This is a genomic window from Bacillus cereus group sp. BfR-BA-01347, assembly GCF_022663835.1.
GTDB lineage: Bacteria > Bacillota > Bacilli > Bacillales > Bacillaceae_G > Bacillus_A > Bacillus_A thuringiensis_K.
Genome location: NZ_JAKUGG010000033.1, coordinates 1 through 55,960 on the forward strand (window position 1 = coordinate 1; position 55,960 = coordinate 55,960).

Sequence of the window (55,960 nt, forward strand, 5' to 3'; positions counted from 1 at the left end):
CATTTTAGCGTAGGTAATACAGCACTAATTACTGCACCACCAGCAGCTGTTGCTAATATTGTTACTGTTGGTGTTGCTTGTGGCGTTACATCTCCTGCTCCAACAATTTGTCTTAACTCTTGTTCATTTACAATTCCTACCGGATTATTAAAATCTTCTGTGCGCATTTTTGGATTTCTTAAAGTTTTGACTTCGTTTTTACTCATCATTTTTCATCCTTTTCTATTAATTTTTATTCTTCCCTATTAATACTTTAATAAAATAAGTGAATTAGGGTAGACTTACAGATCAGTTCTACATTGGCTTGAACATTTTAGTGTAGGCAATACACTAACAATTACTGCAGAAAGTGCGTCTGTTGTTTGCGGAGTTACATCCCCTGCTCCTACAATTTGTTTTAACTCTTGTTCATTTACAATTCCTACTGGATTATTAAAATCTTCTGTACGCATTTTTGGATCTCTTAAAGATTTAACTTCATTTTTACTCACTATAATCCTCCCTTCATTTCCATTTAATTACTGTTCGATTCAATATTAATGGAAATATTTACATTAATCAAGGGGAAAATTCTAAAAAAATAGTATATAAAGAATTTTAAATTTTTTATTGATTTTACCAAATTATAGGTTTAATATTAGGAGGTAATTGGAATTTTTGGATAATTTAATTTTATATTTTCCACTATCCTATTATGTTTTGATAGAGATGAATTTTTTTATCTCTCTAATTTTTCTATTAAATTAAAGGAGCTGTTTTAAAATGAAAAATAATTCTATTATGCGTTTTTGGAAAGATCCATTGTATCGTATGAATCTTTCTTCTGATGAAAGAGGAAATATGCCAGGTAGTCCAGTTGGAGATAGTTTAGAAGAAATCCAAGGAAATGAATTACTTAACGCAGTTGGAGCTGGAGATGTTCAAGCTAATACTAGCACGGTACAAATTCTTACACCAAAAACTCCTATTATCAGCAATACTTTAGGGAATAAAGGCCATGCATGTACCATTACTAAAGAATGTCAAAATATGTGCAATTAATTTTTATGATTTTATTTAATCGAAAAAATTTTAATATGAAATTAAATTAATTCAAAGGGGCTGTTTTAAAATGAAAAATAATTCTATTATGCGTTTTTGGAAAGATCCATTGTATCGTATGAACCTTTCTTCTGATGAAAGAGGAAATATGCCAGGTAGTCCAGTTGGAGATAGTTTAGAAGAAATCCAAGGAAATGAATTACTTAACGCAGTTGGAGCTGGAGACGTTCAAGTTAATACCAACACAATAGTGGTTACTCAAATAACAGCAAAATCTCCTTATATCAGCAATACTTTAGGGAATAAAGGCCATGCATGTACCATTACTAAAGAATGTCAAAATATGTGCAATTAAATTTTCAAAATTATTGACAACTTAGTTTTAACGTCCAATTTATATATATAAATTGGACGTTAAATTTATTCGTTTTCTTAATTTCATTAAAAGCAGTTTTAATTACTATGTATTTTTATTACTTTTCTTTAATTAATACATATTAGAGTAGAGAGATACCTACTTATCTTTCCATAAATCATCTATTATAGAAAGGTGTTACATAAAATGATTACTCATCCAAATAAGTTAGCAACATTTTCAGCTGAACGAAAGATAAAAAAGGAAGAATTCAATGAACATGGTAAACAACGTGTGAAATTGTGGGAGAGTTATTTTAAAGAAAAGGAAGATAAATTTCATGAATCTGTAGCTACCCTTCTTTCTTTATCAAAAAATGAACTAACAGCCTTAGCATCTAGTGAAATTTATGATATCAAGAAAATCAAATATGGTAATGAAGAATATATCCAGTATTTAGAGGATTTATTTACTTCTAAGTATGAAAATATAGATTTAAATCCTTTTTTAAAATTAACAGTACCGAACATCCCTTTCCATAATTTTTATGTTCCTTTTATGAAAATAGCGGTAGGAAAATTAAAGCAAGGACTGAATACTCTCTTCCCATCCAATATAATTTCAAATATGTTGTCACACCTTGAACAAGAACTATCAAAAATATGTTTTAAAACTTTAATATTAGAATTAAATGTCGCAAGACTTTCAGGACATTTAATTGGAGAATCCCCTACCAATAGATTCGAGTATTATTCAGATATTCTTTTGAACGATCAAAAATTTTTACATGGTTTTTACAATGAATATTCCGTTCTTGTACGTATTGTCTTAACTAAAATACATTACTGGATTGAAAATATCAAAGAAATTATTGAAAGATTTGAACAAGATAAAAATTTAATAACGCAGAAATTTCATCATGGAAAATCTGTAGGAAGTTTAATAAATATTAATTTAAGTTTAGGAGACAGTCATAAACAAGGAAAGGGAGTTGCTTCACTAGAATTTGATAGTGGCTTAAAAATAGTATATAAACCTCGTTCTTTAGAGATTGATATTAAATTTCAAGAGTTTCTTAATTGGATTAATCATAAAAAATCTACTAATTTTTATAATTTAACGGTCCTAAATCAAAATACCTACGGTTGGATTGAATTTATTGAGTACAAGGAATGTCTCAATCAAGAAGAAGTTGAGCAATTTTATATTAAAATAGGGCATAATTTAGCACTTTTATATGTATTAGATGCGGTAGATTTTCACAATGAAAATTTGATTGCATTTGGTGAACATCCAGTATTAATCGATTTAGAATCTCTTTTTCACCAGGTACCTGATGATGGGAATCCTGATGGTGAAACAGCTGTTGAACAAGCTTACTCTATACTTAATAGATCAGTTAAATCTACAGGGTTATTACCATCTTTATCCTTTTACCAAGGAGAAAATCCAAATTTAAAAGGGATTGATGTTAGTGGATTAGGTGCATCCGTAGAACAAATATATCCATTTAAAATTCCTTATATTTCTCAAGAGCATACTGATACAATGCAACTTCTTAAGGATTACACGACAATAGGTAAGGCTGAAGCAAATAAACCTAAGTTAAATGGCGTTGAAATTATTGCAAATGATTACTTGGAACAAATTAAATTAGGGTTTAAAGAACTTTATTCTTGGTTTTTAGAAAATAAAGAAGCTGTAAAGAAAAAATTAAGTCTATTTGAAGATACCGAAGTACGTTGTATTCTACGACCAACTGTGCATTATGGTGAACTTCTAACAACTATGTATCACCCTGACTTCCTTCGGGATGGCTTAGATTATGAATTTGTAACTCACCAATTATGGTTAGATACAACTGTTCGTCCTAGTTTGAAACAAATTGTTTCATCTGAAAAAAAAGATATTCTTAACGGTGATATTCCTTTCTTTACCTATAAAACAAATCAACGTCATCTGTATGATAGTACAGGAAAAATTATTAATAACTTCTTTAAAGAAACTGCACTCAATAAAACTTTAAAGAAAATTGATAAATTAAGCATCAAAGATTGCGAACAACAATTGCAAGTTATCCACATGTCTATGCTTGCAAGTAATGCCAAATCTAATGCAGATCTTACTGATATTGATCCTTATAAAAAAATAACAGGGAATATAAATAAACAAGATTTTTTAAATGAAGCTCAAAAGATTGGAGATTACCTATTATCAAAAGCGATTTCTGGAACACGTGATGGTGAAGAAGAACTAAGTTGGATTAGTACAGTATTTTTAGGTGGTAATGAAATTAAATGGGAAGTACAACCTATTGGTACAGATTTGTATAATGGTAGTTCTGGTATTGCTCTATTTTTCGCATATCTATCAGAGCTAACAAGAGAAAATAAATATAAGGAAGCCGCAAAGAAAAGCTTGGTTCCAGTAAAAAATATGTTAAAGGATTTATCAGATATACCTGGTGAGATGACTAACATAGGAGCATTTGTTGGATTAGGTGGAAACATTTATACTTTAAATCACCTATCTAAATTATGGAATGATCAATCCTTATTAAATAATGCTATATCGACCATACCATTTATAGTTAAGGGAATTAAATATGACAATGTATTTGATTTTGTAGCAGGTACCTCAGGTACTTTAAAAGTTTTAATTGGATTATATAAACAAACAAATGATAATGAAATTTTAAAAGCTGCTATAGCTTGTGGTAGCCATTTATTGGAACATGTTGAACTGAACAAAGATGGAGCTGCTTGGGTTACACCTTGGGATCCATTAGCTTCTATTGGTTTTGCACATGGAGTAGCGGGAATTATCAGTTCACTGTCAGAGTTATATTCTATTAACAAAGATGATAAAATACTTGAAATCATTCGAAAAGGCCTAATGTATGAAAGAAAATGTTTTGTGCCCTCTGTTGGTAATTGGCGGGGTCCTCAGAAAAAAAACGTTTCAACCGCTTGGTGTCATGGGGCTCCTGGTATTTTACTTAGTCGTTTATTATTAAAAGAAGAAGGCTATTATGATGATCTCCTAGATAATGAAATTGAGGTAGCTTTAGAGACAACCATTAAACAAGGCTTCGGTAATACTCGTTCCCTGTGCCATGGAGATTTTGGTCAAATTGAAATTTTACAATTTGCTGCAGAAGTGCTTGGTCGTAATGAATTACTTGATATAACTAAATCTGTCTCATGGCAAGTCCTTAATTCATTAAAAGATAAAGGCTGGAATAAGGGAATATGTCGAGGAACAGAATCAGTCGGGTTAATGGTAGGCTTATCCGGCTTAGGGATTGGATTATTAAAACAATATAACCCAGATATCATTCCCGGAATTCTTCGTCTAGAAAATAAATTAACAAATTAATTATGTCATAGCTTAAGAGGGATTTTGAAGGCTCTATTCCCTCTTAGACTATGAATATATAGAATCTTAATATACATTAATTCTCTTAACCATAGAAATTAAATTTATATAAAGCTATTGTCTACTAAAATATCTTCATTAAAAGGGTGATTTAAATTGAATATTATAAAAAAAATAATACTTCTAACACTTTTATTAACTATATGTTTACCTTCATATTATAATTCAAATCAAATAAAAGCAGAAACAAATAATAGTAAATTCTTTTTAATATTAAAAGATTCAAGTAAAACAGTGAAGGTAGAAGAATTTATAAATAAAAATTTTCCTACTATTCAAACAGATGTTGTTGAAGAAATTGGGATAATTAATTTAATATTAGACAATCCCAAACAATTAAAATCCATTTCACAAACTTTAAAAGATAAGTTCCCAAATCTTATTGATTCTTTTGGAGCAAGTTCTAAAATATCTTTACCAAAAATTGAGAAAAAACATCAATCTAAAAAGTATACGTTTCAAACAAAATTTGCTAGTATAGATGCAATTAATGATAATAGTATCTATACTAACTATACATGGAATCTCTCAGATGTTACCAATAACTATCAATCTTATAAATTAAGCAAAGGTGATAGTACGACTTCCATTGCATTGTTAGATAGTGGTATCGATATTAATCATCCTGATTTAAAACATAGTATTAGCTTAAGTAAAGCAAAATCTTTTGTAGAAGGAGATCCTAGTTTAGAAGATAAAATGGGGCACGGTACCCAAGTAGCAGGCATAATTTCAGGAAATGGTAATATAAAAGGTATATCTCCTAAAACTCAAATTATTCCTTATAAAGTAATAGGAGAAAAAGATGGTGAGTCCAAATGGGTAATTCAAGCAATTGTACAAGCGGCTAGAGATGGAAATGATATCATTAACCTAAGTCTCGGTACATTTAAATCTGTAGAAAAAAATTCTGATAAAGCAACCATACGTGCATATAAAAAAGCAATTGAATATGCTGAAAGTAAAGGATGTGTAATTGTAGCTTCAGCGGGAAACGATAGTATAAATCTGGATGAACCAATTGAAAAAAACAATTCAGATGGAACTAAAGATTTTCAAATATATTTACCTAGTAGTCTTGAAAACGTTATTACAGTTTCAAGTAGTGCAAAAGATAACACACTAGCTTCGTATTCTAACTATGGAAATATTATTGACTTTTCAGCCCCATCTGGAGATTATGGACCTAATTTCAAAAAAAATTTCCAAATAGATTTTAAGGACTGGATTATTACCACATCCCCTACTAATATAGAGGGTTCCGAAATAGACCAGTACTTAGGAATACCAACGGGGTATACACTATCTTTAGGAACTAGTTTAGCTTCACCCCAGGTAAGTGCTACAGCCGCTTTAATTATATCTAAATATCAGGAGATACATCACCATAAACCTACTGCAAAACAGGTCATTCAATATTTAAAGGATGGTGCAATTGACTTAGGTAATGATGGAAAGGATTCATTTTTTGGGTATGGTAAAATTAACGCATATAATAGCCTAATGTCTATTCAATAGACTCTATATCAATTTAAATCCATTCAGTTTTAGATATTTAAAGCATTACCCTCCCCAACAAATTAAGATTTTAAAGAAATCTAAACTTATTTGGTGTTCGAATAATCGAGTAAATATTTATGATATAAACACACTTTCAAATATTATCATCATAGTATGCTATACCTAATTATTCCAAATACAAAAGATAGTCATCACAACTTGGACATCCTATCTTTTTAATTATACGGTTAGTATCTCTCTTGTTTATCGTATAAATTTTTATATGTCAAAGAAAAAAAGCATTTAAAACGCGTTTTCAAACTCAATACAGGAAAAACACATATTATGAATCCAATTAGCTTTTATATTAGTAAATCCACTTCCAGGTTTTAGACTAGGTTAGATTCTTGTGCGATCTCATTACTTCATCATATAAAAAGATGAGTGAAAACGTTTTAGGAATAGACAAATCATCGGCATTACAATGTGTGTTTAAAAAATTAAAGAAGCAAGACTTTTATAAACATACAATTTCATCTTAATAATCTAATAACAAATCTTTAATTTAAACAACTCTCGTTCAAGCAAAAAAAGATGACCTAGTACCATATCTACTAGGTCATCCCTCCATTTTACTCAATTTATACATAACTTATCTAGATCTCTAGACCCTATACAGCTCTAGCAATTAAACAATCATTAAATATATCTTCTACCTAAAACATAGTATTATCATTTGCTGCTTCATTTGGAATCTCTTGAATTACATCCCAGTGTTCGGCAATCTTTCCATCCTTTATACGGAAAATATCCACTATAGCAACTCCCTTATCTTGAGAGTTAGTACGAGAATGTACATGAAGCGCAACTGTATCTCCTTCAGCTACTACACGTTTAATTTCTGCAGAAGAATTAGGATTCTTAACAAAATCCTCCTTAAAGAAATCCATGAAAGCTTTTCGTCCATCAGCTACGAAAAGATTATGTTGCTTATAATCTTCACTTACATATTTAGGGATAATATCGATATTATGTTTATTAAAAACTTCATTATAGAAATCAACTACCATCTTTTTATTCTTTTCTTTTTCTGTCACTTTATCATTCGATACTAGTTCTACATTCTCACTCTTTACTGAGTGAGCTTTGATATTACCAGTTGAAGCTTGAAATATCAAAGTCGACACAATTCCTAAAATGAACATAGAAATAACTATTATTATTAAATTTTTCTCTAATTTCATATATACCTACCTCTTCTAATTTTATAATTCATCTTCGATAACACGCTTAATTAAGGGAAAATCTTTCCCAAAATCTGATGTAAGAAATATTGTTAGGAAAATAAAATCCATCTATCCTAACAATACTCCTTATACGAGACATATTAGAAACTAATAGCTCTAACTTAATACCTCATTAACAGTTGCACTGTCCACAATTTGAATAAACTTCTTAACCTTATCGTTTTCATCAAACTCGTAAACATGACAAAAATCTGCTATGAATGATTTCCCCGTTACTTTGTGTGTTCCACTATATTTTCCATACACGATAACAATATTGTTATTAAAAGTATAAATTTCATCTTTAGCGCTATAGTTATCCCATTCCGTTCCAAGACGTTCATGTACGTTTTTCACTACTTCATCTGGACCTATATAAGTACCCGCATATGGAAATCCAGCAGCTTCTGTCCAAGATACTTTTTCACTTAAATACGTTTTGAAAACATCCAATTTTCCTTCGCCAGTTAACATATACGTTTCATGTAATAGTTTTTGATATTTATTCATATCATTAACCCCAAGGCATTTCTTTTGTTACAACTTTTGCACTTAATTCTAATACACCTTTATTTGCATAGCCTGGATATGCTGCTTCAAGTATTGCTACAAAATCTTTTGAAGTTTTACTTTCCTCAGAAGCTTGAATTGCTGTTCCTAGATAATCCATTGTCGCAGTAAGTGCTTGATTATTTAGGGATTTTTCGATTGATCCATGGCTAGGTACAATTATGTCAGCATGTAATGCCTGTAACACTTTCAAGTTCTCAATCCACGCCTCCATCGCCACTTTTGAGCTAGCATCCGCTAAGAATACATGTATTTCGTTAAATACATCAATACCACCAATTAATACTTTCAGCTCTTTATTAAATAAGCTAGTTCTGTATTGATCTAAGCCTACTAGTTCAAATGTTAGTCCTTGAAAATCAATCGTTTTTTCATTAAACACTTGAGGTAATACCATATTGCTTGGTGCATTTTCTCCAAGTGCACCTTTCCAAACTTTTAATTTTCCTAATACAGAATGAACAATATTTTCAACCGTAAACTCTGTTGCATATGCTATAGCTTCTGGGTATGCAGCTTTCATACTTTCTAACCCGAAATAGTAATCAGGATCCCCATGGATGATAAAGATTTTATCTAGAGATAAATTATTGTTTGTCAAATAATCCACAATTTCTTTCGAATCAGATTGCGTAAATTTTGAGTTTATTAAAAATGCATGTCCTGCTTTCTCAACTAAGGTTGCAGTGACCATAAAACTTTTTTCATTCGAACTAAACACCGTTAATTTCACATCTTTTTGATTTGTATCGATTGTTTTAAACATAGATGTTATTCTCCTTTTGTTATAGTTATTGAATAGATAACACATTGTTATTTTGTTCCGACAGAAGATCCCTCTTCAATTCTCTTGAAAGGTTCATCGCACCAGCAAATAGATGGGAGATGTATGTCGGCTGGCGTAAGCTAACATATTTGCTACTATGGTCTAAATTTTATTAGTATAAATTTTTAAAACGTGCTTCAATTTTATCTGGCGTCATTACCCCATCACAAATAGGAATAATTTGATTATCCTTTTGTAAAAGTAATGAAGGATAGCTATTAACCCCAAGCTGTCAAACCTTATTGAAATCATTTTGGACATCTACAATTGTTTCTTGCGCATTTAAACGCTCTATTACTTGATCAGGGTCCAAACCATGCTCAATTGCAATCTTACGATATGTCTCAGAATCACTTAGGCTTTGTCCATCATAATAAAACGCTTTTTGCATAGCCGACGTAAATTCTAACAAACGGTCTGGCGCTAATGAACGTAAAGCTGAAAATCCAATTGCAGCATCTTTTGAATTCGTTTTAAAAGTACCTTCTTCCACCAATTTTTGATAGGAAGGACCAAATTCTGCACCTGTAAGTTGATTAATTCTTTTATTTCCCTCTTCTATATATGAGAAATTTTTTATTGGTAGATCATCTAAAAATAATCCACCACATAAAACTGTTAAAGGCATTTCAGTGTGTTCTTTGTAAAATCCTTTAATACTTTCTGAAAAACCATAGCACCATCCACAATATGCGTCCCATACGTATATAAGGTTATCTTGTTTTTTCTCCATTTAAATCTCCTACCTTTATTTTTATTAGCTAGTCCAGCTATCACTTAAAAATTCTTAGCTAGCTTTTGGGTTTGTAAAATTGTATTTTTTTAGCAACCTTATTATTTTCCCAAAAAACTAATCCTTCCAAAAAAATATCAACTAAAATTATTCATAAAAGATAACACGCACATTATTGCTCTAAAGCAGAAAATACTACCGTTCAGAATATGCATAGTTTTTAATATAATAGTAATTTTCTGCATTAGACGATAACGTATAGACTGCTACCCTTAATTAAATATATAAATATTTTTCTTAAAATAGAAATTTGTTGTAACCAGATAAGTTACATATTATGTAATGATATTAGTTACAACTAAATTGAAAGTCAATTATTTTTTTACAAAAAACATTAAATTTCTACTTTAACGTTTCCACAACTATGGAATTAAAGTAAATTCCCTTTACCATAAATGTCTATTTTTCAAAGCAATGAATTCTAAAAAACATCTTCTCATTTTTCATTCACAGTTATAATGAAAAATGAGAAGATGTTTTCATATTCCTTTAATATGTTTTCTTTTAGTTCTATCCTAATTTTCGTTTTATATTTTCCTAAGGTAAATAAATCAAATATTTTGAGATAGAAATATGTAAATTTTTTAACCTTAGGAACTACAGGGATAGCATAATCAATTAGAATCCACGAAGTTTCCGTACTTAGAAATCTCCCACTTAACGACCTTACGGCCTATAAGAATTGAAAGTAGTTTAATTCTCTAACATGGATTGTGGAACAACTTTCTTTCCCACTACTTTAAATTCAATTTCCCCTTTTTCTCCATATATTAGTTCTATAATTGGAATAGTTACCATTAATTTTTCCTTTTTTTTTCTTTCTGTCTCTAAATCAATTATTTTCATATCACAATCCCCTTTATTTATTATAAACAAGGAGAAAGCACTCATTCGAGTGCTTTCTCCTTGTTTATAAGTGGACCTTGTAGGACTCGAACCTACGACCGAACGGTTATGAGCCGTTTGCTCTAACCAGCTGAGCTAAAGGTCCAAAGCATAAAATTTACTTCATAAGGCGTATTCACATATATCATTTTACCATATAATGTATCAATTCACTTTACTTTTTATTTAATATGCACATTTACATCGTGTTAAAAGTGTTTATATTCTGCAATCCTAATCCTTTGTAATTAGTACTATCTTTTAATACCTTTATAGAGGCCTAATTAACAGTAAAAAAATTCATATATCAATCATATTAAAAATGATATAGTTACAACATTGAATTGTTTATATTATCAAATGCTTTTATGCCATATTTCTTTATATCAGAAATTGTAACTAAATTATATGCCTGTTTCATTGTATTAAAGCAATTATCTATCTCTTCTTTTTCCATAATAGGTTTACCGGGACCATTATCTTCTAATTCTAGATGAGCAACTTCCCATGGTAAGTCAAATAGAATCATTTTTTCTAAACTCTTCCCACTATAACAACCTAAAGTATTCATTACACAGTCTAATATTTCCTTTTCTATTTGAGTTAATTGATTTGTACTAACATAACTAACTTCAAGATTGTCGTACTGATATACTTTATATTTATTAAAAATAACTCGATATACCGGGCCATGACTTCCTACTTCACAATCATCTTCAAATAAATATGTTCCAGTAAACACCTTACAAAATCCTTGCGCATAGTATAACAGCTTTTGAAGAGCTAAAGGAGTAATATCATCATTTTTATATAGCAAATAGTTAGCAACTTCCTCGATTTTCGTAGTCTGCGTAGAAGGGATATCACTATTTTCCTGTAGCTTTGCGATTGCTTCTTTAGAAACTCTATATGCTTTTTGAGTAATTAAATCTTTATTTCTTTCCAAAATATCTAGCATAAAAGATTGATCTCTACCTAATCTTTTCAATATATCCGAGTACTGCTTTGTCGGAATATCTCCATTTACATACCTTGTTAGGGTAACCTCTCCCCAACCTAAAAGTAAAGACAATGGACGTTTTCCAATCTTATATTTTTCTAAAACCTCTCTTATTTCAGAAATAGTGACTAACTGTTCCTGTTGTCTATAGGCATGATCTAATTGTTCTAAATTATAATCATGAATGTTAGGAACAAATATTTCAGATTTACACTCCTCGCAATTTGCTTCTTTACCTACGTAATGATATTGCTTCCCTCTAATGACTGTCACTTTTGAAACATCTTTAGTAGAATACCTTACCATATCTCGACAAAACTCACATAAAACCAACATAAAAATCCTCCCTCATTCTAAAACCATTAGTCACTTATCTTTACCTAAAAAGATAAGTGACTGGTTTATTCCTTTTATGAAAAGAAACAACAATCATGTATTTGTTCCTGTCCTTATTTTCAATTAGATTCATCTTAATATATATGTCTACCGACTTCTTTTGTCCCCAATTATCTAACTCATATTGTGGACAAAAGATATACAATTTTTCATGAGCAAAATTTGGATTTTTATTATCAACTGCATAACAAAAATCACGTACTCCTATATTAAGAAGAATCTCTTTCACTTTACTAGCGTTAATATTATTAGCCTCTAAAAATTCACTATTCTCTTTCCTTTTTTCATTTCGAGAAACCGTAAATCGATTATTTTTAATTAATTTTTTAAACTCTAATATGTACTGCTCAATCTCCCCGATTGTAAAATTAGTGTGCTTTTTTGTCTCCCTATTTTGAAAGCTAATATGCATTAAAATTCTTTCCCCTTTCAAATCGTACCTCATATTTACTAGAATTACAATAAAAAACATATCAATTGATACGTTTTTTTAAAAAATTCACAGTAAAATTCTATTCATCCTTCTTATAATGAGTACATTTATGTCGTCTACAAAACTTCTATATAATTATTTTTGCTGCGATTCGTAAATCTATTATGTATCTATTTTACAACCACAGTTTCATATATCCGTGTATACATTTAACGTAAAAAAACTACATATCCCTCCAATTTCCCTGATAAACAAATCAATTACTCATATGTTTTCTCCCCCTATATAAATTTCCTATCTTAATCTGTTGTTTTATACAGAAATGTATATTTATACCTGTTTAAACCCAAACAAAAAAGGCCTCCTCAAGTCGATTAATTGTGCATAGCAAAATAAGCTAATTACACTAATCGGCTCAAAGAAGCCCTTTCAAAATTAAAGTAAGAAAAAACTTACTTCTACAACTCAACCACAACACATAAGGTGTGGGAATGAACGGAATCAAATAAACTAACAATATACCTATATATTACAAAATACATAGGTTTATATCAAGATATTTTAAAATATTTCCAAATGCTGATTTTCATTCTTTATTTTCTTCCAAATAAAAAAGCATATAAATACTTTATTCTTTCCAAAACTGTTCCAATAGAATGACAATCACGGTACCCACGAGCAATCCATTCCTTAAAACATATTGTAAGGAAGAAGGAATGCCACTAAATGCGCTTTCTGGAAGAAACATTATTCCTAAACTGATTAATAATGTAATTCCTAATATAGTTAATCGGCGTTGATTTAATTCTTCGCTTAAAATCGATTGAAATGAAATGCCTATTACTTGGACAAATGTTGCTAAAAGTGCAGCATTGGCAATAGGGCCTGGAAGCAAGGATATAAAGCTTACGATTGAGGGAACAAAAGAAATTCCTGCTAATATAAGACTTGCTATAAGGAACGACTTCAACTTTCTTTGTCCTGTTAATTGAATAAATCCTGCTGATGCAGGTAATGGTACAATACCAATTGTAGAAAACAACGACGAGATAATATGTGATATACCTCCGACCCATACACCACGGTTCAATGTTTGCTTTTCATTTTCTTTAGATAAGGGAGCTACTTGTTTTACAGCTGAAATAGCAGCAATTGTATTTGCAACTAAAAGAAATGTAAATAAAGTTGCAGTTAGGGTCATTCCAATATCCAATCTAGGTGTGCCCCAAGCAAATATCTCTGGTAACTTAACTAGCGTTGTATGTGTAGGCATATAAGATGATTCTCCTAAAAGAGTATACAAAAGCCAACCACATGAAATTCCAAGTAACACAGCGTACCTTTTCATCCATCCTGTCCCTTTAATTGATAAGAAAGTAATAAGGGCAAAAACAAAGAGCGCAATAATAGCTGTTGGATAATCAGGATGAGTTGCAGATCCTTGTAATCCCATCATTCCTTTTAGTAACACACCACTAAGTTGAAGTGCTAAAATTAAAAGAAATGTCCCTGTAACTAAAGGAGTAAATAAACGTAAGATTCGATGAACAAGCCCTGTTATACCAAGAACGAAGAGTAATATACCTGCAATAATTAACCCACCTTCTAAAAGTTGCAACACGTCTTTTGCACTTTGTCCCTGATGCATAGCAACTTGTCCCAGTATGACAAATATACTTACCCATAAACCGGCTGGACCATCCGCTATGGGATAGCGATGCCCAAACCATGCTTGTATAAATGAACTTATTCCCACGACTAAAAAAGTTCGCTGCATTAATGTTGAAATATCTTCTACTGATAAATGGAATATGCCACCAATAATGATAGGCAATGCAATTGCATTTGCTAATAGAAACACAAACCACTGTAGAATACTAAAGCTTGTATTAAAGTATTTTTTATTCATATTATTCTCCTTTACTGAAAAAGAATCTCATAGTAAAAATCCATCCTTTCTATACAGTTAGATTAAAAAGGATGGATTTTGTAAATCTATAAAATCACTTTAATTATATAGATGAATTTTCAATTGATTACCATGTACGAAATGGTAAGAATTTCCCATTAAGTGTAATAACGATACGAGGATCGCCACCTTTTGGATCTTCTTGTGTATCCACACCTAAATTGAAGTTAATTGCACTCATTACACCTTCACCAGCTTTTTCTAAGATTAATTCTCTAAGAGTTGGTGCGTATTGTAACATCATTTCATATAATCGATATAAGATTGGGTCAGTAGGAGGCATTTGCATTACTTGGCCTCTAAGTGGAACTACTGTTAATGCCTGAACTACTTCTTCATCTAATTCTAATAGTTTACCGATTTTTTCTGCCTCCGGACGTGTCATTGTAGCCTGCCCTAATAATGCTGTTACAACCCAAGTCTCAGAGTTTTCACTTACTTTTGAAATTTCTTCCCATGTTAAACCTTTTGCGATTTTTGCTTCCATAATTTTTTGCGTAGCTTCTTGTCTATTCATATTTAATAACTTCCCTTCATTTAAGTAATGATTAATGTTTCATACCATTTAATGTTTTATATCCATCAACTACTACATCTAATTTACCTGTGTGAGGATCAATAACTAAACCATGTACAGGAACATCTTTTGGAATAAGTGGATGATTTCTTACTAAATCAACATTAGCTTGAGTCGAATCACAGATATCATCGAATCCAAATAGCCATTTTTCAAGGTCAACACCAGCATATTCAATTGCTGCTAAAATTTCTGGTGAAGCTACTCCACGATCTAATATTTTTTGAAGTGTTCCTTTGGGATTAGTTTGGCTTGCACCACATCTATGGTGTCCGATAAGAAAGATTTCATCTGCATTTAGATCATATACTGATGCTACAATACTTTGCATAACACTATCGAAAGGAGCAGCAATCTTACCACCTGCATTTCTGATAACTTTTGCATCTCCATCGTGTATATCTAAAGCTTTTGGAAGTAGCTCAATTAAACGAGCATCCATGCAAGAAACAACAACCATACGTTTCTTAGGCATTTTTGTTGCTTCACGGGGGGCGTATTTCTTATTTTCTACAAATTTTTCATTGAACGATAAAATATCTTGTAATAACATATTTGTAACCTCCTTTAAATCTAGATGTATTTTTTTGTTGCGTCCTCTGTGTTATAAGTACATATAACTAATAAACAATGCGATGTAAGAGGATAAACTTAGTATAGTGAATTGTATCGATAAGCTGAATAAGTTGGCGAAACACTTTCTGCTTTTCTACTTTCACGATGAAAGGATTGGTTTATATTATTGATCAAACAGATTTTGAGATACTGAAATTATTAGGAGAAAACTCAAGAATACAATGGAAAGAACTAGGTCAAAAAATACATATGACTGGGCAGGCTGTAGGAAATCGAATTAGGAGATTAGAGGATTTAGGGATTATTGAACAATATACAATCGCTATAAACCGAATCAAACTAGGACAAACCGTGACTGCATTTGTTACTTTGTTTGTCACATCAGCTAATCATCAAGAATTTATGGATTTCTTTCAAAAAGAAGAAGAAATATCTGAAGTACATCGTGTAAGTGGTGAAGGATGTTATTTATTAAAAACACATTTTTCTTCTAATGAAGAATTGGATAACTTTCTAGGTCGACTATTAAAATATGGGAATTATCGTGTTAACCTATCAATAGGGAAGTTAAAATAAAGTCTTTTTTCTTCCGAGGGGATAAGTTATTTTCTAATCCTTATTTCTATAGAGATAATAAGAGCCTTACTACAATTTATGTGTAGTAAGGCTCTTTAAATACTTATTAAATGCTATCTAATTGGCAGGGACTACCACATTAAAGGTAACCCCTTTTCATAATTATTGACTTACTTTTGCTATCTCCTTTAAATATCTTTGCATATTTTGATTTACTGCATAGACATAACATCCATTTATTCCGCGAGATAATAATACATAATAAATACGTTTAATATAGGATGTTAACTCCTCATTATTTATATCTGTTCCCTTAATTGGAAGTCCGTTTCGATCTTTATATTCTTTTGGATTCACTACAATCTTAGCCTTATTTAAATCATAGTCTCCATTTTCTTCACCTGCGTAATCACAATCAATTTCAGCTCCTAAAATCACTCCAACATAATTTAAATCCGCACCTTGTGTAGTATGTATACATCCTATTTCCTCTATACTATTCTCAAAGTTAATCCAACCTTTTACCTTTGAGTTCCATTTGAATGTCTCACCTGTAACGGGATCTTTTATATCATAGTGATTTTTATCCTTTTGTGTAATCCATTTCCAAGAATATCCTGCGACTACGCGACATAATTCATGTTTTTTATTTAATATTTTCATAGATTCATTCAATTCTGTAATAGAATCCATTACCTTAAAGTCATAGCCCTGTAATAACCCTTCTTCATACACTCCAACATTATTTGCTATTTGTAGATATTTACGCAGCCATGCTAGATATTGATCTCCAGATTTTAAACGGAATTGTTTATGTAAGGGATGCCTCTTATAATTCGCTGTCAACCGTTGGAATACATCTGTATCTATATCTGCAGGTCGAATTGTTTGGTATGGATCATAAACCACAGTTAAGTGATACGCAAGTTTTTCTATTAACTCCAACTCAGTTGTATAACCATTATCGGTGACTAAATGTTTTAAATCACGTGCTTGTTTACCAAAATATTGTTTCAGACGATGGGCTTCGTCCACAAAAACATATTTATATTTTGTGCCCCTACTTTTTGCCTGCTTTATAAATTGTGAAGGTGACAGTACTGTAATACTTTGTAGACCTAGTTTGTTCATTAAGCTCTTATATAAATTTAAAGAATGATTTTGTGGGACAATAAGTGCAATGTCTTCATGAGACAGTCCCTCACGTGCTTTACCAGTTTTATCATCATAAGCAAGCGCATATAAGATATTTGTTAATACAATTGTTTTACCGGTACCCGGGTCCCCTGTAATCAAATGTCGACTATTTGATGTAGTAAGCATTGTATTAAAAATGTCTTTGCAAACCTCAATTTGATTTGCCGATAACTCTTTAAATGGTGAATATTTATAAATAAATTTATTATGTATCTCACCTAAATTCTCACTAGCTATACCTTCTTTCATTAACTGAGCCCAAATTTCTCCAAACATATTTTCAACATTTTCAATTCCATTATAGGAATGAATTTTTTGTCCTCTGACTTTATTCAGTAAGTTAAATTTTTCATCCGCTAATAAATATTCAATTAATAATGTTTCAATATGTTTAATTGAGCTTTCATTAAATAAATCACTCTTTATCACAATAACTTCCTTGAATGTTTTATCTTCATCATTTAAATGTGCAATGAAACGGCCATAAATATCTGTGGACTTACCTACATATATATTCTTTTTATCTCGTTGAATATAAACTACTGGTATTCCATCTATTTTAGGGTCTCTAATACAACCTTGCTCAAACTCTTTTCGCTTCTTTTTAATTATGTAAAATGAAGATAATTTTGCTGCAAATGATAGCATTTGAATAACTCCCTACTTTTTAATTTTAAGAATACTTAAGGATGTGTGGATTTCATACTTTTGAAATACAATCCGTACATCCAAATCATGATCTCAACCATCTGCTTTCTCATAACCATTTTAAAAAACTGTAAAACGATTTTCGCTTTACAGTTCGTTATATTTTTTATTACTCCCAAATGCTTTTTCTACAGGATATTTCTCTGCATTCTTTTCCAACTTAGCATGTACTACTTCTTCTAGATCGATATCTAATTTATCACTTAGCATAAGTAAATAGATCATTACATCGGCCATTTCTTCTTTTATTTCCTGCATTTTCGTCTCTGTTGCTTCTTCACTAGACTTCCATTGAAAAGTCTCAAGCAACTCTGATGCTTCTAAATTTAAGGAAATTGCTAGATCCTTCGCATTATGAAATTGCCCCCAATTTCTCTCATCTCGAAATTTTATTACTGCCTTTTGCAAATCTTCCATCACTATTAATCTCCTCTCAATTACTTATTATCTCTTTAAAACAAAATTCATTACATCTGGAATTCCATCTAATTAACCTTAATCCAAATATAATTATCTTCATATTTAACATTTAATTTTCATCGAATTCCCTTCATATAGTCCTCTAATTGTCTTTTGACACTCCCACGGCTAAAGCCGCAAGTCCTATACCTTACGGTGTAACGGATGGGATTCTTGAATGACTAAGCATTCACAGTCCATTTCTGTTTTGAACAGCCTTCAAGATGAGGGTGTGCCATCACCCCTCCTAAGACAGACCATATAGGTTCTTAGGCTGATTGACTATTACCGCCAACCACAGTTGCGTAGCGAATATTCATCGCCCCAACAATATCACGATGTTTCTCAAACCCACATTGGCACTTGTATTTTCTGTCTTGCGCCTTGTTCTTTCCAGAACATTTCGGACATGTTTGACTTGTATAAGAAGGGTTCACATATTCGACCTTTATGCCAACTAATGTCGCTTTGTACTCGATGAATTGTGCTAAACGATGGAATGACCAAGTGTGTAGATTTTTTTCGTTTTTACGGCTTGTTCGTGCCGTCTGTCTAATGTTCGTTAGTTGCTCTAATCGAATGACAGAAATATTATTATCCGTTGCAAAATCAACGATTCCACGACTTACTTTGTGGTCTTGGTCTTGCATCCATCTTTGTTCTTTATCATCAAGTTGACGAAGGGCATTCAGTTTCTTAGCTTCTCCTAATTTCTTGCGAACACTGCGAAACTTACGTTTCATAAATTTGTTTTGCCTACCGTTCCCGAAGAAACGAACTTTATCATCATCTGTGATAGCTACCGCAGGAACTTTGAGACCTAAGTCTACTCCTAAAATCTTTGTTCCCGTTTTTTCGTTTGTAGGAATCGTGACAGATATTTGAGCAATCCATTTAGCAGATTTCTTCGTGATACGAAGTGTGCCTAACTTGTGCTTCAACAATTCGAAATTGCGATTATATTTGTCGATTAATAAAGCGCGAACCTTTAAACGAGTTGACTTTCCGTTTACCATAAACGGAATTGAAATGTGTGTGAAGTCAAATGAATAGTTTTGGTTATTCCATACACAAACAGGTCTTTTTAGAATTGGAACGATTTTGTATTTACTCTTTTTCACCTTTGTAGAAAACACACTTTTCGCATCTTTAATTGCTTGATTTTTCACCGCACTTGGGATATTGGCCTCAATATCCTTTGTACTTTTCTTCGTGCTTTTCTTTGCTTCAACCATTTCAGATACAAGAGCATTAATGACTTTTATATACTCGTGGCTACTTTGTTCCAATAGCATGATTTGTTCTTTTGTTGGAAGCAATTTAACTTTAACCGTGATGGTTTGTGGCACAAGTTTCACCCCCTCTTTTTTTGATTTTCAACATAATGTTTTATTGTCTCACTTGATACACTTCCAGCAGTAGAAACAAAATAAGAACGCGTCCATAGGCTCGGCAAGTGTTGAAGATGTGGAAACTCTTCTCTCAAACGTTTTGATGTCACTCCTTTAATTTTTGCCATTGTATCAGCAGGACTAAGTGTTGGTGGTGTATTTAAGAACAAGTGAACGTGGTCTTTGTCGCATTCCATTGCAACAATAGAAACATCCAATTCTCCGCATATTTCTTGAACCAACTCCTTGAAACGTTCTTCTAATTTTGTATTAAGAAAAATCTTTCTTCTGTATCGCGGGCAAAACACAAAATGATAGTTAATTAATGACACGGTTGTTTTGGTTCTTCTATAATCATTCATCATGTTCGCATTGTATCAGTTAGATTATAAAACTGCAACACGAAAGATAAAAAAATAAAAGATACCAACATTTTGGATACTTAGAGTGCCACAAACCTTGCGGTTTTTAGTGCACTCCTTATCCAACCTCACTTTCATCCCATGCCTAAACGCGAGGGGCTTTCTCGTTCGGGAAGGGCTGTAATTGCATAATCATTTCTGTTCCACATTGATTACAGTTATACATGTACCATTCCCCTTTACTGGATAACACAATTCGTCTCTCTTATGTTCTTCCTGTCCTTGAAGTTAAAAATTATACTATTTTACTTTAAAAATATTCCTCTTATGCCACTTAAAGTATAATTTATTCTCCGGTTGAATTCCTATCTTAGCTTTTGGTATTAATCCAAATTTCAAATAATCTGTTTCCACTATTAATGAGGAAATATGCAGTCGTCCCTGGCCATCAAATGTGATAAACCCTTTATCATAAAGAGCATCATGATTACAGCACAGTAGTACACCGTTATACGGATCTAAGCGTTCCATACTTGTACTATCTTTCCATGGCTTAGAATGACTTGCTCTTAACAATTCTGGTAAATTTATTCCGCATAATGCACATTTTCCGTTCCAAATCTCCATTAATTCCTCTCTAAATTTTTGCTGTCCAATTCGGATTTTTGCTTTTACTTCGGATTCCGTCTCAGCTATAACTGGAATTAATGTGTTATTTTCTGTCCTTCTTACCGGATCAACTGCTAACTCTAATTGCTCATCATTTATTTTATAAATGTTTGAATCACCAATTAGTTCCATTAATTTAAGGGCTAATTCTTCATTACATGGATATAAATAACCTTGGTTTCCATTTGCATCTGATTGAAAAGGTGAATATTTAATTGGCAACAGGTGCGATATCTCTTCAAATTTATCACGTATATTAATTGGTTTTTCTAACTCATGATATTTTAAAGATACCAAATAGCCTTCATCATTCCATTGATCATGGCTTTTCATAATCGATGGTTTATTCGATTCCTTACAATCTTCTTCAGCGATACTAACTGCTACAATATTCCCTTTTACATAATGAAAGATTCGATCCCCCTCTTTTACATCCATCATTCTTTTCCATGAATGTGGTACATTACCGCCTCTATCCTTTTTAGGTGACCAAATAATTTCTAATCCTTTTTCCTCTTGATATGTATGCCCCTGCATAACAATAAAATGATTCATATACTCTCTCCTAAAGCGTTAACTCATTACGCTATTTTCTATTTAATATAATACTAAAAAACTCTCCTATGATTAGCAAATTGTCTGTTTCATTTTCAATACCAAACAACCTTCTCTACAGAAAAATTCTGCAATTCCTTTTACTCAACAATTGAGAAATCCAACTTTATATCCATTTATAAAAACAAAAGAGTTGACCCAAAAGGTCAACTCTTCTATTTTAAATTTTTTATTTCTCTTCTTCTTTTTTTGCAATTTCCCGTTCATTTTTAGCGATTAAATCATGAAAATGTTCTTCTTTATTTTCTTCAATATAATTCATAAGGTCTTTAAGTTCCATTTATATCGCCTCCTGTATTTATTATATCAATAATATAATAAAATGTCAGGATAATATCTATTAATTATTTTATAAAATTTATAAGATATATTCACTAAAAAACAAGAGCTGATTTCTCGATAAATTGATTATTTCGAGATTCATCAACAATAATTTCTTTTACTCGTTTTGATTCTTTAAAAGCAAAAACTTCTGGTTCCTTCCCGGTATTATCATATAAAGTATAGCAATCTATTAAATCTTTAATGTTAGAAAAAGTAGTCGCTACTTTCAAATGACTTTCTTCAATTATATTTTGGGGTACCAATCTTCCTGTTACTTTAAAACGCAAATTGGATCGCTCTAAAGCAACCTTTATTGGGACATCTACAATAATTGCTTTAATACTAAAACCTGCTAGTCTTAATTGTTGAATTAACTTTTTGTATTTTACTTCATTTTTCATTGTACCATCATACATAAAGTTTATTTTTCTTTTCATGCAGATTTTTAAAAGTTTCATGGTAATATCACTACTTTCATCATGAACTAAAAAAGCTGCTTGTTTCATTAACTCAATATTTCCGGATTCTATTAACTCTTGATATTCTGGTATTTTTTCTTTGATCTTATCAGGATCTATCCAAACCATGTTTTGTTTCTGATGTTTATATCCCTTACTTACTAACTCTCCAATTGAGCTTTTTCCAGCAGCAGAACCACCACCAAGTAATATAGCCTCAGGTTCTTGCTCTTGCTGCGGTTGATCATTTAGAAATAATTTAATGATTTCATTATGTAAAAGCTTACGTTCTATTGTATACTCCCCATTAATTACGTACTTTTCTCTAGTTGGTTTCAATTTTTATTCTCCTCTTCTATAGATGCATTATTGTGTCCCTTTAAAAATTTGAGACCTTCCCCTTTAACTACGCTTATTACTTCGGTATTTTGAAATCTCTATAAGAGATTTAACTTACTATAATTTCATATAACTCTTTTTGTTAGATGCTATAGGTTTCAATTCATCACTATATATTCCTTCTAAACAATCATATTTCTCTTTAGCTTAAAACCTACTTTAAACCTCCACTTAAACAAATAAAAAAGGGCTCCTTTAAGTCGATTAATCGTGCATAGCAAATAGGCTATATACACTAATCGGCTCAAAGAAGCCCTTTCAAAATTGAAACAAGAAAAAACTTGCTTCTACAACTCAACCACATCACATAAGATGTGGGAATAAACGGAATCAAATAAACTAACAATATAATTATATATTACATAATAAAAGTATAATTCTCAAGGATATTTCATTAAAATATTCCTACAGTGCTTCTACGGTAGGAATATCAGCAGGTGCCCACTTTAAATGCTTTAAATCTTTAATACTCATCCATTTTAGCTCTGCATGCTCAAGAGCTTTAGGCTTACCTGCCAAGATTCTAGCTTTATATGTAGTAAGATGAACAACAATAGTTTCATACTCGTACTCGACTTCCTCTACCTTCTCATCTACAACAATTGTACATCCAAGCTCTTCTTTAATTTCACGAATTAATGCAGCTGGTGGCTCTTCTCCCTTGTTTATCTTACCACCTGGAAATTCCCAATAATTTGGTAACGTCATTGTAGGAGAACGTAATGCACATAAGACTGCATTATTTTCATTAACAATTACCGCACCAACCACTGATATTTTTCTCTTCATACTTACTCACTTCCTTATACAGTTTAATTAATACTTACTATCTTATATTAATTCATATTTTAACACCAAGTTTTCCTTTTAGATGATGATTAAACTTTCATTTATACTAAAATCTTTCAAGTAAGCAAGAAAAAATGAAAATAAAAAATGGAAAATTTGTTAACGACAATGATATGCTTACATATGTATATTTGTTACATAAATACATTAATTTTATTAAATGAGAGGTGATGAATCGCATCTCAACATTAAATCATTACAGTATTATAATTTATAAGCAAAATCTAGTATCTTAGATAAGGAGGTTCTTAAATGAACTGGAGAAAAATTTTTGGTTATCGCTCTAAAACCGCATGGAAAATGTTTATTGCTTCCATTGTTTATATCTTTATTTTATTTTTAATACTTCAAGCAATTATTCCAAATTCTATCCGCCCTGCCCTTGTTAATATTGGTTTTTTTGGATTTTCGTTAAGCTTACTTGCTTTAATTATTGGATTAATTAAACCACAATTTGTGTTACCCAAAATACAAATTAAAACCAGAAAGAAAGTAGTATATTCATATTTATATCTAGCACTAGCTTTCTTTTTAATGGGTATTGTATTTATTGATGGAAAATCAACTTCCAATCAAACTGTACAAAAGGCAGACACCAAAGTTGCCACTTCACAAGATACTAAAAAAGATACAGCAGACACAAAGAGTAAGGAAGAAGCTGAACGTAAAGCTCAAGAAGAAGCTGACCGTAAGGCTCAGGAAGAAGCTAACCGTAAAGCTCAAGAAGAGACTCAACGTAAAGCTCAGGAAGAAGCTAACCATAAAGCTCAAGAAGAAGCTCAACGTAAAGCTCAGGAAGAAGCTAACCGTAAGGCTCAGGAAGAAGCTAACCGTAAGGCCCAGGAAGAAGCTAACCGTAAGGCCCAGGAAGAAGCTAACCGTAAGGCCCAGGAAGAAGCTTCACAAAAAAGTAATGCTGTTGTTTCCTCATCTAGTGGTAATCATAACGGTTCTAATCGGAAACCTTTCCAAAATGATCCTAGTGATGACAAAGAAGCCAATACCACTTGTAAAGGACAAATTAAAGGAAATGCCAATTCGAAAAAATACCATGTTCCTGGTGGACAATATTATGATTCTACAAAAGACAATATTGTTTGGTTCTGTTCAGAAGCTGATGCTCAAGCAGCTGGTTATGTGAGATCTAAAAAATAAAGTCAATTACATTAGAAAAGGAAACACTCTATAAGCGTTCCCTTTTCTAATGTCAAAATATTATTATCCATTTATTAATAGCGAATAATAAGCTACACCCTATTAAGAGATTAAATATAAGCTACTTTAAAAGCTTGTTGGACAGCTTGTACTTCAGATGAATTTTTACCATATAAGTTTGTTGCTATACGAATACAACCCTCTTTTAATTCTTTAAAATCAGAAATCATATTTAACTCATCTGTATTCACATAATACAAGATATTAAACATCTTATCTTCTTCCAAAATCTCTTTTCTCTCTTGCTTTTCTTTTAACTCTAACATTTCAAATTCCCCATTATTATCTATTTCTATTCTCCTATTATCCCTATACATAATTACTTAGGTATAGCTCCCTTTCCTCCTGTTAAAAAAATATATTTTGATCAAATCTTCAAATCAAAAAAGGTTATTTTTACAGAAATTACAACAATACATACTACTTGAATCTCAATAAATATAAATTAATAGAATATTCCGTCTTATATTGATAAATGCTATTAAATAGATTTTGATAGAGGAAATTTCTGATATGATACTAATTGCTGAATAATATCTTTGGAGAGGATGAAATTGAACAATGAATGTTCATATACAGGGGAACGAGCAAATAACTCATTTATTAAATGAATGGTATCAAGAAATTAGAGCTAGGCATGTAGACGCCGCTCAATTACTTAAACAAGAAATCGAAAACAAAATCCATAACATAGAGGAAAATCAAACTATATTATTATACTACTCACTACTAGATTTTAGACATCAATATTTAATTGATAGTTTAAGTATTTCTAAAGATAGCTTTAAACAAAGTGATGCTTATAAAACTCCTACAGACGATTTCCTTTCATACTATTATCACTTCTTTAAAGCCATTCATTCCAATGTTACTGGCAATCATAGCCTTGCAAAAATACATTACGATAAAGCTGAATACCTATTAGAAACAATTCCTGATGAGATTGAACATGCTGAATTCCATTATGAGTTAGCCATTTTCTATTGTCATACACATAGATCAATTTTATGTATTAATCATGTAATGAAGGCTAAAGATATATTTTCAAAGCATCCTGGATATGAATTAAAAGTTGCCTTCTGTAATAACTTATATGGATTAGCATGCACTCATTTAAAAGAATGGGAATTAGCTGAGGAACACTTTATCTCTGCTATGGATACATTCCAAAAAGAAAATTTAGAATACAATATTTTAATTGTCCGTCACAATCTAGGGTTTATGTACGCTACTCAGAATCTATCTGAAGTAGCATTACGATATTTATCCGAAGTTAATCAGAAACTACCTAGCGATTATAAAGCTGTATTCATTGAAGCTAGAGAGCATTATAAATTAGGAGAACATGAAATTGCTCAAGAATTAATAAAAAAGGGCCTCCAACTCTCTACTCAATTGGGAATTGAAGGTTATATTCATCACTTTAATATTTTAGAAAAAATAAATCTACATAGCTGTGCTAATGATTTAGAAAAAGCTGTTTTAGAAGGAATTTCTTATTTTGAACGAGAAGAACTATATGAGTATATAAATGAATATACCGAAAAGTTGGCAGTCCAATTTTACAAAGAAGATAATCATCTAAAAGCTAGCTATTACTTTTATGAAGCTAGTAAAGCCAATGAAAAAAACTTTAAAAAAGGAGCATTAAAATGAAAAAATTAGCGGTTAGCTTACTTGGTATCTTAATTGTCGTTACAGTAACTTTTGGATCAAGTTCTTCAACAGGCACTCAAAGTACTGTAAATATTATTAAATATTCACATGGACATACTGGATAATGAAAGGAAGGATTACACCTTCCTTTTTTATATTTTAGAATGATAAACATATCCCCTATATATCTATAAGAATTTAAGAAATAAATAATTCAAAAGGTAAAATAAAAATACTACAATTAAAAACTTCCTTTTGTTTCTTTTCGTTGGTTTTCCAGCATGTTGTATATAAAAAAATAAGGCAATACCTGCCATAGTAATTAAAAACATTTGAAAGTAATCAAGCATCTGTAATACCCCCTCCATACAAAAAATAAGAAGTCTCTTTTTAAGAGACTTCTTATTTTTAATACAAACGACATACATAGGCTAAACACATACAATAAAGTCAGGATGATGTACTTTATTGCCTCTTCATCATAACATATAATTTATCATTTTTGTTTAATAATTCCATTAAATAAAACTTTATCAACCTTAAAATGTTTTATAATAAAATACAAATAAAATTAATAATATATTCACTTGATGCAGACGGAATATGCTCAAAAAATATATAGTTCGGTTACAATATCATTTATGATTTTTTAATTTTTTCCTTCCCTTCTGTTAAGAATACTTCAAAACTTTACTGATTATCTTATGTTAATACTTTATATATGCAATATTACATACTAACCCTTATTGAAAATAATTCTCATTGTAACTATAATGGTTTCAGGGATTGGAATTTTCACTTTCGTTTCAAATCTCACAATATATTAAAGGAGGAAATACTATTATGAAAAAATTGATTTTAGCAGGGGCACTAGGAATTGCAGTATTTTCAGGTATGAACTTACCAGGGGCTGAGGCATCAAAAGCGAGTGCAGCTACTACGAATTTAGAAATTCAAGAAGTCACAAAATACTACTCTATGAGTTCCTATGAAGTGTCTCAAAAAGAATCATTTAATCTTAAAAAAGGGGACGAACTTACAGTCTTTGTACAAAATTCAGGGTTCCCAATTTCTTATACGGTCTTTGATGCGGATAATCAAGTAATTGGCACATTCAATGCTAATTCCCCATATGGTCGCGTATTTAAAGCGCAAAAAGACGGTAATATTTCTGTACAATTTCAAGCAGGTGTAAATTCTACGTACATGAAGAAGATGAATTTTACAGCTAAATTTGCTGTTTCTAAACTTAACCAATAATAAAAAATGTAACGATCCTCTTTACCAACAAATTAAAAAGGTATATCCCTTCAATGGGATATACCTTTAGTTTTAGTGAATTTTATATTGACCAGATAACTGCTCTTGCGCCATACGAACTAAACGTTTCGTAATCTCTCCACCTACTGAACCATTTGCTCGTGCAGTTGAATCCGGTCCAAGTGTAACACCAAACTCCTGAGCAATTTCATATTTCATTTGTTCAATTGCACTTGCTGCAGCTGCTATTAAGATTTCGTTTGAATTATTATTTTCGCGAATTTGCATTTTTTAAACACCTCCGTTGAATTTGGTAATATCATGCTCTATTTCCAACAAAATATGCAAAAAAAATTATTCGTTTAGCTATTTTACATATATACCTAAGCTTTCATCCCTTATGTGGGAATAAATAAAGGTATAGGTCATACCCTATACCTTTACCTTCTTCTATCCTACTTACTTTTAAATTCCCCTATTAACCCCTGTAACTCTTGCGAGAGCCAATTTAAAGAATTTGCTAACTCTGCAATATCTTGTACATATAGTTCTTGCTCTTTCATACTTTTCTCCACATTACTACTGCTATTCACATATGTATTTGCAATGTGTGATAATTCATTTATAAACTGAACAATAGTTTGATTATTTTTTAGAATGTCACTTGAATGATTGGAAGTCGCTTTAATTTGATTTGTAACAGATTGTGCAGATTCTGAAATCTTTTCAAAGAATGCACCACTACTTTGAACAAGTGTTATTCCTAATTCTACTTCCTTTGAACTCTTCTGTATGGATCTTACAGCTCTCTCTGCTTCAGCCTGGGTTTCACCAATTAATTTAGCTATATCCCTTGCAGATGCCTCGGTTCTTTCCGCTAATATACGTACCTCGTCCGCAACATCTGAAAATTCTTCCCCCATCTCTCCAGCACATGAGGATTCAGTAGAAGCATTTAAAGCTAATGAATTTGTTTGATTTGAAATGGTTGTAATTACAGTAAGAATTTCATGAATTTCCTTAGATCGTGATTCGAATGCATAAATACTAGAAGGTACATCCTGAACTGTATCTTGGATTCTTTTCATTTGATTCACGATTTGCTTAATCAAATCTTTTCCCTCTACAGAATTCTGTTCCATGTCTTCCAAAGCATTGCCAACTTGTTTTGCAGCTCCTTTAATTTCTTTCATCTTACTTTCCATTTCTTGAACAATCCCTAAACATTTTTGCACTACATATTCATGAGAATGTACTCCTAAATTTAATCCTGTAATAGCACTTGCAATTTCTTTAAAGGCTATGCTATTCTCTTTTGTACTTACCGACAATTCCTGTGAAGATGTCGAAACCTGTTCAGCAGTCTGCCTTACTTTATCTATAATCCTATTAAACTTTTTAATAGTGTTATTAAAATAGATATTGGTTATCCCTATATCATCAGATCTTTCATTCAATTTAATACTTAAATCCCCTTCACCAACTTTACGTAACCCTTCTTGTAAATCCTTTAAAGGCGATAGAGAGTTTCGTGAGATAAATATTTGAATTGTAATTGCGATAGTTAATGAAATTATAATAAATAGTAAACCTTGTATCATAAAGTTTTTCTTTGTAAGAGGAATAATAGAAGCTTCCAAATCCGCTGCAACAATTGCAATTATATTTTTATTTTCATCTGTAACTGGCTCTAAAATTGTTACCCAGAACCCTAATTCATCTTCATACACTTCTGTCATTTGTGCCTGTTTTGTTTGTATTACTTTATCGTATGTTTTCATCCAATAAGTTGGCTGCTCATAGTATTCACCTGGTTTTACAGAAACAGTATTTGCTAATTCTGTATCCAAAGCTACTATTTGTAATTCAGCTTTATCATTTAGCTTGACTCCTGTAACATATGTTTGCCCAACACTTTTCATATCTTTTATAGATTTATCTAATTGCTCTGTCAATTTTTCTTTCTTTACTCTTTGAGCTGTGGGGTCTTTTGCTACATCTCTTACTATTTCTAGATCTAATTGATTTAATACCGCATCACCTGTTTCAAAAGACTGCCTCTCAAATATAGACATCATACTATTTTGAAACATATTAAAACTTAACGCTCCCATACTTCCAACAAGGGTCAGAATTACTAATACCGTTAGTAATACATTTTTTTGAAGCAACGATAGCTTATGCCAATATTTTTTCATTGATTTCACCTTTCTTATTTTCAACAATACAAAAACAAAGTAGTAACATATTAAGAGGTTCTCTTTCTGTTATTAATTTAAACTTTAAAATAGCATACTAATCGTTCAACCAAACGTTCCAAATTTTTTCATTTACAATTGCATCTTTTATATGTCCAGCTGCTCCTGAAAATCTATTAAAAGGAAGTCGTAATACTTCTACTACTTCATCTTTTCTATTTGTACTGATTTCTTCTAAATCGATTATATTAAAGGGTTTGCCTATAATAATTGCTATAATATTTAATGGACTACTAAGAATATTTTAAATTTCATATTTATCGCCTAAAAATTTTCACATTAGATTTGTTGAAGTTCCTTCATTGAGGATTTTTTATACTATCGTTAGTTTTATATATAAACAAGAATTTTTAAGAGCCACATCTTTAGTCATCTTTATCTTGCACAAAAAAATTGGAAAGTTTAATCCAATCTCCTATTTTATAACTTTTTTCCTTATTTTTCTATAGAATTTTAATATCTACCTGTACAAATTAAACTTAGACTCTTTTGGCCTTTACTCTTCAATTGTCTTAAATTTATATGAGATAGCGCAGAAAGTAAATTTTTAATAAAAAACTTTTGTATTAAAAAATGCAAAAATACATACTTTCCCAGAACTATATGCACTTAAATATTCATATAGTAAAATAAACAGTACAAGCTTGTCCTATACAGCATATTTCCTTAACGGGCTTGATATTATATTCATCCTAAAATTGGTGTGACCTTAATATCTCACTTAGCTCTTTAATATTTTGATATTAACAATATAGTTTTAATATATCGCTACACCTACATATAAGCCAAGAATTTAATTACAGAACGGTTTTCATCAATAGTAGGCGAAAACATGTCAAACAAAAAGAGACTCAATTATTTATTACTTTTCGTATAGATGTAATAAAAGATTATAGGAGAAATATATATGCTCAAAAAAATAAATAGATTTATGTTTACTTTGCCTACCATTTCTTTTATTTTTCTTATTTTATTAGGATCATTTTTATTTGTAATACCATTAGATCTATTCTTACCTGAAATACAAAAAAACCCAATAACAGAAGCACCTCTTATTCTTCAAGTTTTATTAGGGGTATTAGCGGCACCTATATATGAAACAGTAGTTTTTCAAGTATTTTTATTTTGGCTATTAAGTTGGATTCCTTACATTAAAAATCGCGATTACCTTATCATTTTAATAGCTTCAATTATATTTGGATTAAATCATCGATATGGAATCACTTATATAGTTGGTACAACGATAATTGGTCTTTTATATAACTATGCTTATTGGGTATATAAAAAAAAGAATGAAAAATATCAGGTTACAATGCCTGCTTTTGGGGTTGTTTTTTTGATTCACTTATTACATAATTCTATTGCTTTTATAGCATCAAATTTATAAATGTTTTAAAGATAATATAAATTAATAAATTATGTTTGTACTTGTTAAAGGTAAGAGACACGAAATAAGAATTAAAGAGAGGATTCACTAATACTTCTAAATAGTCTTGTTTCAGTTTGTTTATTTGAAGAATAAACAGAGAGGGTCCTGTCAGGTAGACAGTATTTTCAAAGCGCAGCTAAGCCCACCTGAGTCTATATTTGTATGGACTCAGGTTATTTAATTTCTCTTGAAATCTTTGATGGTTATAAGATTGTATATATTTGCGAACTTAACATAGATGAAGAAGTCTTTTTTATGTGCATTATCCTAAAAGTTTTACTTTCGTAACATACTTTCCTTCATTTTTCTAACATCCCATCCTCTTCTTCCAATCGTTTAGTCTTAGTACCCGAACCTTTAGGTTTCATTCTACCTAAACATTACCCTTTTGTTTTCCCACGTTCTTCTTCTAGTTCTTTAATACCTAAAGTTTCGAATCATTTCATTTACCGTCTTACAATTGGATAATAAATGTCTATTTCTTTCTTAACAGTTTTACATCTTCTTTTAAGTATAAACCAACTTCCTTTTCCTTTCATTTTATATAGCAAGTAATTCTAATTTACCCCATAGAAAAATCCCCTCCATAATAAATTGGTTAATGTGTTTTCTTTTTCCTATCTACTATGAGGGGAGAATAGCATACTAAAGATAGCTTCTTTTTTGTAAAAGATCTAAGATTCTAGTGCAGTAATTAATTGCTGACGTTCTTTATCTCTAAAAATTTTAATTTCATGTTTAAATTGATAATTTCCTTCTTCAAATCTAACCCATTCCTTACTTGTCCAATATACAATATCTACATTTGCATCTAAAATTACAGAACATATGTCTACTAATTCTTCTTCATAAAATGGTGCTTCTTTTGCTAGTTCAAAAGCCAGTACTTTTGGATCCTTACTTTTAATTTGAAGTTCCCTTGAAGTTTGTCCTAAATACTGCCATGGAGAATATAGGGATTGCACATGAACATTTCGAGTTTCTTTAAACTGTGATGGAGAATGTATTGTAGCAGCAAATGTAGATTTACTCACTTCTATTGTTGTGCCTAAAGCAATAGCACCAATAATAAGTTTTTTAATCATTTTTTCAGCCCCTTTAATTATTTTGGATATGCTTCATTTTTATACTACGTTCATGTTCGTGTAAATGAAGATAATTTGACATGATTCATCATTTTTTTCAAAAACTGAATATTAATTAATCGTTATAAATTTACCCAAAACAAAAAAGTTTCCTCTTGGAAACTTTTTTGTTTTGGGTATACATTATATGTATAAAAATTAGTTTTAAAAATATTTACTTATTTGTTGATAAAATTGTATATGGATATTTTTCCTACTATTATCTACACACATCTCATACAAAGCCTCACTACAACATAAACAAATTCATCTTATGACCGCGTTTCTTCTTACGAAATTAAGTGATTGTTTCAATAGCTGGTTTGGGAATCATAGAATTACTTTCTTTCTCAGCCCTATTATTCTGTTCTTTTGCCTAAAATTCCAATATCCCCATTACTTCTTTTGTAAATAGTTTAAAATCAGTTAAATGTTTTTCAATAATTTGACGAACAATATCTAAATTCACACTTTGATAATCATGAACAGCAATATTACGAAATCCAACCATTGCCTTTAACTTATTTGCTAGATCAGCGCTAAGTAATCCTGCTGTAACCAATAAATCAAAGGCCTCTCGACTAGATTGGGGTAGTCCTAATTTTTTACCTGCAACAATATGCATTGCTAGATCAATACTCGCTTCACAAGCTCTTTGTATATTCAATATTATTGAATCTTGTTTTGTAAAGTCCTCTAAATTTTCAGGGTCATTTCCATATACATCTTGGATTCTTTTTATACAACGCTCTATTGTAGAAATTTTATTTAAAATAACCTCATTCTTCATATATAGAACCTCTTTTCTTTATATCATCAAATACTATCTGTCGTTCTTCATTCAATTTTGAATACATTTTTAAGGTTTTCATTTCAAAAATGATTTTCCGTTCTTCATCAGAACAAAATATTGTCTTTCCTGTATGTATAATCTGAGCTTGAAAAACTGTAGAAGCTTCGGATAAATCAACTAAATCAACATCTCTATGAACAATGCTAGCTAAATCCTGTGCTAATAAAAAACGTTCATAGTTCCCTAATGTTGTGTCACTTACATAAGCTATATCAATATCGCTATCTTCTCGTTCTCTATTCTCAGCCGTTGATCCAAACACAATTATCCAATAGGGATTCACCGTCTCTTGTAATTTTTCTATAATAGCTGTTATCATGCTTTGAAAAATCATTTAATTAATCCCCCTTATTGTACTTGAATTTTATTATATCATAACCAATCATAAATCCTTTAAACGACTATAAATACGTAAACAAAATTAAGCTTTTTTAGTACTTAACTCCTCACAAAATTAGAAGCTTATTTCTGACCTAAAATTATTATAGTTCAGGAGTAGATATATTGTAGCTTTGGATCATAAATAATTGTTAATAATCCAACACTTGTCTGTTAAATGCCTTTTATATTTTCTTCGTGCAAAAGTAAAAGACTGACAATAACTGTTAGCCTATTTCACAATATACATTCTAATAGTTTGAGGATATATCGCTCTAACAAAGCATTATATATTAATCCACCTTTAATTTTTCTTTTACCTTTGTAGGGAGTTCGTCTTTTTTAACTTCTTCCCAAGATTTCACACCTTTTTTCTCAGAGTAATATATACGTAAAAAAGCTTCTTTACGAAGGTTTTTTAAAGCTGTAAACTCCATTTCTTTCTCTTTACCATCCTTATCAAATCCAGGTAATTTATATTCGTAAGTCGTATCCCCATTTACATTTTTCTCTTTTAATTTTTCACCATCCTTGGTAATTTGCACATAATATGTATCTGTACCAAGACGATTTAAATTACACCCGGATAACAACACAGTAAACATCACAAAAACGCTACACATAAGCACTATTCGTTTCATATTATTCACCTCATATCTTTTCTCACAAAAATTATATCCTAATCTATTGGCTGCCAAAATTCATTTCCATTACGCTAACATTACGTTTTTGTAAGGTAGTAAAAACAGCTTAAAATAAAAAGGATATAAATTCATATTTCTATTGAATTCATATCCTTTGTTCTTATTGAGTAAACTATTTTGCCCCATGCTTAATAGGAGGTATTTCTATTATTCTGGGAAAATAAAGCTAGAGTCCTCTCCACTATTAGCGGTATCTTCTTTCGGGAATATAATAGTAGATCCTTCATTTCCCTTATTTCCTTTATTTATTTCTTGTTCCTCAGGAAATACAACGGAAGAATCATTACCTAAGTTTGGTAAAAAACCAAGTTTAGATAAAATAGCTTTTAAGTCAGGTAAAACACCAATTTTATCAGAAGTTGGATCATTTGATTTCGTTCCGGTGCTAGAATCACTTAAAATATCCCTAAGCTGTCTTGGTGTATATACTCTCCCCTGATTATTTTTTGCAATTCCTTGAATTGATGCTGCAGCACCAGCAATAATAGGTGATGCGCTAGATGTTCCAGCAAAACTAGATGTATATAGATTTGTTATAAATTCACTTGGTTTAGCATCTGTAGTATCTACTGCATTCCCCCATCCATACACATCCACTCTACTACCGTAATTAGAGAAATATGAACGCTTATGAGGAACCCTTGCAGAAGCTGCCCCAACCATAATTGCCCCTGAATCTTTAAAATCAGGACTATTACGATTTAAAACTTGTTTACCATTACGGTCTCTAAATTGATCCAAGTCATTTCCGCCGTTTGCACCTGCTTCAATAATAATAATTCCCTTATTTGTTCCCATACGAATTGCATCAAATATGTCTGGTTTTACTTCCACAGGAAAATAGTTCTTATCTCCATATCCATCGTAAGTTGCTTGTGCCTCTAGTAAAAGAATATCTCCAGCTTGCATATTGTTAACCGCGCTTAAAATAGCATCAGCTGTATTATAATTTCCGTTATCCCTAATCTGAGATACAACCTTTACCTTAGCTTTCGGTGCGATCCCGATTCCACCTATGTTATTATCCTCTGCCGAAACAATTCCTAAGACTGAGGTACCATGATCATGGTGCTCGCTTTTATTCTGTCCAGATATCAGTTCAATCTTTTGATTCACTAAATCCTCATGATTAAATAACCACCCATACTCCATATCTACGAAAGTAGTTCCTTTTCCATCTCCACCTTTTATGCTCCAGGCATAAGGTGCATTAATTCCTAATGGTGCTGGTTCAAGGTAACCTTGTCTTGTAAGTCTAGGTTCATCATATGGATTAACAGATAAATTTGGCAAACGCTCTGCTGGTGGCGCCTCTTCTTCCTGTAAATACGCCGTTTCAACAAGAGATGATTTTTCAAATTTTGTAAGTAATGCTTGTACATCAATATCATCTTGAGTTTCAACAATATAATAGTTTAGCAAATTAGAAGAAATATGATCGGAATCTTTTATTTCTTTACCAAGATTTTTAATTTCTTTAGGATTTAAAGAATTAAAAAGTCGATTTATAGTTACATTTGGATATTCAGCTAAAATTCCAATTAATTCAGGATCTTGTTTTTCTTCTTTAATGAATTTTTCTATTCCATCCTGATATGGTAAATTCGCTTCATTTTTAAATTTCAAAATTAATTGTTTAGTAACTTGCTTATGTACAGTAGAATTCAATTGCTTATTTGAATAATTGTAAGTAGCCGCATAGGCAACTTCTGATTTTTCATTTGGAAGTAGTCCGCCTACCCCATTAAATGCTGTTAATGCAATTGAAGAAACTAGAATTCCCTTAAAAATTTTCAAAACGCGCACCTCTCTTTATTAATATATAGTTATAAAGAAATGTATATTATCTAATTTCTTTTTATACAAACGTTTTATATGTAGGACTATATTTTCAACTCCATTCATTCCTTAATATTTGTTTATACATCATTAATACAACCAATTCATACCAACAACTTTATTAATTCAGTTGCATTGCTGTAACCAGCATAGTTACACCTTGTGGAATAGTCAACCTTAAATGCAATTTTGCATGTAAAATCATACATACTTCTACCAACTTACTCCCAATTATTTCAAGAGAAGTTGAACTTCTATCATTTTGAGTAATTGCATATATATAATATAAAACATATAAGGGGGGTTAAAACGTGGTAATCTCAAGACAAGATTCCTGGACTGATGATAACGATTTACTTCTCGCATCAACAGTACTTCAGAATATTCGTAACGGTGGAACACAGTTAGCTGCATTCAAAGAAGTAGCAAAACTACTAGCTAGAACACCCGCAGCTTGTGGATTTCGTTGGAATTCATATGTGAGAAAACAATACCAAGAAGAAATACAACAAGCAAAACAAGACCGAAAAATGGGAAACAACATTCCCCTTTCTCCATCAGAAAAAGAAAAAAAATCTTTGTCTATTACATTAGATGATATTATTCTCTTTCTACAAAATTATAAAGATGTGAATGAATTGACAAAGTTACAAAATCAAATTGAAGATTTAAAAACAGAGAATCAATCTCTTCTACAACGTATAACTATGTATGAAGAAGAGTATCGTATGTTACTGAACCATATCGATAAGACAAGAAATTTAATTGCAGTGGATTAAACAGCATAACTATAATGACTTTCCAGTAGGATCTTCACCTGCCAAAACCGCCATAAATAAAGAAAATTCAGACTATTATTAGTGATAATAAGTAAAATACACATACATAATGTATGTGTATTTTTAATTTGAATATTATTAAAAGAAATATTTAGTCTATGTTACATCTTTTCTAATATTTCTTGTCTTTCACACCATTTCGTTAACTTTTCTAACGCCTTTTTAGATAAACGTTTTGTTTTATAATTACAAAATCTAGATAATGTCGATGGAGAAATACTCATTTCATCTGCTATTTCACGAATGCTTACCTTTTTTTCATTGTGTACTTTCAGTATTTGGTCACGGATCTTTTTCTCTATTTGTTCGACTGATTCTACAGTCTTCTTTATTTCTTTAACAACTGTTACTTCCGGTAACTTCTCTTGTGGTTCCTCTATACTCTTCTTTCCTATTACCCTATCCATTGACTGTAGCATTTCTTCAGGTGGTAAAATCGTTATTCCTAAGTTAGTGTAATAATTTTTAAACCAATTACGTTTCCCAATTTGTTGTTCATCCAGTGGATCACTATACTCCCAATGAGAGATTACTTTTTCATTTTCTAAATCCATTAGAACATTTTCTAACTGTTCTCTAATACGATTCGGCTTCCAATCTTTTGGGATATCCATTACTGCTAGTAGTCCTTTGTCCCCACCTATAGAATATGGCTTTTTCAATGATGAATACATTTGTCTAATTCTCCATTGCCATGTTAAGTATCGAATTAACCTTTTATGATATTTGTGTCTATAACTATTGTATTCAAGTGCTTTTTTAGACAATAGGGCTGTTGTATTATTTGATCCATACAAATAATTAGTTAAAAAGCTACCCGGCTTAATACGACAAGATTCAATGCCCATGTATTCATTAGTAACACTATGTCTCCATAAAACAACTGAATCTAATACAAATAATCTTTTGATAACTTCACGCTTTAATTCTAAACGTTCCCCATCATCATCACGGTCATTTAATACAACGACTTCATTATCATCATTTAAATAGATAAAAATACTTGCTAAAGCTGCAATTCTCTTTGCTATCTTAATTTTATCTTCCGCTCTATAGTATTCTTTATTTTTAACAACTGTTTTTGGAATATTGCACATCTCTAAAACTTGTTCATAAGAAAAGTCAATAAAATCATCTGGAGATTTTGCTTCATTAATCCACTGTATTGTGATTGCATCTAAGCAATCTGCCGTTAAATCATCCATATTACTCATTACGTCATCTACAAGGGTATTCCATCGAGCTGCTTCTTCTATATTGGTAAGTCTTAAATCTTCATCTTTGTGTGAAGAAAGTTGAGCTACACCATTAGAAGACCTCGTTTCAATGGGATATTGTAAGACCTTACTTATTTCATCTTCTTCAAATTGATTCTTTGCAATCCCATCTCTTAATTTATAATAAACAGCAGAGTTATTTACCTCGTAATAATCCTCGTGATTCACTATATTTGGCTTATCTATATTTTGATCATTTTCCAATATCACGGAATTAGAATGTACTACATCTTGAAATTCTTTTTCTATAAATAATTCAATTTCTTTATATATTTCTTCTTTATAAGAATCAATTTTCGCATAAATTTGTACTAATGTAATTCCGGACTCTTGCTTTTTCTCTAACCAAGATACTAATGCAGTAAATGATGGAGAAGCATGGGGTGATGTAAGTACCTTATTATTATTGTTTTCAACATCTTTAAAGTATGCATTCCACTTATTCCATACTAGCTCGTTAGTTTTATAAATTGGCTCAGAGATTAACAATGCATCTCGAAACATTTGTAATAAGTTATCCACTTTCTTTTCCTCCCTAAACCATGGATCACAATAAAATAATTCTCAGTATAAAAATCTTAACTACTATTATATTTAATTTATTGTAACAGATATTTACAAATTTTTGTTTCTTTCTTTCCCTATTCTTCTTTTCTTGCATTTCTTTTGCTCTTTACTTTCCTTAACTCCTCAACTTGCAACAGTTGCTCTTTCTCTTACCTATTTCTACTTACATTCCCTTTTGCGCTTTGTTTGCCTTACATTTCTCAACTTGCAACAGGTTGTTCTTCCTCTTACCTATTCCCCCTTACTTATATTCCTTTTGCGCTTTGTTTGCCTTAACTCTTTAACTTGCAACATACTGCTCTTTCTTTTCCCTATTTCTTCTTCCTACATTCCTTTTGCGCTTTGCTTTCCTTAACTCTTCAACTTGCAACAGGTTGCTTTTTTTCTTACCTATTTCCCCTTACTTACATTCCTTTTGCGCTTTGCTTTCCTTATATTTCTCAACTTGCAACATACTGCTCTTTCTTTTCCCTATTTCTTCTTACATTTCTTTTGCGCCTTGCTTTCCTTAACTCTCCAAATTGCAACAGGTTGTTCTTCCTCTTACCTATTTCTCCTTACTTACATTCCTTTTGCGCTTTACTTTCCTTAACTCTTTAACTTGCAACAGGTTGTTCTTCCTCTTACCTATTTTCCTTTACTGACATTCTTTTTGCGCTTTGCTTTCCTTAACTCTTTAACTTGCAACATGCTGCTCTTTCTTTTCCCTATTTCTTCTTCCTACATTTCTTTTGCGCCTTGCTTTCCTTAACTCCTCAACTTGCAACAGGTTGCTTTTTTTCTTACCTCTTTCTCCTTACTTACATTCTTTTTACGCTTTGTTTGCCTTATATTTCTCAACTTGCAACACGTTTGCGGTATCCTTTCCCTATCTCTTTCAACTTGCAACAGTATAATTTATTTCTCAACTAAGTAATTCTAAAAAAATCATGTCATTTTAAAGTTTTTAAGCTATTTATCTCATATTTTTAATAAGTTACATACATAATATGCAACATGTTTGCGGTATCCTTTCCCTAACTTCCCTACCATTTTCACTATAATCCTTTATATACCAAGGGTTTAGGTGCTTTTTTGCTTACTTTTATACATACCAATCAACTTGCAACACGTTTGCGGTATGCATGCCCTTATTTTTCTCACAAGATGCAACACTGTTTGCGGCATCCTTTCCCTACTTTCATTCTATAAATATCAACAAGTCCTTTTATATCAAGGGTAATTATTACAATTCATTTTTAATGATTACGTTTACTAACTTGCAACATGTTTGCGGTATCCTTTCCCTAACTTCCCTACCATTTTCACTATAATCCTTTATATACCAAGGGTTTAGGTGCTTTTTTGCTTACTTTTATACATACCAATCAACTTGCAACACGTTTGCGGTATCCTTAACACAAAAAAAAATCATGAAATTCTCTTATCCCTTGATACAACTAGCTTCATAAGCTGTTGCAAGTTGCTAATTTTCTTCTTAAAGGAGCACATTTCAGCAATTTTTATTTTGCTATAATCAAAATTGGTATATTTTATAGTATTTTGACATATATTTCTGAATTTGTAGAACGGAGGTGAAAAAGATGGGAAAATCATTTGTGATACGTAATCAACGTAGCTTAAATGGGAAAACAACAAACGCAGTTTTAGTAACACTAAAGTCTTGGCAAAAGTTTGTGGAAACATTTGAGGAGAAATACTACAGCTATAAAGATACATATTTAGAAGATATTCTGCAGCACATGACATACGAAGAGCGTATTGCCGATGTAGAAGGTTTTGTCGAAAAAGCCAAACCATCTTTTTCACGTCGGGCAATGCCTACACTTGCAGAAAAAGCAGGACGAAAACATAAATTATACGGTATTACGAATGCTGATCTTGAAGTGTTCCTGTTCTTACATAAAAAATGCTATACAAACGGCGTCATTCCAAATGTAACAATACATATGATGTGGGAAGATTACAAGCAATATAAAGAAGAATTTGCTTATATCCAACACTCTCAATTCTATATCGCATTAAAGAAATTAAACTTACATAACATTATCTCCATCGAAAATGGAGTAGATGGCCGTTATACAATCAAACTCACTCATTTTATGAATGAGGAAACAGAAAAAGCAAATCCGTACGTATATATTAGTCCTGTTGTATTTACAAAGGATTTCTTTAAGCTATCTGTAGCGGCTAAGAAACTATTCTTAGACATTGCAATGCAACAACATACGGAAACAACATTAAAGCGTTCTTTGGACAAGCAGGACGAAAGAGGAAACAAAACTCACTTTGGCGGGATGTATCGTTTCTTACATAAAAAATATCCGCATCAGATCCGTGCGGTTATCGAGGAATTAACAACTGCATTACCATGTACGGGGAATCCCCTATTCAAAATTTGCAAAATGCAAAAAGGTGTAAAGCATACAAAACGATATACGACATTATATCTGTCTATCCATTCAGACTTCTTATGTTCGAAAGAAGCTGGAGAAGAACAACATAGGGATCCATTTACACCAAAAGCTACCTATGCTCGAAAAGCGAAATTTATCGAAGCAGTCCTACAAGAGATGAATATCGGTGAACTTTCTGCAGACATGAATAAATTCATTCATGTATTAAAGCATACTTGTCATCGTCAAATTCGCAGTGTAATTCACGGACTACGTGACATGGTTGATCGAAAAGAAGGATATCCAACGAAAATTGTATATACATTGAAGAAACTATTGCATCAAACATCTCAATATCAAATTCTCGATACAGCAGCAAAAGAAGGTATCTACCCTCTTATTGCGCAGCATATACCAAAAGAGAGAAATAGTGACCGTGAGCAAGCTATCTTTAATTTCGGCCTACATTATTCTATGTACTCTCTTCGTAACATTAAAAAGATGTTTAAAAATGTGCATGCACTACTGAAGCAGAAGTTTGCGGTACCAGTAACAGAAGAATCTTATCACCGTAATTATCTAAAATACCAGGAAGAAACGTTATTTAGAAAATATGCATATGATCAGGGAGTGAATCTCCATGCATATATCGCTTTAGAAATTGAAATGCGTGAAAAACTAAAAGTTCGTGGCCATAAAGAACGCACAATTCCAAGTGATGTACGTGAATGGTTTATTGAAGCAATTGATAAACTACCGCAAGAACAACTGCGTGTGATTGAGCTACCAAAACAATTTAATTTACTAGAGTTTATGCGTACCTTCGAACGTTTAGTACGTGCTGGTGTAACAATAACAGCTCCAGATCAGGTGCTACACGCAATGGAAATAAAATAATAGTAACGAGCTCTCTATTTTTGAAAAAATCGAAATTAGAGGGCTATTCGTAGTTGTTTCATTCATACTCCTTTTCTACTACTCTATTTATAAATACAAAATCAGAAGGACTTCATGTAAAATGAAGTCTTTTTTTATACACTTCTATACAAATTCTCTTCTAGCACTATATAACTCTCCACATAGTGCTAGGGAGTATTCTTCTAATGTAATAAAACCTATCTCATAATACCTACAAAAAATCAAAAATAAAATTATAAAAACAGTGGATATGAGGACAAATATACTCGAATGTGAATAGTATTTTTCTGACATCATTGTAACTACTAGTGTTGTTGTATATATCTAATAAAAATCATCAATAATAATGTGAGTTATGTGTAAATACTGAGTAATGTTAACAAATAACTACATTTTCTGAACAAAATGTGGATAATTGAACGTTAGATACTGCTTATTTACCAAAATAAAGAAAATAAAGCCCATTTCCATAGTTGGATAAATATAAAGTAATTTGTATCAATTTCTTTCCGATTTCATGTAGAAACATATGCTTTTCTTTCTGCTTTTTTGTAGAATTGAAAGTCTTATAATTATTGAATCTACGGATACATTTTTTACTATTTATGATTTTTTACGTGCTAACATCAAATTTTCCCTTGTGGGAGTAGAGTTTCCCCCTATTTTTGATAACCTATAATAGTTTTATCTTTATTTCTTTTTAATATATAAGATATATATTTATAATAGATTTTATTATTAGTAGTATGAGTGTTAATAAAATGTCAGATCTAATCAAAAAAATTTAATAATAATGATCTTTAATAATGTCCATAGTATTTTTCTAAATGAAAAAAGCCTAATAGCTGTGCTAGTTATTCACATTATTTTTTAGTTGTAATATCTAAATATAAGCCCTCGTGCCTATTTATTTTAATATCTTTACTACGGTACAAGCGATGATAGTAAATTTTCTCTTATTACATATGTCTTGTAATGTTCTTAATACCATTTGTCCATTATGCATAAATTTAATTTGTTCGGATGTATTTAACTTTTGAATGTTTAGATATTCCATACAATTGCAATCATAGATCGTTTCCTTTAAATAAACCCCTATTGTTTCATGAGAAATACGAGCACAAATTATGTGCTTTTTTCATTTAGTGTACTATTAGCCTCCGATGTTCTATATACAAGTGATTCCTAACTTGAAGGCAACACAAAAAGAACTTCTTCAAGTCGATTAAATATGTGCATAGCAAAATAAGCTATATATACACTAATCGGCTCAAAGAAGCCCTTTCATAATTGAAACAAGATGAAACTTGCTCTTACAACTCAACTACAATAAAAAAAGGTGAAGCTCTTGATACAACTTCACCTTTTTAGTATATAACGAATCATTTGATAATTTAACAGTATGTTTTTAAAGTCTCTATATTTTAGCAAACTTTACAATAAAACCGTACTTCCCTATTTTTTTGAAGAAACAGGATCCATTTTTAATGTTTTTATTCCTTCTTTTAATGTAAATGCATCTGCTCTTAATGTTTTCCAACTATCTTTTGCTGCATTCAGGTTAGGTTTTAAAAATTTAAATTTATTTTGATCTGCCTTTTGGGATGCTTTATCAATATGATTAAGTACTCCTGAATACTGAGAATCTAAATCATGCCATTGTGCTGACATATAGGTAAGAGCATTAATAGCTGATCCAATTGCATTTTGCATTTCAGCAATATTATTATACGCAACCCCAACTACACGATTTAATGTTATTTTATAGTCTACCGTTTGGCGTAATTGAGCTAATAACGGCTCTAACGTACCTAAATTATTTCTTGCTACCCCTATCATTACACCTCCAGCAATCCATGTAGGGATTGAGGGATATGATACAGTTATTATTCCATCCGATTCTACTTGTTTAAAATGTCTTATTTGCTCTAAAACATCATTTAGGCGTTTTTCATCTTCATCTATTCCAGATGCTTGATTTTTTAAAATTGATTGCAAGATATCTTTATGACCTCCAAATGCTCGGACATCTTCTCCAATACTATCTCTTAATTTAGCTAGTTCTTGTATTAAATTCTGTGTATATGCTTGGTTTTGTTTAATCTCACCTTGTAAATCTGTGATGCCTTCTTTTAATGTATCTGCATCTCCTTCATTAATTGCTTCTACTAATGTATCGTAATAATTGTCAAATGTGGTATCATACTCTACAATTCCTGTAAGTGTATCTAAAAGTTGTTTTTTTATGTGCGCATCCCATTTTGTAGCATGCTCTCTGGCATTCTTTTGATCTTGTGCAATTTGACTAGGTAGATTTGTATATCCTTTAATATCAATTCCTTCAAAGTTAACATCTGGATTATTAATTAACAAATAAGAGTAATCATTCATGGATTTTGCAAATACCCCAGCATCTTGCAAAGCTTTTTTCATCTTTTCGCTGTTTACAGAAAGAGATATATCTTCCGTACTGGTTTGTTCTATTTTACTTTCACTTGCAAAAGCAGCTACTGGTGAAACTACAGTAGTTGTTGTCAGGGTTAAAAACGTCGATACAGCAAGTAGTTTATAAGGAAAATTATTATTCACTTTAATTCCTCCTATTAATATATATTAATTTTTAGTTTGTTTTTTCTTGTTTAAAAGCAATATCTTTTGAAATGAATTCTGCGTCCTTATGAATATCATTCCAACTTTGTTTAGCAGTTTTTAAATCGTCAGGTATTAACGAAAGTTTATGTTCTTGCATTTGATCGATATTATCATATAAATCTTTATAATTAGCCCCCATTTTATTCCATTGTTGCTGAATACTTGTTAGAGACATGATTGCTTGGTCCACTGTCTGATACAAATATGTTAAAGTGTCCTTGGTATTAGTAAGTGAAATAACCGCTTGATTAGCCAGATCAGCTTTCATACTTAATTCTCCGATTTTATTCGAAATTTCATTATAAGAATTCATATGATTAGATGCCTCGACACCAGCTGCTGTTCCTAAACCGATACTAGCGGCTCCTAGAGCTGTAAGACCACCAACAACAGCTGGTGTAGCTGTACCACCCGTCACAACAATTACTACCGCTCCTGCAATCGTTCCAATAACTAAAATAGCAGCTCCTAATCCACCACCAATTGACCAGGCTAATACATTATCAAAATGTGATTTCTGTGTAGAACGTAAATTCTCAATTTCGGCCTGAAGTTGTGGGACTAGTGCTTGTTTTCCCGCTAATATAGCCGTCAATCCGCCCTGTCCATCGGGACCACCAACATTATTTTTAAAATCTACAGTATTTGTATACAACTTTGTTTTAAAAGCCTCTAACATCTTAATGACTTCCGTAACATCATTTGAATTTGTATGAATTGTATCGATTAAATCCCCTATTCCTTCTTTGAGGCTCACCTTATCTTTCTTTTTTACAGTGTCTACTAATGTATCGTAATAGTTTTGAAATTGCTCATCATAATTTACAATATTACGTGCTGTTTTTTGAATGTTTGGCTTCGCTGTATCTAACCAGTAATTTGCATTGATTCGTGACAGTTCCTGATTCAGGTGAATATTTTTGATTAATTCTCCTCCTCCTGAACCTAAATCAATGTTGGATAAATTTACATTCGGTTGCTTAATCATAGTTTTTGCGTACAAATCCATTACAAGAATATGAGAGCCTGTTTCAGCCAATGCTTTCTTTAATCCTTCAGGTCCTAACGCATAATTTTCTATTTTCTGTTCCTGAGCTGTCTGTTCTTGTGCAAGTGCATGAATAGTACTACCATTCGTAGCAGTTATAATCGTTGCTAAAGTGGCTAAAGTTATAACCTTAAATGGAAATTTCATCATTTGATTCTCCTCCTTATTTTCAGTTGCGTTATAATATTTTTATTAAACCTAATTTCTTAATATCAAAATTTATAAACTTGTTCTTCGAGTTGAGCTGTTACACTTTTTAATCGTCTTAATGTATCTTTTTGAGACTGAGTGTTATTGGTATCAACTTCAGTCGATAATTTTGTAATACTATTATTTATTAGATCCAAATCCTCTTTGTAACGTTTCATTAGCTCAATTTCTCCATCTACTTGATTAGCAAATGTATGCAAATCATTTTGCATGAAAAGAATCATTGATTTTTGTAAATCTGCTACTGTTAATTTAGTTGTTAAGTCATATAATTTCTGATTTTGTTTCTCTAAATCGTTTAAATATGCACGTTGCTCTGCTGTTAGTTTATTAATTTCAGCAAAAGTATTATATGTTTTTTTAATTTTTTCAGGATCAATTACTTTCATAAGATCATACTCTTTTGTTTTTGTAACTGCAGCTGCAGCAATTTCGCCTTTTTTACTTTTCTCTATCGCTTCACGTGCTTCTTTTTTGGCAGCCTCAATTTCTATAGCTGATTTTCCCTTTTCTTTTGCTTCTTGCTCTGCTTTCTTCTCTGCGTCTACAATGGCATTGTTTATTTCTTTTCCTTTGTTATACGCTGCTACTGCTGTTTGAGCTGCCGGTTCAATGATATCTTTTGATAGACTATAAATTTCTTGGAATACCTTTAGTCCTTGTTCATTTAAAGCTCCTGGTAATAACGCTATTTGCTGTAAATCATTTTGAATTGATTTTTTTGTATTTAGTATTTCATTTTTTAACTTATCTATTTTTCCTGTTCCCTCTGAATTAAGGACACTCTGTGCTTTTGTCACATCAGTATCAAGATTTTTCAACTTCTTATCTACCTGTAGTTTTAGATCTGTTAACTCATTAATTTGACGTTGCACACTTTCTTGGTTTGTTATGGTCATGTCTTGAAGGACTTCCAGTCTATCTGTAAACCCTTCTTTATCTTCCTTATTATCTACAAATCCTTTTAATGTTGGATAATAACTATTAAATTTAGTTACAAATCCTTTACTTTTTGAATTTAATAGAATTAATTTAGGATAAAGTTCGGATGACCACTCTTTCATATCTTGTTTAATTAGAAATTGAGTTGTATTTAAAGATGGAACTTCTTCAAGTTGTATATTCGGATTTGCTAAAGCTCCATCGATAAAGGTTTGTGTTAACTTGGAGTGTGCACCTAATTTTCGTAATGCTGAGGAAATATCTATATTATCTTGTTTTGTTTCTGCCTGAACAATTGGCGTTGCGAGAGTATTGATAGGAATAGTCGCCCCGGTAACAATTGATGTTATTAAAAATCCTGCCATAATTTTGCCCTTCATTCCGTACACCTCTTTACTATTATTTTTTACGATTTTAATCGTATATGCTGTAAAATCTAACGTTAGAATTTCTTCATACACACTTGAAGATAGAATTTTTTACTAAAGAGTAATTGCATCTCGTTTTTTATTTGTTTTTGATAGAATATAAGGTCCTTACTTCCCCCCCATTTTAATCACTATGTTTTTCATAAGTAAACTAGAAAATTGTATATCTAATGTTTGATTTTTCTGACATTAAATGTTTTGTTTTTTTCTAATTATATTTAAAAAGTTTTTATACTATTATCACTTCATGAAGTGAAATAATTTTACTACTATAATTAAACATAAAATTTGTTGGTATCATTGAATCTTAATAAATATCATATAAAAAAATGTTATTACTATAATTTTATGGGATTTTATGTATTATGTACTTTATATGAATATGTACAATTGCATACTCATATAAAGTACTATCCTTGAATAACATACAAGGCAGTCACCATACATTCCTATCAACTTAAGAGTTTTTACTTCCCCAATTGTAAAAAAGTTGTTATTTCTAAAATTTAACTAGAAAAGATGATGTTTTTTATCCATCTTTCAATTCAAGATGAATTACAACTATTTTTTAAAGTTTGTTCGAACTGGAGAATACAACCAAATTAATCTAGATAATATAGTGACGAAGTTTTTTCTCAGAAATAAGGAACTGATTCTAAAAATGAAATAACTTTATTGCTACTCAACAATTCCTTAATCGGTCTTTCCGTTCAGATTTTTTGGGAACTATAAAAATATTCCTTTAGATAAACAGATCCCAAGGGACAAAACATCGCAATTTTTTTAAAACGTCGAGACTTTATTCAAAACATTATGCCCCTTTTATAAGCAATTTCACTTTATTTAAAAAACGATATTAAAAATATCCTTCAAATCCAGGAGCATAACTTTGCCGCAAACAAAAAGAACCATAAGTTTGCTGTTCCAGAAAACTTATGGTTCATATTACACTTATTTTGAAAATTATTCATGCAAATCTTATGCTTATTTTTTCAGGCTCTATTACCTTTAATTAAATTGGAATAGTTGATAAAATCAATCATTCCGAATGTTTATTTAATGTTGAACCTTTTTTAGTCATGTTAAAAAATCCTCTCCAAGTAATAGTGTAACATCAATGTGTGTACATGGTCTTTTTTACACTGTCTACCTAAAGAGGATAATATCAATTATTACTTTGATTAAGTCCTTTTGTTTATATATATTTATTTTTAAAACATCGTTTACAGCAGATTAACTACTACTTGTCTTTCTATCCACTTATCTAGCTTATTTTTCGTATCATCATTTAATCGTTTTCTTTTACCGGATAACATCCTTGAAAGTGTTGAATACGAAATATCTATTTCTTTCGCTAACTCACGAATACTTTTATTATTCTTCTCTTTATACGTGTTCATCTTTTCAATATAAAACTCAATACTATTAGGGGTTTCTTGATTTACTATACTTATTGGCTTCTCTTCAATTACCGGTGGCTTTTCTTCCATCTTAATGACCAATGGTGCGTGCTGCTTACTTTTCTTAGTAATCAACTCTTGTTGTAATTTAACAAGTTCATTTGTAGGAGAAATGCTTACTTTTAATTTTAACCAGTAGTTTTCAAACCAGTTTTTTCCCTTACATTTTTCTTCATCAATCTCGGGAGAGTATTTCCACTCTTGAATTACTTGGTCGCTCATAAGGTCATCTAAAGTCTTTTCAAAAACTTGTCTTATTAGACTTGGTTTTCTATTCATGCTTATCTCCATTACTTGTAATAACCCTTTAGGACCACCAATACTATAAGAATGTGTTAAATGTTGATAGGATTGTTGAATGCGCCAACGCCAACTTAGATATCTGGTTAATCTTTTGTGATATCTCTGTTGCTTGCTGTTATACTCTAGGGCTTTTTTTGATAATAAACCTGTTAGCTTTTCAGAGCCATAGAGATATTTTGATAAAAAGCTTCCTGGTGTAACGTGCATACTCTCTATTCCTAATGTTTTATCCGTATCAATATCTTTTGCAATGATAATTTCATCCATTACAAATAACCTTCGAATTCTTTGCTTTTTATAAGCTAGGCTTTCATTTGGATCTTCTTCATTTAATATCACGATCTCATTATCTTCATTGACATAAATAAAAATACTAGCAAGAGCAGCTAATCGCTCCATAATCTTTAATCTGTCTTCTTTTCGATAATAAGCCTTACCATTTTTGATTTGTTTCATATTACACATATTTAATACTTGTTCGTAATGTACAGGCACAATAGTCTTATCATTTTCCGCACTCTTTACCCAAAGTTCAGTTACAATATCGAGGCAGTCCGCCGTCAAATCATCCATTACTCTTGTTAAAAAAGTAGAATCAATCAGTGTATTCCATCTTTTTAATTCTTCCCTTTGTAATTTCATATCACCATCATCGTGTGACGATACTACCACTAGACTATTTTGTTTATCCTGTAATTGAGCAATCCGTACATTCTTATCTTGGTCATCTGTAAACTTATTCTTAGCAATAGTGTCTGATAAATGGTACATAAACCCTGCATTACTTCGTTCTATATAATCACTCTTAGCCTCTGAATGTAAAGGTAATTCTTTTACGATAATAGGCAGTTTAATTCCAAACTCCATATATAAGTCATCTCTTAGACATTCAAAAATTTCTTCCCTATGATTTTCTAGTTTTGGAAGAATGTCTATCGCTGATAATCCTAAAGCTTCCTTTTTAGAGACCCATTTTACTAGCCTTTCGAAAGTCTGTGATGAATAATTTGAGTTGTAAATTTCCTGTAGATCTCTTTCTACATCTTGATAGAATTGTTGCCATTTATTTAAAACCTTTTCACTTCCCTCAACTCCAGTTAAAAGAGGGTAAGCTATATATAAGGTGTTTTGAAATAGTACTTTTAACTTCTCCACTAATAATCCTCCTAATTGCTTCTAATACAATTATATCAATTGCTACTAATCATTTATACCATGTTAATTCTAATATATTTTAATGTCGTAAAAAGATAGCATACATAGAATACAACCATTAATTATTATGTATGTGACGATTTTATTTAGTGCTTTTATAGCCTCGGCTTCTCTTTCAAGAGAAATGTGGGGATTTGTACTATTAATAATTTTAATTTCAATTTTGTTTCCTTATATTTTTAACATTTTAACTTTTGCTAGAAATAGATGGACTAAATTAGTTTATTTAAAATTTCGTTTTGAGCAGATTTTAGATGAAAGAGAGAGAGAATGATTAAACGTATAAGGGACTGTGAACTCTTTATTTACAGTGTTTTCAATGTATACTTTTATTATATGAATTGAGGATATCAGGGGGTTCGGAGAGAAGTTAATAATTAAGGGGATTTGAATATAAACTAATAATGAAAAGTTTACATTGGAAAATAAGCAAAAGAACCTGGTTTTTAGGCTTCTTTTGCTTATTTATAATTCCAATAGTCTCTTTTTGTTTACTTCTTCGTTTTGACGATCCTGGAGATTATAGTGTTCAAAATGTGTTTGGTTTTACCTTTATAATTATTGTATTTTTGGGTTTTGAAATTACTAAATATAAAATTGTATATAGTACCGTTCCTAGTATTACTATCAATAAGGACATTGAAATATCTGAAATGATGCTAACCCAATCTTTATTTTGAACATATTTGATAATGTCTTTATAAAATATTAAGTTCATAAGGATAAACATTGGTAGACTCCAAAATAAAACAATATTAAATAAATGGAAACTAATATTCAAGAATTAACTTTCGTATTTGTAATAGCAACAATACACTTAGTTTTTATTAGTTTGTAAAACCCTTTTCACTAAATGGAAGTAAAACATGCAACACCTTTCTCATCTTGCGTACCCTTAGTTCTAAAGAAGCAACACCATTCTCAACTCACGTACTATTTCACTAGAATAAGCAACATTTTTCCCGTGTTGCGTACTTATTTCTCTAAAGAAGCAACACCAAACATTTAAATTATTTAATTTCATGTAAAAAAGAAGCAACATTCTTCCCATCTTGCGTACTTATTTTTCTAAAGAAGCAACATTTTTCCCAAGTCGCGTACCTATCTTATTAGTGAAATCAGCCATAAATGCTGTTATATCAGGTGATCTAAGATGTTAAATCACAAGCAATTTATATATTACACAAAAATTCTTTCCCAAGTCGCGTACCCATTTTCCTGAAAAAGGAGCAACACCTTTCCCAAGTTGCGTACCAAAAATCAATTGAATTATCAATAAAGTATTGATATTAAAGGATTTCTCCTTTTCTCATTAAATAGCATCATACAAGAAAAGAGCAACATTCCTTCCCAAGTCGCGTACCAAAAATAAAAATAACAATTTTCTCTATCCCTTGTCGCTCTAAGGCCCATAAGGTGTTGCCTTTTTTGAAATTCTCTCTTAAAGGGCACATTTTTACAAAATTCGATTTGCTATAATCATAATTGGTATATTTTATAGTATTTTTACATATATTTCTGAATTTGTAGAACGGAGGTGAAAAAGATGGGGAAATCATTTGTGATACGTAATCAACGGAGCTTAAATGGGCAAACAACAAACGCAGTTTTAGTAACACTCAAATCTTGGCAAAAGCTTGTGGAAGCATTTGAGGAGAAGTACTACAGTTATAAAGATACTTATTTAGAAGATATTCTACAGCACATGACATACGAAGATCGTATTGCTGATGTGGATGGATTTGTCGGAAGAGCCAAACCATCTTTTTCACGTCGCGCAATGTCTGCACTTGCAGAAAAAACGGGAAGAAAGCATAAATTATACGGCATTACGAATGCTGATCTCGAAGTGTTCTTATATATACATAAGAAATGCTTTACTAATGGTGTCATTCCCAATGTAACCATACATATGATGTGGGAAGATTACAAACAATATAAAGAAGAATTTGCTTATATCCAACACTCTCAATTCTATATCGCTTTGAAAAAGTTAAGCTTACATAACATTATCTCCATTGAAAATGAAATTGATGGCCGTTACACAATTAAACTCACTCATTTTCTGAATGAGGAAGCAGAAAAAGCTAATCCGTATGTATATATTAGTCCTGTTGTATTTACAAAGGCTTTCTTTAAGCTATCTGTAGCGGCTAAGAAGCTATTCTTAGATATCGCAATGCAACAACATACAGAAATAACGTTAAAGCGTTCATTAGATAAGTATGACGAAAGAGGCAATAAAACCCACTTCGGCGGGATGTATCGTTTCTTACATAAAAAATATCCGCATCAAATCCGTGCGGTTATCGATGAATTAACAATTACATTACCATGTACGGGTAGTCCCCTATTCAAAATTTGCAAAATGCAAAAAGGTGTAAAGCATACAAAACGATATACGACATTATATCTGTCTATCCATTCAGACTTTTTATGTACGAAAGAATCTGGAGAAGAACAATACAGGGATCCGTTTACACCAAGAGCTACCTATGCTCGTAAAGCGAAATTCATTGAATCACTTCTACAAGAAATGAATATCGGTGAACTGTCTGCAGACATGAATAAGTTCATTCATGTCTTAAAGCATACTTGTCATCGTCAAATTCGCAGTGTCATTCGTGGGCTTCGTGATATGGTTGATCGAAAAGAAGGATATCCAACGAAAATTGTATATACATTGAAAAAATTATTGCATCAGACATCTCAATATCAAATTCTTGATACAGCAGCGAAAGAAGGTCTCTACCCTCTTATTGCGCAGCACATACCAAAAGAGAGAAATAGTGACCGTGAGCACGCTGTCTTTAATTTTGGTCTACATTATTCTATGTACTCTCTTCATAACATTAAGAAGATGTTTAGAAATGTACATGCACTACTGAAGCAGAAGTTTGCGGTACCAGTGACGGAAGAATCTTATCACCTTAATTATTTAAAGTACCAGGAAGAAACGTTATTTAGAAAATATGCATATGATCAGGGCGTTAATCTTCATGCATATATCGCTTTAGAAATTGAAATGCGTGAAAAACTAAAAGTTCGTGGCCATAAAGAACGCACGATTCCAAGTGATGTACGTGAATGGTTTATCGAGGCAATTGATAAGCTGCCACAAGAAAAACTTCGTGTTATTGAGCTACCAAAGCAGTTTAATTTACTAGAATTTATGCGTACCTTCGAACGTTTAGTACGTGCCGGTGTAACAATAACAGCTCCAGATCAGATGCTAACCGCAATGGAAATAAAATAATAGCAACAAGCTCTCTATTTTTGAAAAAATCGAAAGTGGAGGGCTATTCGTGTTTGGTTTATTCCGCCCTTTTTTTACTAATCTATTTATAAATACATAACTAGAAGGACTTCATGTAAAATGGAGTCCTTCTAGTTATGTATTTATATATAAATCCTCTTCTACCTATAGTAGAATCTCCACACTACACATTAAGTATTCTTTACGTGTAGTAAAATATCCAATTTTATATCTACAAAAAATCAGAAGGATATTAATAAAAATAGTAGATATGAGGACAAATATGATCAAATGTGAATACTATTTTACTAATATTGTTGGGAATACTAGTGCTATTGAATTTATCTAATAAAAATCATCAATAATAATGTGAGTTATGTGTAAATACTGTGTAATGTGAACAAATAGCTACATTCTCTGAACAAAATGTGGATAAACAAAACCCGGATACTTCCCTATTTACCAAAATAAAGAAAAAACACTCTATTTTAAAGGTTGAATAAATATAATATGATTTGTATCAATTTTTTTCCGATTTTATGTAGAAATATATAATTTTCTTTCTGCTTTTTTGTAGAATTGAAATTCTAATAATTATTAAATCTAGGGATACATTTTCTACTATTTATGATTTTTTACGTTCTAATATTAAATTTTTCCTTGTGAGAGTAGATCTCTTCCCCATTTTTGATAGCCTATAAAAGTTTTGTCTTTATTTCTTTTTAATATATAAGATATATATTTATAATAGATTTTATTATTACTAATATGATTGTTAATAAGATTGTTAATAAGATGTCAGACCTAATTGAAAATATTTGTAAAATCCGTTATAAAAATGGTAATTAAACATATCATTACTCCCATGTAAAAGGACAAATCTACGAATCCTTATTAGGACGAGATTTGTCTTTTTTTCATTGAAAATAAAAAACAACATATCAAATCATGGAGTGAACTATCTAAAGAAAATTATTAGGAGTATTTCTATGAGCTAGAAAACAAGACACAGAATATGGCGGTTCTTAAATAAATTGAACATGTCTAAACTTCAGTATATGGTTTTCACCTCTCCTTAATTCCTGATCAATCACTAAGTGATAAGGATTTTATAATCGAAGCAGAAAAAAATTATTAAAACAAACTATACTTTCAACAAAAGGATTAACAGAAGGATAAGTTAAATATCGCCCTCTTATTATGGATAGAAACGCTTTTATAATAGATTTAGTAGTAAACTATGGGTTGTCCTTACAAGAGCTTGTATCGCCTAATATGAGCCATATACAGTTTGTTAGAAATACCTTAGTGGTTCGTGGTGAGAATGGCATAAATAGATATATCATTATAAAAGGATTATACGAAAATTATCTACAAGTACTATAAAACTATTTCGGAACCTTTAAGAGCTAGAAAGTATACAGATAATCCCTATTTGTGGCATTTAATTTTAATCATGGAACATATAGTTGGGTGTACGAAAAAGATGATCAAAAGGCTTTGTATGAGGTTGCTACACAAAAGATGATTCCACTTGAAGTGAAACGAGCAGGGTTGAATAAACGTATCTTGACGCAGCAGATGCGAAATAAATTCATGGTTCGTCTTATTAAGCAAGGCTCTTAATTACTGTTATCATGAGAGGTTTAGAAGTGTATAAACAAGCGATTAGCTGCTTATTTATCTGTATTAGCCTAGATATTTTGTAATGTCAGTGAGATATCAGCCATCATAGAAGTGTTTCTACTCCAACCTAGGAAGCCAAGATATCAATAGGTTTTGTACGGTTCTCTAGCAGAATCTCAGCAATTGTATTACATAATAGTGTCAACGGACTATCTTTTCCCCACTGTAACCTACAAAACAACAATTTCGAGATAAATAGACTTTTTTCATTTCCTCTTTAATTTCTCTATATGTATTCATCATTATAAAACATGCCTCTTCTTTTCTACATAGAAAAAGAGAGTCTGGTCATCTCCCTGTCAAGTAGACAGTAATAAAAAGAGTATTATGCCACGGCCTTTTCCCGATATTCTATCGGGGAAAGGCCGTGAAGTTTTTCTTGGAATCTTTCTGTA

Annotated in this window: 45 protein-coding genes, 1 tRNA gene and 3 pseudogenes; 14 read left to right on the forward strand and 35 right to left on the reverse strand. The window is 31.2% G+C overall.

The window, feature by feature from the left end; translation table 11 throughout:
* Together MR143_RS29390 and MR143_RS29395 are read right to left on the reverse strand one after the other, a co-directional pair.
* A partial coding sequence (locus MR143_RS29390; RefSeq protein ID WP_242281210.1) for a class II lanthipeptide, LchA2/BrtA2 family occupies window positions 1-206 on the reverse strand: 206 nt, incomplete at its 3' end.
* A 75-nt stretch (window positions 207-281) separates the two neighbouring features.
* Window positions 282-491 (reverse strand): class II lanthipeptide, LchA2/BrtA2 family, encoded by a 210-nt coding sequence (locus tag MR143_RS29395; RefSeq protein ID WP_242281211.1) that lies wholly within the window; start codon window positions 489-491, stop codon window positions 282-284.
* A gap of 271 nt (window positions 492-762) precedes the next feature.
* Here MR143_RS29395 and MR143_RS29400 point away from each other — a divergent pair, with 271 nt between their 5' ends.
* The 4 genes from MR143_RS29400 to MR143_RS29415 all read left to right on the forward strand — a co-directional run bounded on the left by MR143_RS29400 (window position 763) and on the right by MR143_RS29415 (window position 6,352).
* Window positions 763-1,041, forward strand: a complete 279-nt coding sequence (locus tag MR143_RS29400; RefSeq protein WP_242281212.1) for a plantaricin C family lantibiotic — start codon at window positions 763-765, stop codon at window positions 1,039-1,041.
* 70 nt (window positions 1,042-1,111) lie between these two features.
* On the forward strand, window positions 1,112-1,396 hold the full coding sequence (locus MR143_RS29405; protein WP_153582535.1) for a plantaricin C family lantibiotic: 285 nt from the start codon (window positions 1,112-1,114) through the stop codon (window positions 1,394-1,396).
* 207 nt (window positions 1,397-1,603) lie between these two features.
* On the forward strand, window positions 1,604-4,774 hold the full coding sequence (locus tag MR143_RS29410; RefSeq protein ID WP_242281213.1) for a type 2 lanthipeptide synthetase LanM family protein: 3,171 nt from the start codon (window positions 1,604-1,606) through the stop codon (window positions 4,772-4,774).
* A 156-nt stretch (window positions 4,775-4,930) separates the two neighbouring features.
* Window positions 4,931-6,352 carry a S8 family serine peptidase gene (locus tag MR143_RS29415; protein WP_242281214.1) on the forward strand — a complete coding sequence of 474 codons (1,422 nt, stop codon included), beginning with the start codon at window positions 4,931-4,933 and terminating at the stop codon, window positions 6,350-6,352.
* 698 nt (window positions 6,353-7,050) lie between these two features.
* Here the strand turns inward: MR143_RS29415 and MR143_RS29420 are convergent.
* From MR143_RS29420 to MR143_RS29470, 11 genes and pseudogenes are all read right to left on the reverse strand, one after another.
* On the reverse strand, window positions 7,051-7,578 hold the full coding sequence (locus tag MR143_RS29420; protein WP_242281215.1) for a nuclear transport factor 2 family protein: 528 nt from the start codon (window positions 7,576-7,578) through the stop codon (window positions 7,051-7,053).
* A gap of 159 nt (window positions 7,579-7,737) precedes the next feature.
* Window positions 7,738-8,130 (reverse strand): nuclear transport factor 2 family protein, encoded by a 393-nt coding sequence (locus MR143_RS29425; RefSeq protein WP_242281216.1) that lies wholly within the window; start codon window positions 8,128-8,130, stop codon window positions 7,738-7,740.
* A 4-nt stretch (window positions 8,131-8,134) separates the two neighbouring features.
* Window positions 8,135-8,956, reverse strand: a complete 822-nt coding sequence (locus MR143_RS29430; RefSeq protein WP_242281217.1) for an MBL fold metallo-hydrolase — start codon at window positions 8,954-8,956, stop codon at window positions 8,135-8,137.
* Between the two features lie 172 nt (window positions 8,957-9,128).
* Window positions 9,129-9,749: pseudogene (locus MR143_RS29435) on the reverse strand (DsbA family protein).
* A 753-nt stretch (window positions 9,750-10,502) separates the two neighbouring features.
* The gene (locus MR143_RS29440; RefSeq protein WP_000691088.1) at window positions 10,503-10,655 is read right to left on the reverse strand and encodes a hypothetical protein; all 153 of its coding nucleotides are present in this window, start codon (window positions 10,653-10,655) and stop codon (window positions 10,503-10,505) included.
* 71 nt (window positions 10,656-10,726) lie between these two features.
* Window positions 10,727-10,800 (reverse strand) — tRNA-Ile (locus MR143_RS29445).
* 225 nt (window positions 10,801-11,025) lie between these two features.
* Window positions 11,026-12,030 carry a type II toxin-antitoxin system antitoxin SocA domain-containing protein gene (locus MR143_RS29450; protein ID WP_000960612.1) on the reverse strand — a complete coding sequence of 335 codons (1,005 nt, stop codon included), beginning with the start codon at window positions 12,028-12,030 and terminating at the stop codon, window positions 11,026-11,028.
* 40 nt (window positions 12,031-12,070) lie between these two features.
* Window positions 12,071-12,502, reverse strand: a complete 432-nt coding sequence (locus MR143_RS29455; protein WP_000548171.1) for a hypothetical protein — start codon at window positions 12,500-12,502, stop codon at window positions 12,071-12,073.
* Between the two features lie 649 nt (window positions 12,503-13,151).
* The gene (locus MR143_RS29460; protein ID WP_001037033.1) at window positions 13,152-14,432 is read right to left on the reverse strand and encodes a purine/pyrimidine permease; all 1,281 of its coding nucleotides are present in this window, start codon (window positions 14,430-14,432) and stop codon (window positions 13,152-13,154) included.
* 127 nt (window positions 14,433-14,559) lie between these two features.
* On the reverse strand, window positions 14,560-15,009 hold the full coding sequence (cynS, locus tag MR143_RS29465; RefSeq protein WP_001081567.1) for a cyanase: 450 nt from the start codon (window positions 15,007-15,009) through the stop codon (window positions 14,560-14,562).
* A 31-nt stretch (window positions 15,010-15,040) separates the two neighbouring features.
* Window positions 15,041-15,622: a beta-class carbonic anhydrase gene (locus tag MR143_RS29470; RefSeq protein WP_000926478.1), complete on the reverse strand. Its 582-nt coding sequence runs from the start codon at window positions 15,620-15,622 to the stop codon at window positions 15,041-15,043.
* Between the two features lie 167 nt (window positions 15,623-15,789).
* Here MR143_RS29470 and MR143_RS29475 point away from each other — a divergent pair, with 167 nt between their 5' ends.
* Window positions 15,790-16,221 (forward strand): Lrp/AsnC family transcriptional regulator, encoded by a 432-nt coding sequence (locus MR143_RS29475; RefSeq protein ID WP_000677474.1) that lies wholly within the window; start codon window positions 15,790-15,792, stop codon window positions 16,219-16,221.
* Window positions 16,222-16,383: 162 nt separating this feature from the next.
* Here MR143_RS29475 and MR143_RS29480 read toward each other — a convergent pair whose 3' ends face one another.
* The 7 genes from MR143_RS29480 to MR143_RS29510 all read right to left on the reverse strand — a co-directional run bounded on the left by MR143_RS29480 (window position 16,384) and on the right by MR143_RS29510 (window position 23,592).
* Window positions 16,384-18,066 (reverse strand): DUF2075 domain-containing protein, encoded by a 1,683-nt coding sequence (locus MR143_RS29480; protein WP_000947887.1) that lies wholly within the window; start codon window positions 18,064-18,066, stop codon window positions 16,384-16,386.
* Window positions 18,067-18,213: 147 nt separating this feature from the next.
* Window positions 18,214-18,543: a nucleotide pyrophosphohydrolase gene (locus MR143_RS29485; RefSeq protein ID WP_000389841.1), complete on the reverse strand. Its 330-nt coding sequence runs from the start codon at window positions 18,541-18,543 to the stop codon at window positions 18,214-18,216.
* A gap of 311 nt (window positions 18,544-18,854) precedes the next feature.
* Window positions 18,855-19,934, reverse strand: coding sequence for an RNA-guided endonuclease InsQ/TnpB family protein (locus tag MR143_RS29490; protein ID WP_046945673.1), 1,080 nt, complete (start codon window positions 19,932-19,934; stop codon window positions 18,855-18,857).
* Between the two features lie 5 nt (window positions 19,935-19,939).
* Window positions 19,940-20,341 (reverse strand): IS200/IS605 family transposase, encoded by a 402-nt coding sequence (gene tnpA / locus MR143_RS29495; protein ID WP_021727988.1) that lies wholly within the window; start codon window positions 20,339-20,341, stop codon window positions 19,940-19,942.
* Between the two features lie 297 nt (window positions 20,342-20,638).
* Entirely contained in the window at window positions 20,639-21,562 is a 924-nt protein-coding gene (locus MR143_RS29500) for an HNH endonuclease (RefSeq protein WP_001015283.1), read from the reverse strand.
* A 434-nt stretch (window positions 21,563-21,996) separates the two neighbouring features.
* Window positions 21,997-22,743, reverse strand: a complete 747-nt coding sequence (locus tag MR143_RS29505; protein WP_199718448.1) for a zeta toxin family protein — start codon at window positions 22,741-22,743, stop codon at window positions 21,997-21,999.
* Window positions 22,744-23,208: 465 nt separating this feature from the next.
* Complete coding sequence (locus tag MR143_RS29510) at window positions 23,209-23,592, reverse strand: (deoxy)nucleoside triphosphate pyrophosphohydrolase (RefSeq protein ID WP_000823375.1); 384 nt, start codon at window positions 23,590-23,592, stop codon at window positions 23,209-23,211.
* Window positions 23,593-23,904: 312 nt separating this feature from the next.
* On the opposite strand from MR143_RS29510, the gene MR143_RS29515 reads away from it, so the two are divergent.
* On the forward strand, window positions 23,905-24,807 hold the full coding sequence (locus MR143_RS29515; RefSeq protein WP_242281218.1) for a sunset domain-containing protein: 903 nt from the start codon (window positions 23,905-23,907) through the stop codon (window positions 24,805-24,807).
* A gap of 110 nt (window positions 24,808-24,917) precedes the next feature.
* Here MR143_RS29515 and MR143_RS33330 read toward each other — a convergent pair whose 3' ends face one another.
* The gene (locus MR143_RS33330; RefSeq protein ID WP_002182086.1) at window positions 24,918-25,133 is read right to left on the reverse strand and encodes a M4 family metallopeptidase; all 216 of its coding nucleotides are present in this window, start codon (window positions 25,131-25,133) and stop codon (window positions 24,918-24,920) included.
* A gap of 295 nt (window positions 25,134-25,428) precedes the next feature.
* Here MR143_RS33330 and MR143_RS29525 point away from each other — a divergent pair, with 295 nt between their 5' ends.
* From MR143_RS29525 to MR143_RS29530, 3 genes are all read left to right on the forward strand, one after another.
* On the forward strand, window positions 25,429-26,523 hold the full coding sequence (locus MR143_RS29525) for a Rap family tetratricopeptide repeat protein (protein WP_001100602.1): 1,095 nt from the start codon (window positions 25,429-25,431) through the stop codon (window positions 26,521-26,523).
* Window positions 26,520-26,648: a hypothetical protein gene (locus tag MR143_RS33090; protein ID WP_000732005.1), complete on the forward strand. Its 129-nt coding sequence runs from the start codon at window positions 26,520-26,522 to the stop codon at window positions 26,646-26,648. The genes MR143_RS29525 and MR143_RS33090 overlap by 4 nt, the downstream gene beginning before the upstream one ends.
* Window positions 26,649-27,366: 718 nt before the next feature.
* The gene (locus MR143_RS29530; RefSeq protein WP_000733521.1) at window positions 27,367-27,783 is read left to right on the forward strand and encodes a hypothetical protein; all 417 of its coding nucleotides are present in this window, start codon (window positions 27,367-27,369) and stop codon (window positions 27,781-27,783) included.
* Between the two features lie 72 nt (window positions 27,784-27,855).
* On the opposite strand, the gene MR143_RS29535 is transcribed toward MR143_RS29530, so the two are convergent.
* Together MR143_RS29535 and MR143_RS29540 are read right to left on the reverse strand one after the other, a co-directional pair.
* The gene (locus MR143_RS29535; protein ID WP_001167047.1) at window positions 27,856-28,071 is read right to left on the reverse strand and encodes an alpha/beta-type small acid-soluble spore protein; all 216 of its coding nucleotides are present in this window, start codon (window positions 28,069-28,071) and stop codon (window positions 27,856-27,858) included.
* A gap of 167 nt (window positions 28,072-28,238) precedes the next feature.
* Window positions 28,239-29,981 (reverse strand): methyl-accepting chemotaxis protein, encoded by a 1,743-nt coding sequence (locus tag MR143_RS29540; RefSeq protein WP_199718452.1) that lies wholly within the window; start codon window positions 29,979-29,981, stop codon window positions 28,239-28,241.
* A 967-nt stretch (window positions 29,982-30,948) separates the two neighbouring features.
* On the opposite strand from MR143_RS29540, the gene MR143_RS29545 reads away from it, so the two are divergent.
* Window positions 30,949-31,428 carry a CPBP family intramembrane glutamic endopeptidase gene (locus MR143_RS29545; protein ID WP_000913866.1) on the forward strand — a complete coding sequence of 160 codons (480 nt, stop codon included), beginning with the start codon at window positions 30,949-30,951 and terminating at the stop codon, window positions 31,426-31,428.
* 716 nt (window positions 31,429-32,144) lie between these two features.
* On the opposite strand, the gene MR143_RS29550 is transcribed toward MR143_RS29545, so the two are convergent.
* From MR143_RS29550 to MR143_RS29570, 5 genes are all read right to left on the reverse strand, one after another.
* Window positions 32,145-32,555 carry a hypothetical protein gene (locus tag MR143_RS29550; protein WP_242281219.1) on the reverse strand — a complete coding sequence of 137 codons (411 nt, stop codon included), beginning with the start codon at window positions 32,553-32,555 and terminating at the stop codon, window positions 32,145-32,147.
* A 415-nt stretch (window positions 32,556-32,970) separates the two neighbouring features.
* Window positions 32,971-33,384, reverse strand: a complete 414-nt coding sequence (gene hepT / locus MR143_RS29555) for a type VII toxin-antitoxin system HepT family RNase toxin (RefSeq protein WP_000787540.1) — start codon at window positions 33,382-33,384, stop codon at window positions 32,971-32,973.
* Window positions 33,374-33,781 carry a type VII toxin-antitoxin system MntA family adenylyltransferase antitoxin gene (mntA, locus tag MR143_RS29560; RefSeq protein ID WP_000577225.1) on the reverse strand — a complete coding sequence of 136 codons (408 nt, stop codon included), beginning with the start codon at window positions 33,779-33,781 and terminating at the stop codon, window positions 33,374-33,376. Before mntA ends, hepT begins: the two co-directional genes overlap by 11 nt.
* A 337-nt stretch (window positions 33,782-34,118) precedes the next feature.
* Entirely contained in the window at window positions 34,119-34,466 is a 348-nt protein-coding gene (locus MR143_RS29565; protein WP_000822914.1) for a YxeA family protein, read from the reverse strand.
* Between the two features lie 210 nt (window positions 34,467-34,676).
* Window positions 34,677-36,326, reverse strand: coding sequence for a S8 family peptidase (locus tag MR143_RS29570; protein WP_242281220.1), 1,650 nt, complete (start codon window positions 36,324-36,326; stop codon window positions 34,677-34,679).
* Window positions 36,327-36,679: 353 nt separating this feature from the next.
* On the opposite strand from MR143_RS29570, the gene MR143_RS29575 reads away from it, so the two are divergent.
* Window positions 36,680-37,147: an RsfA family transcriptional regulator gene (locus MR143_RS29575; RefSeq protein WP_000237076.1), complete on the forward strand. Its 468-nt coding sequence runs from the start codon at window positions 36,680-36,682 to the stop codon at window positions 37,145-37,147.
* A gap of 161 nt (window positions 37,148-37,308) precedes the next feature.
* Here MR143_RS29575 and MR143_RS29580 read toward each other — a convergent pair whose 3' ends face one another.
* On the reverse strand, window positions 37,309-39,006 hold the full coding sequence (locus tag MR143_RS29580; RefSeq protein ID WP_242281221.1) for a helix-turn-helix domain-containing protein: 1,698 nt from the start codon (window positions 39,004-39,006) through the stop codon (window positions 37,309-37,311).
* 1,628 nt (window positions 39,007-40,634) lie between these two features.
* Here MR143_RS29580 and MR143_RS29585 point away from each other — a divergent pair.
* Window positions 40,635-42,344, forward strand: coding sequence for a hypothetical protein (locus tag MR143_RS29585; RefSeq protein WP_242281222.1), 1,710 nt, complete (start codon window positions 40,635-40,637; stop codon window positions 42,342-42,344).
* A gap of 1,476 nt (window positions 42,345-43,820) precedes the next feature.
* Here the strand turns inward: MR143_RS29585 and hblA are convergent.
* The 4 genes from hblA to MR143_RS29605 form a co-directional block, all read right to left on the reverse strand.
* The gene (gene hblA, locus MR143_RS29590; protein WP_001063467.1) at window positions 43,821-44,954 is read right to left on the reverse strand and encodes a hemolysin BL binding component B; all 1,134 of its coding nucleotides are present in this window, start codon (window positions 44,952-44,954) and stop codon (window positions 43,821-43,823) included.
* Between the two features lie 31 nt (window positions 44,955-44,985).
* On the reverse strand, window positions 44,986-46,215 hold the full coding sequence (gene hblD, locus MR143_RS29595) for a hemolysin BL lytic component L1 (RefSeq protein ID WP_242281223.1): 1,230 nt from the start codon (window positions 46,213-46,215) through the stop codon (window positions 44,986-44,988).
* Between the two features lie 62 nt (window positions 46,216-46,277).
* Window positions 46,278-47,597: a hemolysin BL lytic component L2 gene (gene hblC / locus MR143_RS29600; RefSeq protein ID WP_242281224.1), complete on the reverse strand. Its 1,320-nt coding sequence runs from the start codon at window positions 47,595-47,597 to the stop codon at window positions 46,278-46,280.
* Between the two features lie 1,271 nt (window positions 47,598-48,868).
* Window positions 48,869-50,563: a helix-turn-helix domain-containing protein gene (locus tag MR143_RS29605; protein WP_242281225.1), complete on the reverse strand. Its 1,695-nt coding sequence runs from the start codon at window positions 50,561-50,563 to the stop codon at window positions 48,869-48,871.
* Between the two features lie 1,606 nt (window positions 50,564-52,169).
* Here MR143_RS29605 and MR143_RS29610 point away from each other — a divergent pair.
* Both MR143_RS29610 and MR143_RS29615 read left to right on the forward strand, forming a co-directional pair.
* Window positions 52,170-53,879 carry a hypothetical protein gene (locus MR143_RS29610; RefSeq protein WP_242281226.1) on the forward strand — a complete coding sequence of 570 codons (1,710 nt, stop codon included), beginning with the start codon at window positions 52,170-52,172 and terminating at the stop codon, window positions 53,877-53,879.
* Window positions 53,880-54,816: 937 nt separating this feature from the next.
* Window positions 54,817-55,499: pseudogene (locus MR143_RS29615) on the forward strand (integrase); the annotation flags it as partial.
* A gap of 136 nt (window positions 55,500-55,635) precedes the next feature.
* On the opposite strand, the pseudogene MR143_RS33595 reads toward MR143_RS29615, so the two are convergent.
* Together MR143_RS33595 and MR143_RS33600 are read right to left on the reverse strand one after the other, a co-directional pair.
* Window positions 55,636-55,808, reverse strand: a pseudogene (locus MR143_RS33595) (phosphoadenosine phosphosulfate reductase family protein); the annotation flags it as partial.
* A gap of 82 nt (window positions 55,809-55,890) precedes the next feature.
* Window positions 55,891-55,960 (reverse strand): IS3 family transposase (locus tag MR143_RS33600; protein WP_325782447.1); only part of this gene is annotated, 70 nt, incomplete at its 5' end.

What these genes read in the sequence shown, in the direction of transcription:
- MR143_RS29550 (WP_242281219.1), bottom strand. Translation starts at nt 32,555, where the DNA reads ATGATTAAAAAACTTATTATTGGTGCTATTGCTTTAGGCACAACAATA.
- tnpA (WP_021727988.1), bottom strand. Translation starts at nt 20,341, where the DNA reads ATGATGAATGATTATAGAAGAACCAAAACAACCGTGTCATTAATTAAC.
- MR143_RS29455 (WP_000548171.1), bottom strand. Translation starts at nt 12,502, where the DNA reads ATGCATATTAGCTTTCAAAATAGGGAGACAAAAAAGCACACTAATTTT.
- MR143_RS29425 (WP_242281216.1), bottom strand. Translation starts at nt 8,130, where the DNA reads ATGAATAAATATCAAAAACTATTACATGAAACGTATATGTTAACTGGC.
- hepT (WP_000787540.1), bottom strand. Translation starts at nt 33,384, where the DNA reads ATGAAGAATGAGGTTATTTTAAATAAAATTTCTACAATAGAGCGTTGT.
- hblC (WP_242281224.1), bottom strand. Translation starts at nt 47,597, where the DNA reads ATGAAGGGCAAAATTATGGCAGGATTTTTAATAACATCAATTGTTACC.
- MR143_RS29535 (WP_001167047.1), bottom strand. Translation starts at nt 28,071, where the DNA reads ATGCAAATTCGCGAAAATAATAATTCAAACGAAATCTTAATAGCAGCT.
- MR143_RS29530 (WP_000733521.1), top strand. Translation starts at nt 27,367, where the DNA reads ATGAAAAAATTGATTTTAGCAGGGGCACTAGGAATTGCAGTATTTTCA.
- MR143_RS29420 (WP_242281215.1), bottom strand. Translation starts at nt 7,578, where the DNA reads ATGAAATTAGAGAAAAATTTAATAATAATAGTTATTTCTATGTTCATT.
- MR143_RS29515 (WP_242281218.1), top strand. Translation starts at nt 23,905, where the DNA reads ATGAACTGGAGAAAAATTTTTGGTTATCGCTCTAAAACCGCATGGAAA.
- MR143_RS29400 (WP_242281212.1), top strand. Translation starts at nt 763, where the DNA reads ATGAAAAATAATTCTATTATGCGTTTTTGGAAAGATCCATTGTATCGT.
- MR143_RS29545 (WP_000913866.1), top strand. Translation starts at nt 30,949, where the DNA reads ATGCTCAAAAAAATAAATAGATTTATGTTTACTTTGCCTACCATTTCT.
- MR143_RS29410 (WP_242281213.1), top strand. Translation starts at nt 1,604, where the DNA reads ATGATTACTCATCCAAATAAGTTAGCAACATTTTCAGCTGAACGAAAG.
- MR143_RS29450 (WP_000960612.1), bottom strand. Translation starts at nt 12,030, where the DNA reads ATGTTGGTTTTATGTGAGTTTTGTCGAGATATGGTAAGGTATTCTACT.
- MR143_RS29510 (WP_000823375.1), bottom strand. Translation starts at nt 23,592, where the DNA reads ATGAAGAGAAAAATATCAGTGGTTGGTGCGGTAATTGTTAATGAAAAT.
- MR143_RS29610 (WP_242281226.1), top strand. Translation starts at nt 52,170, where the DNA reads ATGGGGAAATCATTTGTGATACGTAATCAACGGAGCTTAAATGGGCAA.
- MR143_RS33090 (WP_000732005.1), top strand. Translation starts at nt 26,520, where the DNA reads ATGAAAAAATTAGCGGTTAGCTTACTTGGTATCTTAATTGTCGTTACA.
- MR143_RS33330 (WP_002182086.1), bottom strand. Translation starts at nt 25,133, where the DNA reads ATGTTAGAGTTAAAAGAAAAGCAAGAGAGAAAAGAGATTTTGGAAGAA.
- MR143_RS29440 (WP_000691088.1), bottom strand. Translation starts at nt 10,655, where the DNA reads ATGAAAATAATTGATTTAGAGACAGAAAGAAAAAAAAAGGAAAAATTA.
- MR143_RS29480 (WP_000947887.1), bottom strand. Translation starts at nt 18,066, where the DNA reads ATGCTATCATTTGCAGCAAAATTATCTTCATTTTACATAATTAAAAAG.
- MR143_RS29500 (WP_001015283.1), bottom strand. Translation starts at nt 21,562, where the DNA reads ATGAATCATTTTATTGTTATGCAGGGGCATACATATCAAGAGGAAAAA.
- mntA (WP_000577225.1), bottom strand. Translation starts at nt 33,781, where the DNA reads ATGATTTTTCAAAGCATGATAACAGCTATTATAGAAAAATTACAAGAG.
- MR143_RS29430 (WP_242281217.1), bottom strand. Translation starts at nt 8,956, where the DNA reads ATGTTTAAAACAATCGATACAAATCAAAAAGATGTGAAATTAACGGTG.
- cynS (WP_001081567.1), bottom strand. Translation starts at nt 15,009, where the DNA reads ATGAATAGACAAGAAGCTACGCAAAAAATTATGGAAGCAAAAATCGCA.
- MR143_RS29475 (WP_000677474.1), top strand. Translation starts at nt 15,790, where the DNA reads ATGAAAGGATTGGTTTATATTATTGATCAAACAGATTTTGAGATACTG.
- hblD (WP_242281223.1), bottom strand. Translation starts at nt 46,215, where the DNA reads ATGATGAAATTTCCATTTAAGGTTATAACTTTAGCCACTTTAGCAACG.
- MR143_RS29460 (WP_001037033.1), bottom strand. Translation starts at nt 14,432, where the DNA reads ATGAATAAAAAATACTTTAATACAAGCTTTAGTATTCTACAGTGGTTT.
- MR143_RS29405 (WP_153582535.1), top strand. Translation starts at nt 1,112, where the DNA reads ATGAAAAATAATTCTATTATGCGTTTTTGGAAAGATCCATTGTATCGT.
- MR143_RS29525 (WP_001100602.1), top strand. Translation starts at nt 25,429, where the DNA reads ATGAATGTTCATATACAGGGGAACGAGCAAATAACTCATTTATTAAAT.
- MR143_RS29540 (WP_199718452.1), bottom strand. Translation starts at nt 29,981, where the DNA reads ATGAAAAAATATTGGCATAAGCTATCGTTGCTTCAAAAAAATGTATTA.
- MR143_RS29485 (WP_000389841.1), bottom strand. Translation starts at nt 18,543, where the DNA reads ATGGAAGATTTGCAAAAGGCAGTAATAAAATTTCGAGATGAGAGAAAT.
- MR143_RS29585 (WP_242281222.1), top strand. Translation starts at nt 40,635, where the DNA reads ATGGGAAAATCATTTGTGATACGTAATCAACGTAGCTTAAATGGGAAA.
- MR143_RS29470 (WP_000926478.1), bottom strand. Translation starts at nt 15,622, where the DNA reads ATGTTATTACAAGATATTTTATCGTTCAATGAAAAATTTGTAGAAAAT.
- MR143_RS29565 (WP_000822914.1), bottom strand. Translation starts at nt 34,466, where the DNA reads ATGAAACGAATAGTGCTTATGTGTAGCGTTTTTGTGATGTTTACTGTG.